Raw genomic sequence first — 55,834 nt, 5'->3', positions numbered from 1 at the left:
CTTGGTCAGCGCGGTTTCCACGGCGGCCATATCGCCCAGAAAATCCGACACGAACACCGCCCGCGATCCGGGCAGCATCCCGCGCGCCTCGGGCACGCCGTAATCGGGGGCATCGGCCTGATCGGCAAAAGCCTGTGCCAGCCGCAACAGTTGCAATTCACCCCGGCGCGGCGGCAGGGCATGGCCCGCCAGTCCCACCCGTTCGCCGCCCCGGATCAGCAGAATCGCGGCGGCCAGCGCCAGCAGACGCGCCTGATCACCCTTGGACGGATGCCGCCCATCGCCCGCAAAGCGCATGGATTGCGCATCATCGACCCAGATCAGAACGCTTTGCGCCGCCTGCCATTCCTTTTCACGCACGAAATGCTGATCCGACCGGGCCGAACGGCGCCAGTCAATATTGCGCGCCTCATCCCCCGGATGCACGGGGCGGTATTGCCAGAATTCATCTCCCATGCCCGCGCGCCGCCGCCCGTGTTCGCCCAGCAATACGGTGGCAGCCAGATGCTCGGCCCCCGCCAGCAGCGGCGGCAGCGACGCCGCCAGCCCTTCGGCACGGGCGCGCAGGGTGGCGGGTGTGGGTGTCACGCCGCGGCCTCGATCCCGGTCACGCGGTCGATGACGGCGGTGATGATATCCTCCAGCGCCTCGCCCCGCGCGCGGGCAGCAAAGGACAGCGCCATGCGGTGTTTCAGCACCGGGCCCGCCATGCGCGCCACATCATCCACCGACGGCACCAGCCGCCCTTCCAGCAATGCCTGCGCCCGCACCCCCAGCATCAGCGCCTGCGCGGCGCGCGGCCCCGGCCCCCAGGCCACGTTTTCGCGCACCATCTGCGGCGCATCCGCATCACCCGGGCGACAGGCACGCACCAGATCAAGGATCGCGGCGACCACGGCCTCGCCCACCGGCATGCGCCGGATCACCGCCTGCGCGGCGATCAGATCATCGGCGGTGAACACGGCATGGGCGCGGTCTTCGGTGACGCCCGTGGTGGCGATCAGGATGTCATGCTCGGTCTGGCGGTCGGGATAGGGCACGTCGATCTGCACCAGAAAACGGTCAAGCTGTGCCTCGGGCAGGGGATAGGTGCCTTCCTGTTCAATCGGGTTCTGCGTGGCCAGAACATGAAACGGCGCGGGCAGCGCGTGTTCCTGCCCGGCGATTGTCACCATGCGTTCCTGCATGGCCTGCAATAGGGCCGACTGGGTGCGGGGACTGGCGCGGTTAATTTCATCCGCCATCAGAAGCTGGCAAAAGATCGGCCCCTTGATGAACCGAAAGGCACGGCTGCCATCGGCGGCGGACTCGAGCACCTCGGACCCCAGGATATCGGCCGGCATCAGGTCGGGGGTGAACTGGATGCGCGCGCCGTTCAGCCCCATCACGGTGGACAGCGTATCAACCAGCCGCGTCTTGCCCAGCCCCGGCAACCCGATCAGCAACCCGTGCCCGCCGCATAACAGCGCGCTTAACGTCAGATCGACCACACGTGGCTGCCCGATGAACCGTCTGGTTATGCTGCCCCGTGCCAGCGCCAGCTTTTCGCCCAGCGCCTCTATTTCATCCACCAGTGTGGCATCGTCGGCCATGACATCTCTCCATCCGGTCCTATATGGTCTATTAAAGGGAACTATCCCGCCCGGCACAAATGACAAAAAGAACCTGCGGACAAATGATCGTGAAACCCGACGTTGAAAATCTGGCCTCTGCCGCCCGCAAGGCAGGCAAAAAAGGCCCGCCCCCCGTTCATTTGTGGAATCCGCCCTTCTGTGGCGACCTGGATATGCGGATTGCGCGTGATGGGACATGGTTTTACCTGGGCACACCCATCGGACGCCCCGGATTGGTGAAACTGTTTTCATCCATCATCCGCAAGGATGGCGATGACTATTTTCTGGTCACTCCGGTTGAAAAGGTCGGCATAACGGTCGAGGACGCGCCTTTCGTGGCGGATGACTTCGATGTGTCGGGCAGTGGCGAATCGCAGCAGATCACCTTTACCACCCATGTCGGCGATAGCGTGACCGCCGGGCCGGATCACCCCATCCGGGTGGTGCGCGACCCCGAAACCGGCGAACCGTCCCCCTATGTCAATGTGCGCGCCAATCTTGAGGCCCTGATCGACCGCAAAAGCTTTTACCGGCTGGTCGATATCGGCGCGCATCATCCGCATGACGGCCAAAGCTGGTTTGGCCTGTGGTCAGGCGGGGCGTTCTTTCCGGTAATTCCGTCGGCGGAATTACCCTAATCGCGATCCGCACATCCCTTTTGCGCCGTCTCGGCCTCAAGCGTGACATGCCTGAGATTGAATTGATCTGCCAGCGCGGCCTTTACCCGCGCGGTGACTTCGGCAAAATCGGCACCCTGCGTCACGACCAGATGCGCCTGAAACGCGGTGCGATGTTCGTCGATCTGCCACAGATGCACGTGATGCAGATCTTCGACGCCTTCATCGGCGCGAATGTGATCGGTGACACGCGCCAGATCCGGCGCACCGGGTGTGCCCAGCATCAGGATGCGGATCACCGGCATCACCTCGCGTCCGGCCTGCCACAGGATATAGGCGGCAATACCCAGCGTCACCAATGGATCAACCAGCCGCCAGTCATAGATCAGGATCAGCGTGCCGGCGAAAATCACCGCGACCGATCCCAGCGCGTCTGCCACGTTATGCAGGAACGCCGCCCGGATATTCACGCTGTCCTTTGCCATCGCAAAGGTCAGCAGCGCGGTGATCACATCCACCACCAGCGCCACGCCCGCGATGATCACGACGATCCAGCCATCGACGCCGGGCGGATCGATCAGGCGCATCACCGCCTCGGCCACCAGATAGACCGCGATGACCAACAGCGTCGTGTAATTGATCAGTGCCGCCACCACCTCGGCCCGGCCATAGCCGAAGGTCATCGCGTCATCACGCGGGCGGCGGGCAATACGGCGGGCGGCAAAGGCCACGATCAGCGATATCGCGTCGGAAAAATTATGGATGGCATCGGCAATCAGCGCCAGTGACCCCGACAGAACCCCGCCGATGATCTGCGCCAGCGTCAGAACCATGTTGACGCCGATCGCCCAGATGATCCGCCGGTCGCCTGTGGCGGCATGGTGATGATCATGCGGCATTTACCAACCTATCGAACGATTTTCCGCAGAAAAATCGGCCCCCTAATGCGCCTGCGCCCAGTTCGCGCCCTGTCCGGCCTCGACCGTAAGGGGCACATCAAGATGAATGGCGGGCATGGCCGCGCCTTCCATAACGTCGCGCACAGTGGAAATGGTATCGTCCACGGCGGCGGCGTCCACCTCGAACAGCAATTCGTCATGCACCTGCAACAGCATCCTGGCGGGCAACCCGGCAATGGCATCCGGCATACGCACCATCGCACGGCGTATCACATCGGCGGCCGTGCCCTGAATGGGCGCGTTGATGGCCGCGCGTTTGGCAAAGCCGGCATGCGGCCCCTTGGCGTTGATCTCGGGCGTATGGATTTTTCGCCCGAACAGCGTCTGGACGAAACCGTGTTCTTTGGCAAAACTGATGGTTTCATCCATATATTCACGAATACCGGGGAAGCGTTCGAAATAGCGGTCGATGAACCCCTGCGCCTCGGCGCGGGGGATGCGCAGATTGCGGGCAAGGCCAAAGCCGGAAATGCCGTAAATTACCCCGAAATTGATCGCCTTGGCCTTGCGCCGGATATCCGGCGTCATCTGATCCAGCGGCACATCGAACATTTCGCTTGCCGTCAGGGCGTGAATATCCTGCCCGTCCCGGAACGCCTGTTTCAGGCTTTCGATATCCGCCACATGCGCCAGGATGCGCAATTCGATCTGGCTGTAATCAAGGCTGAGCAGCACCTTGCCGGGTTCGGCCACGAAGGCCTCGCGGATACGGCGGCCTTCCTCGCTGCGGATCGGAATATTCTGCAGGTTCGGATCGGTCGAGGCCAGACGCCCCGTATTCGCCCCTGCGATGGAATAGGACGTATGCACCCGCCCCGTTTCGGGGTTGATATGGTCCTGAAGCGCGTCGGTATAGGTCGATTTCAGTTTCGACAGTTGCCGCCAGTCCAGCACGCGGGCGGGCAGGTCATGGCCTTCGGCGGCCAGGTCTTCCAGCACATCGGCACCCGTGGCATAGGCCCCGGTCTTGCCCTTGTTGCCGCCGGGCAGGCCCATCTGATCGAACAGAACCTCGCCCAGTTGCTTGGGGCTGCCCACATTGAAACTGTGCCCGGCCAGTTGATGAATCTCATCCTCCAGCGCCGCCATTTTCTGCGAAAATGCGTTGGACATGCGAGACAGCGTGTCGCGATCGACCTTGATGCCGGTCATCTCCATCTGCGCCAGGACCGGCACCAGCGGGCGTTCCAACGTTTCATAGACGGTGGTGACGCGGGCCCGGTGCAGTTGCGGTTTGAGCACCTGCCACAGTCGCAGCGTGATATCGGCATCCTCGGCGGCATAGCGCACGGCATCATCAATCGGCACCCGGTCAAAGGTGCGCGCCGATTTGCCCGACCCCAGCAGCGGTTTGATCGGGATCGGAGTGTGGTTCAGATAGCGTTCAGACAGCGCGTCCATGCCATGCCCGTGCAGCCCGGCGTGCTGTGCATAGGAAATCAGCATGGTGTCGTCGATCGGGGCCACGTTTATGCCATGGCGCGCAAAAATCTTGGCGTCGTATTTCATGTTCTGGCCGATTTTCAGAACGGCCTGATCTTCCAGCAGCGGCCGAAGCATCGCCAGCGCGGTTTCCATTGCCATCTGCCCTGCGGCCAGCTTGTCCGACCCGAACAGATCGCCCGCCCCGTCGGCGCCATCCTTATGCGCCAGCGGGATGTAGCAAGCCTGTCCGGCATCAACGCATAGCGAAATACCCACCAGTTCGGCGCGCATTTCATCCAGGCTGGTGGTTTCGGTATCAACCGCCACCCAGCCGCGCCCCCGTGCCCGTGCGACCCAGACCGCCAGCGCATCGGCATCACGCACACACTCATAGGCATCCGGGTCAATGGGCGGCAGATCGGGCTGGGCGGGCGCATCTTCGGCGACGGGCGCATCGGGAATGGCCGGGGCGGCGATACCCATCTTTTCGGCGACCCGTTTGGTCAGCGTCCGGAATTCCATCTCGGTCAGAAAACCCATCAGCGTGTCGGCGTCGGGTTCGCGCACCTCTAGCGTGTCCAGCGTAAAATCAAGCGGCGTGTCGCAATCCAGTTGCACCAGCTTTTTCGACAATTCGATCTGGGCGCGATTTTCAAGCAGCACCTGCCGCCGTTTGGGCTGCTTGATCTCTTCGGCACGCGCCAGCAGGGTTTCCAGATCGCCATATTCCTGAATCAACAAGGCCGCCGTTTTCACCCCGATACCCGGCGCGCCGGGCACGTTATCGACGCTGTCACCGGCCAATGCCTGAATATCGACCACGCGATCGGGGCCAACACCGAACTTTTCGAACACCTCATCGGGGCCGATACGGCGGTTCTTCATCGCATCGAACATCTCGACGCCATCCCCGACCAGTTGCATCAGATCCTTGTCCGAGCTGATGATGGTGACGCGCCCGCCCGCATCGCGCGCCTGACAGGCCAGCGTGGCGATGATATCGTCGGCCTCATAGCCTTCCAGTTCCAGACAGGCGATGTTGAAGGCGTGGGTGGCACGCCGGGTCAGGGGCATCTGGGGGCGCAGGGCCTCGGGCATTTCTTCGCGATTGGCCTTGTATAGGTCATACATGTCGTTGCGAAAGGTGTGCGATCCCTTGTCGAACACCACGGCCACATGGGTTGGCGCATCGGGGCCTTTGTTATCTTCGACCATCTTGAAGATCATATTGCAAAAGCCTGCCACGGCACCGATCGGCATGCCGTCCGATTTGCGCGTCAGCGGCGGCAACGCATGAAACGCCCTGAAAATGAAGGCAGACCCGTCGATCAGATGCAGATGGCAGCCTTTGCCGAATGACATGGGCGGTCCTTTCAAACTGGGACAGGCCGACCCGGCCAAGGGAAGCGGGCTGGCCTATTTTATGGTGTCGGCGCAGCTTTCATGGACAAATTTCTTGTCACAATAGCCGCATTCGACAAAGCCGGTATCGTGATCGACCTGCAGCCACACGCGTGGATGCCCCAGCGCACCTTCGCCCCCGTCGCAAGCCACGCGCCAAGTGCTGACGATTTCGGTTTCAGGGGCTTTGATGGTCATTGGGGAGGGCTCCGTTACTGACGGCACAGGGGCCGCGTTTCGGTGGGCATGATAGCGATTGAACAGACACCGGCAAGCCGGAAAGCCGTATCAGGACGGGCGCACCAGCATTGCCCCCAGCGGATGACCAGCCAGGATATGCACATGGGTGTGGGGCACTTCCTGCATGCCGTGATCGCCGGAATTGAAGATCAGACGATAACCGGTGCCACCCGCACTCGGCTGCAGGCCCAGCATCCTGCACACCTCGGCGGTGGCGCGGTGGAAATCGACAAGCTCCTCAACCGGCGCTTCGGTGCTGAAATGATCGAAATTCACATAGGGCCCCTTGGGGATCACCAGCACATGAACCTCTGCCTGCGGGCGGATATCGTGAAAGGCCAGGCTATGTTCGGTTTCCAGCACGGTCTTGTTGGGAATTTCACCGCGCAGGATCTTGGCAAAGATATTCTGCGGGTCATAGGAATAGGCCATCTTGGAACCTCAATCGCTGAACAAGTAATGTGTGGCCGCAATTTCGCGCGCCTTGTCGGTAGGGATATCCAGAAACGCCGACAATTCCAATGTGTTCTCGTCCAGGCTGGCGCCTTCGCGCATGCGATGGAAATGTGCAAAGCCGGCATCGCGGATACGATCGGATTCAAACACCACATCATAGCGGATCGTGGGCAACAGCCGGTCAATGGTTTCCTGCGGTGTGCGCTCGCCCGCCAGTCCGACCCGCCGGGCATGGCCCAGAAGATACTCATCTGAAAATTCGGTCTGCACCTCCAGCAACCTTGTGGTGCAGCGGTCGGAATAAAAATCCTGCATCAGGTCGATATTGCTTGGGTCCAGGCAGATCACCAGCCGGTCGGTTTCGTAATAGTCGAACAGCATCCGCATCAGCGCCCGCCTGTGCCGGGTGCGTTTTTCCAGCGTCGTCTGGATACCACCCAGATCGGGCAGGTTGGTGTCTTCTTCGTTGAACAGATAGTCGATGGCAGGAAGGTTTGAAACCTGCCGCGTCCGTTCGACCAGCCGTTTGGCAACATGCCATTTCTTGCAGGTCACGATCATCAGTTCGCGTTCGCGGCCCAGGCTGGATTCGGTCTCCCAGAACCGGGGCGCAAACCGCCGCCCGATCCGGCCGCGCCCGGTCAGAAACTTGTACAGATCGCGCCCTTCGTTCGAGATCGCGAAGGTGCCGCCTTCGCTGGCATAAAGCGCGCCCAGCCTGCGCTTGAGTTCGGCGGCCTGCGGGGAAATCTTGCGCGCGAAGAGGAAGTCCTGACTGAGCAGCAGATCATAGTGGTCGTTATAGAACGTCGCCGGCATCCCATAATCCGAAAACACCAGAAAGGTCAGCGTGCGCGACTGGATTTCGGGCTCGGGCACCAGGTGGCGCACCAGCGTCTGAAAAAAGGTTTCGTCCGGTATCCATGTCGTGCGGAAGAAGCGCACCACATCGCGGCGCCTGCGGACGAATTCCAGAACGGCCTCGATCGTGCGCCGTCGCAGACACCACCATTGCGACCCGATCATGATCTGCAATTCATCCGGAATCCTGCGCGCCAGCCCCAGCTTTTTCTGCCATTGGAACGACCGATAGAACCATGCCTTGTGCGTGCGTTCGTTGAAGAAATGCCGATAGATCAGTCGGTCTTCCTTCAGGCCGGTCTTGATCCAGTCCGATGCGAAGAAATCGAAAGCTTCGATATAATCCAGATCGGCCGCGTCCAGAAACGCATGGGTGTATTCGGCCGATTTGATCGGCATGCAATCGCCCGACAGCATGTAGAAATGCGTGGCGCGGGGAAAGGCGGCCTCGGCCGCCTCGATGGCGTGCAGGGTGGCCTGCACCAGCGACCATTCCCCCCACCCGCATTTGATCCGCTTGCGCGCGAAGGTCACATTGGGATTGTCTTTCAGCGCCTCATGGATCTGCTGGAAATGCTCTTGCCTGGCGCGGGCGTCGAAATGGATCGCCATGAAATCGCCAACGGCGGTCAGCCGCCGCGCCTGCTGGATGATGGCCTCGGGGTCTTTGTGACACAAAAGGATATAGGCTATCTTTGCCATTGGCGCCTGTCATACGCGTCAGAATGGAACGGTCTTAACCGTGATACCGTGAACAGGCGTTGAATAAACAGCATTTCTTTGCTTACCTGCGCAAAGAATAAGCCAGTCCCGGCAAACCGGCGGCGCAGGAGGCAGAAAGACATGGGATTTCCCGGCACATGGATGACGCAAAGCGAAAGCATGGTTTATCGCGTGGTGCCAAAATGCGCCTGTTCGACCATCGGCCAGATCATGTTCTATTCCGACCATGGCGAATTTTTCGACGGTGATGTGCATGATGCCATGGAAGGCATGCACAAATGGGCGATCGAGGACAGCCAGCCACTGATCGAGGCCAATGTGAAGGGCCATAAATCCTATGCCTTCACCTGCGTGCGCAATCCCTATACCCGCATCCTGTCGTCGTTTTTCGACAAGATCTGCGGCATTCAGCGTAACGGAAAACGCTATCGCGGCAATCTGGTGCCGCTGCTGATCCAGAAATACGGCGTGCAGGTCGAAGGCGATTTCGACCAGATCGAAAGCTTTCGCCGCTTCTTGCTGTTCGCCCGCGACACCATCCGCTGGCGCCGCCCGATGGAGCCTGACATCCACTGGTCAGCCATTTCGGGGCATATTTCGACCTTCATCGTGAATGGCGGACGCTACGACAATATCTTTTTCACCGAGAAATTCGACGAAGGCATGCAATCCGTGCTGGATGCGGTCGAAACCCCGCACAAGGTTGATCTGGGCAGCATTCCCCGTTTCAACGAATCCGAAGGCCACGGACCCAAGCGTGCCCATCCGGTAGAAGACTATTTCGACGATCTTTCGATGCATCTGGTCTATGAAATCTACAAGCGCGATTTCAATCTGTTCCGATATGATTTCGAAAATCCCGGCAACAAGATGCCCCTGGGCGAGGTCGATCTTGACGAGGTTCACGCCAAGCTGGGCGCCTGATCCTCCCGGCCCGATCTAATAGCTGTATTCGGGGTAGATCCGCGTCAGATCGCCTTGCCAGTCGCCATTGTAATGCGCCAGCAGTTCGTCCGCGGGGGTCTGGCCGCTGTCCACGCTATCGTGCAAGGCGTTCAGGAAATGGCTTTCGTCAGGCACCATGCCACCTGCACCGGGGCGCGCCCGTGCCACCAGACCGGCGCGGGAAATCTCTACTGCCCGGGCCGCCAGATCACGCATCCTGATATCGCCGACCTGCGCCTGAAGCGCATCTTTTGACGCCGCCACCCGCAGCGCGTCGCGGGTTTCGGCATCCCAGCCCTTGACCAGATCCCAGGCCGCATCCAGCGCCGATTGATCATACATGATCCCGGTCCAGAACGCCGGCAACGCGCAAAGCCGCCGCCACGGCCCGCCATCGGCCCCGCGCATTTCGATGAATTTCTTCAGACGCGCTTCGGGGAAAATCGTGGTCAGGTGATCGGCGAAATCCGACAGCGTGGCAATCTCGCCCGGCAATGCGGGCAGGCGACCGGCCATGAAATCGCGGAACGACTGGCCCAGCGCGTCGATATATTTGCCGTCGCGATAGACAAAATACATCGGCACATCCAGCGCATAATCCACCCAGGATTCGAACCCGAAACCCTGATCGAACACGAAAGGCAGCATCCCGGTGCGCGCCGGGTCCAGATCGCGCCAGACGCGGGCGCGCCAGCTTTTGAACCCGTTGGGCCGACCATCAAGAAACGGCGAATTGGCAAACAGCGCGGTGGCCACGGGTTGCAGGGCCAGTGCCACGCGCATCTTCTGAACCATGTCCGCTTCGGACCCGAAATCAAGGTTCACCTGCACGGTGCAGGTGCGATACATCATGGTTTTGCCCATGCTGCCGACCCGGTCCATATAGGCTGTCATCAGTTTATAGCGGCCCTTGGGCATCACCGGCATCTGGTCATGCGACCAGATCGGCGCCGCCCCCAACCCGATGAAACCGACGCCCACCGCATCGGCGATGTCCTTGACCTCGCGCAGATGGGTGTTCACCTCATCACAGGTTTCGTGGATGGTTTCCAGCGGCGCGCCGGACAATTCCAGCTGGCCGCCCGGTTCCAGGCTGACATTCGCGCCGTTCTTTTCCAGGCCGATCAGAAAGTCACCTTCCATCACCGGTTTCCAGCCATGCCGGTCGCGCAGACCTTGCAGAACCGCCAGCACAGACCGTTCCCCAGCATAGGGCAGCGGCTTCAGCGTATCTTTGCAATAGCCGAATTTTTCATGCTCGGTGCCGATGCGCCAATCGGATTTGGGCTTGCAGCCCGAGGCAAGATATTCCGCCAGCTGCTGGATGCTTTCAATGGGCCCGCCGCCGGACTGAGGGATGGACATGGGACAGGCTCCGATCTTGGTTCTTCGGGTTCAACAGGTGCGGCGGCAGGCGGTTCAAGTCAAGGCCACATGAACCGGCGGCTGCCAGATCGTGACGGGCCCCTGTGCAGCCCCGTTGTCAAGCGCGGTCAGCATCCGGCGCGGATCGGCAGCGGGCAGCGATACGAAAGCATCGAACAGATCTTCGGCCCCCACCACATCGACCGGAATCGCCAGATCGCCCCGCCCCCGCTGCGAAACCAGCCAGTGTCGCTGACCGTCATCATCCTGCACCAGCCGCAGCCGCGTCATTTCGCCCAGCGCGACAAAACCGCCGCCACGGGCCGCCAGATAGGTGATCTGGCCCTCCGTCACCTCGACCAGCCCAAGGGCGCCACCATGACCTGCAAATCGCATCCGGCGCAGGCCTATGATGCCCAGCGCACCACCCGTCGCCGCCACAATGGCCCCAAGTCCCTGGAAGAACAGACCGCCCAGGCTGAACACCCAGACACCCAGCACCGCCACGCCAGCGCCGGTCAGCACCTCGCGCCAGCGGGCCAGGGCCACCACAACCGCAGGGCGGATCAGGCTCATGCCCAGTCCCCCAGTGACAGTTGCCAAAGCGTCATCGCCGCCACGGCGGCTGTGTCGGCCCGCAGGATGCGCGGACCCAGACTGACCGGCATCGCCTGCGGCAGCCCCGCCAGCCGGGCACGCTCGGCCTGTGAAAACCCGCCCTCTGGCCCGATCAGGATCGCCCAGGGCATCCCTTTCCTGCCGTCAATAGCCGGGGTCGCACCGCCCGACAGGGATTCGTCGCAAAACATCAGATGCCGATCCGCGGGCCAATTGGCCAGAAGCCGGTCCAGCCTTTGCAGATCATCCACATGTGGAACAAAGGTGCCGCCGCATTGTTCGGCAGCCTCGACGGCATGGGCCTGCAACCGGTCCTGACGGATACGGTCGGAATTGGTGAATTCCGTCTGCACCGGACAGATGCGCGCCGCGCCCATTTCCGCCGCCTTTTCCACGATAAAATCCGTTCGGGCCTTCTTGATCGGCGCGAACAGCAGCCACAGATCGGGCGGCATCTGCAACGGCCGGGTCTGCGCGACGCAACGCAAAGCCCCACCGCGCTTGCCGGCATCCACCACCTCGGCCAGCCATTCACCCGATTGGCCATCGAACACCAGCACCTGCCCGCCTTCGCTCAGCCGCATCACGCCGAACAGATAATGCGCCTGATCGCGCGTCAGAGGAATGGTTTGCCCATCCCCCAGAGGGTGTTCTACATACAACCGTATCTTGGGACCATCGCGCATATTCATGGGGGCAACGATATGACCGGCACGGATGAAATGCCAGAGGCCGCAGGCCGCGTCTTTGACGCTGTCAGCGGCAATTGGGTCGACAGGTTCGCACCGGCGGGCACGCGCCCCTATCTGCGGCTGTCCCGCGCCGACCGGCCGATCGGCACATGGTTGCTGCTGCTGCCCTGCTGGTGGGGCGTCCTGCTGGCTGCGGGCGCGACCGGCTGGCGATGGTTCGATCTGTGGATCATCGTCGGCTGCGCGCTGGGCGCGTGGTTGATGCGCGGGGCGGGCTGCACCTGGAACGACATCACCGACCGCCATATCGACGGCAGCGTCGCGCGCACCCGATCCCGGCCGATTCCGTCAGGGCAGGTCACCGTCCGGCAGGCGGCCGTCTGGATGGCCGCGCAGGCGCTGATCGCCCTTGCGATCTTGCTGACCTTCAACACCACGGCAATTCTGATGGGGATCCTGTCGCTGGCGCCCGTGGCGATCTATCCTTTTGCCAAGCGGTTTACCTGGTGGCCGCAGGTTTTTCTGGGCATTGCGTTCAACTGGGGCGCATTGCTGGCTTGGGCCGCCCATACCGGCAGCCTGAGCCTGCCGCCGCTGCTGCTTTACCTGTCGGGCATCGCCTGGACGATCTTTTACGACACCATCTATGCCCATCAGGATCGCGAGGATGACGCCCTGATCGGCATAAAGTCCACGGCCCGCCTGTTCGGCGACAAGACCCACCTTGTCTTGCGGCTGTTCATGATGGCGACCACCCTGCTGATGACAGCAGCGATCGTGACCGCGCTGATCGGTGCAGACAATATTCCACGCCTTTTGATCGCGCTGACCGGGGTTTGGGCCTTTGGCTGGCACATGACCTGGCAATTGTCGCGGCTGGATATAGACGATGGCGCGCGCTGCCTGTCGCTGTTTCGCGCCAATCGCGATGCGGGGCTGATCCCTGCGCTGTTTTTCGCCGTTGCCCTTCTGGTTTGATTGCCTGATCCGGGCAGGGCCACTAAAGACCTTGCAGCAAGACAAAGGAACCACGCCCGAACAATGCGCAAAGCCCCGAACCTGATCGCAATGGCGGCACTTGTTTTAGCAGCGGCCCTGTGCCTGACGGCGGCAGTGGTTTCTGTGCATGCGGTTGAGCGGCGCGCGCAACAGGCGGTCAAGAACGCCATGCTGGACGAAGGCATAACCTGGGCGGACGCCCGCGCCGACGGTTTGCTCATTCACCTGTCGGGTCAAGCCCCCAGCGAGGCGGCGCGCTTTCGCGCCCTGTCAGCCGCCGGAAGCATCATAGATGCCGCGCGCGTGATCGACGCAATCTCGATCATCACCTCCAGCCCCATCGCGCCGCCCCAGTTTTCATTGGAACTGTTGCGCAACGAAACCGGCGTCTCGATGATCGGCCTGGTGCCGGCCGCCCAGGGCAGGGATGAAATCGCAACCGCTGTGAACAAGGCCGCAAGGGGCGTGCCTGTGACCGATATGCTGAATGTCGCCGATTACCCCGCCCCGGCGGGCTGGCAGGATGCGCTGTCCTTTGGCCTGGATGCGCTGGCGATGCTGCCGCGAGCCAAGATATCCGTGGGCGCCGATACCGTGGCTATCATCGCCATTTCCGACAGCGCCGCCCAAAAGCGCAGCCTGCAGGCGGAATTGTCCCGAAAAATTCCTGCCGGGATCACCGCGAAGATCGACATATCAGCACCCCGCCCCGCCATTACCCCCTTTACACTGCGCCTTGTGAAAACCCCCGACGGCGCCAGCTTTGACGCTTGCTCGGCCGATAGCGAAACTGCGGCCGCAAAAATTCTGGCCGCCGCACAGGCGCTTGGGGTGCCATCAGATGTTGAATGCACGATCGGGCTTGGCGTGCCCAGCCCGCGATGGGGCGACGCGGTGGAACGCGCGATTGCCGCGCTTGCCGAAAACGGGGGCGGTGCCCTGACATTCTCTGACGCGGATGTGACGCTGACTGCGCCCGAAGGCGCCCAAAAGGGCGATTTCGACCGCATCGCCGCCGCGCTCGAGGCCGATCTGCCCGAACCCTTTACCTTGCACACCGTCTTGCCCGAAAGCACCGCCGGTGCGGGGTCAGCCGCGCCCAAGGGTCCAACCGAATTCATCGCCACCCTCAGCCCCGAAGGCCTGATGCAGATGCGCGGGCGGGTCAGCGATGAACTGATGCGGAATGCTACCGAAACATTTGCCCGCGCCCGCTTTGGCATCGCCAATGTGCACGCCTCGCTGCGCCTTGACGCCCAATTGCCGACCGGCTGGCCACTGCGGGTGCTGACCGGGCTTGAGGCGCTGTCGTCATTGCACAACGGCCGGATCAGCATCACCCCTGACACCATCACCCTGCTCGGGGCCAGCTCTGACCCGGATGCGCGCGCCAGTCTGACGCGGTTGCTGGCGGGCAAGCTGGGCGAAGGGCAAAGCTTTACGATAGATGTCACCTATGTTGAACCGGCCACCCCCGAAACGGCGCAGCCTTCGCCCGAAGACTGCGTTGCCGCGATCAGCGACATTCAGGCCGCACAGAAGATCACCTTCGACCCCGGTTCGGTAACCCTTGGGGGCGCGTCGCTGGCCGTGGTCGACAAGATCGCCGATATCCTCAAATCATGCCCCGATGTCGCGATGGAGATCGGTGGGCATACAGACAGCCAGGGTGGCGCTGACATGAACGAACGGCTTAGCCAGCAGCGGGCCGATTCGGTTCTGTCGGCCCTTCTGGCGCGGCGGGTTCTGACCAGTAACCTGCGCGCCAAAGGCTATGGCGAAAGCCAGCCCATCGCCGAGAATGACACCGAAGAAGGCCGCGAACAGAACCGCCGCATCGAATTCACCCTGATCGCGGAACCCCCGCAAGAAGGGGATGCCGCCCAATCAGAAACGGACAGCCCCGATGAACAGAACTGAATTTATCGTCGCAACCGCAGTCATCCTGTTCGTGGCGTTCCTGCTGGGCTGGTTCGCCTTCTGGCTGGTTCACAGGTTCAGCCGCGTTACCCCCGGTGATCTGAACGACCTGGACAAGATGGCCCATGACCTGCACGAGGCCGAGGAAATGCGCGATCTGGCAATTTCGCATCTTCAACAACGCGAGTCGGAACTGACCAGCCAGATGTCACAAACGCAGGCCGAACTGCGCGCGGCAATGGACGGCCTGCGCCAGGCGCGGCAAGAAGCGGAAGAGCTGCGCGCCTATATCGAACGTAAAAACGCTGGCTGAAGCGCCCTATTTGACTTCGCGTTCAGCCTTTTCGCGATCAGAGGCCTGTTTCGACAGCGCGCGCACCTGATCCCATTCTTCCTTGGTCCGTGAAAACAGGTGCGAATAATTGCCCGCCGTTGCCAGCATCGCCGCCCCGTCGATCGCGATGCATTCGCCGGTAAGGTATTCGGCCTCGTCCGCCATCAGAAAGGCCACCAGCGACCGCAGCTCGGGCATCTTGCCCAGACGGCCCATCGGAATCTGGCGTGTATCATCATCGCTGCCATCGGTGGCGGTGCCTGGGCGCAGGCGTTTCCATGCGCCTTCGGTCGGGAACGGGCCGGGGGCCACGGCATTCAGCCGGATACCAAATTTCCCCCATTCCGCCGCAAGCGATTTGGTCATCACATGCACGGCCGCCTTGGCCATGGCCGATGGCACGGTATAGGGGCTGCCATCCCAGACCCAGGTCACAAGCGTTGACAGAACATTGCCCTTCAGCCCCTGCTCAATCCAGCGCTTGCCACAGGCATGCGTGGCATAGAACGACCCGTTCATCACAATACCCGTCACCGCGTCAAAGGCGCGCGGTGACAGGCTTTCGGTCGGGGCGATGATGTTGCCTGCCGCGTTATTGACCAGACCGGTCAGCGGCCCATGGTCGCGCCAAATGTCACCCACCATCGCATCAACCGCATTGGCATCGCGGACATCGCAGATATGCGTATGAATGCGCGGCCCATGGATTTGGGCCAGTTCCGCCGCCGTTTGCTCCAGAACCGCACTGCGGCGCCCACAGATATGCACTGCGGCGCCCAATCCCATGAATTCATCTGCGAATTCGCGGCCCAGACCGGTGCCGCCGCCCGTGATCAGAATCCGCTTGCCCGCCAGCAGATCGGCGCGAAACATTGATGTCATCTTGTCCTCCGTTAATTTTGGTCTTCTGGCGATGCCCAACGCCCCAGCGCCTGTTCGTCGGCATCCTTGCTGGCCACCCATGCCGCACCATCCGCGCCGAATTCCTTTTTCCAGAAGGGCGCGCGCGACTTCAGATAATCCATCAGGAATTCGGCAGCCTCGAATGCGGCGGCCCGATGCGCGGCGGCGGTCGCGACCATCATGATCGCCTCGCCGGGCCGCAGATCGCCAAAGCGGTGAATGATCAGCGCATCGCGCAACTGCCATCGCGCGCGCGCCTCGCCTTCGATCTGTTGCAGGGCGCGTTCGGTCATGCCCGGATAATGTTCGATCTGCATCCGGTCCAGCCCGCCATCATCGCGCACGAGTCCGGTGAAAGTGACAACCGCGCCCGCATCGTGACGGGCGCCGGCAAACCGGCTGACCTCGGCCCCCAGATCGAACGGCTGTTGCTGCACCCGAATGGCCATTTCATCCCCCCGTCATCGGTGGGAAAAAGGCGACCTCACGCACACCCTGCAGCGATGCACTGAAATCGGTCAGTTCCTGATCCACCGCAACCCGCAGGGCTGTCAGATCGGCAAAGGCCGCATCGTATCTTTCTTCGCGCGCCTTCAGTTCGCGCACCAGATCCGCGACCGTGGCCGCCTGCGTTTCGACACGCTCTTTGGGAAGGCCGATACGTTCACGCACCCAGGCAAAATACAAGATGTCGATCATGGCTTTTCCTCGCGCAGATAGGGCAACGCCTTGGCGAAATAGTCGGCCCCGGTAACAAGGGTCAGAACCGCGGCGAGCCACAACAAGGCGCTGCCGCCATACCATGTGGCCAGCATCGCCTTATATTTCCAGATCAGCCCGCCATCATCCGCGACCCGCCCGGACAGAACATCGTTCAGCATGGCTGCATCCATGCCCTGGCTTTGCATCCCGACATAATGTTCAAACACGCCCTGCACGAACAGAACGGCGATGGCGACCATCTGAACGGTCGTCTTCCATTTTGCCAGCCGGGTCACCTTCAGCAAACCCGCCGTATCGCCCAGAAATTCGCGCAGGCCCGAAACGAAGACCTCACGAAACAGGATCAGCGCCGCAGGCAGCACCAGCAGCAGCGGCATCCCCGCATAGCCGACCACGATAAACAGCGCGATCACCACCATCGCCTTGTCGGCGATCGGGTCCAGCATCGCGCCAAACAGGCTTTCCTGCTGCCATTTGCGCGCCAGATAACCGTCAAACCAATCCGTGACCGCGGCCGTGACAAACAGGATCAGCCCCAGCCAATCGGCATAGGGCCGCGCCAGCAATGCAAAGGCCAGGGCAACGCCAGGCGCTGCAAACAGGCGAAAGACGGTCAGGATATTGGGCAAGGTCCATGTCATGACCCAAGGCTTACCCTGTCAGCCCTTGTCATGGAAGAAGTCATAAATGGTTTGGGCGATGTTGTCCGAAATGCCTTCGACAGCTTTCAGATCGGGCAGCCCAGCGCGACTGACAGCCTTGGACGAGCCGAAATGCGCCAGCAGCGCCCGTTTGCGCGCAGCCCCGACACCGGGGACATCATCCAGCGGCGTCGCGCCAACCGCCTTGGCCCGCTTGGCCCGGTGCGCGCCAATGGCAAAGCGGTGCGCTTCGTCCCGCAGGCGCTGGACGAAATATAATACCGGATCATTGTGGCGCAGGGCAAAGGGCCGCTGACCGGGGCGATGGAATTCTTCCTTGCCGGCGTCGCGGTCTATCCCCTTGGCCACCCCGATCATCGGCAGATCGGAAACCCCCATATCGGCCATGATCCCGGCCACGGCGCTGACCTGCCCGGCACCGCCATCTATCAACAAAAGGTCGGGCCATGTGCCGCCCTTGCGATCGGGGTCTTCCTTCTGCAACCGCTGAAACCGGCGGGTAAGAACCTCTTTCATCATACCGAAATCATCGCCCGGCGTCAGATCGCCGCCGCGAATGTCGTATTTACGATACTGGCTTTTGATGAACCCTTCGGGACCGGCCACGATCATCGCCCCGACCGCATTGGTGCCCTGAATGTGGCTGTTGTCGTAAACCTCGATCCGCTGGGGCGGGGCGGGCAGATTGAAGGCCTGCGCCAGGCCCTCCAGCAGCCGACCCTGCGTGGCGGTTTCCGACAGGCGCCGCGCCAGGCTCTCACGGGCGTTGCGCAGTGCGCCAGCCACCAGTTCGGCCTTTTCACCGCGCTGCGGCATCATCAGCTCGACCTTGCACCCGGCCTTTTGCGACAGGGCCTGCGCCATCAGATCGGGGTCTTCGATCTCATCCGACAGCAGGATAAGGCGTGGCGGTTCCTTGTTGTCGTAGAACTGGCCCAGAAAGGCCTGCAACACCTCGGCCGCCTCGGCACCGCTGCCGGTGCGGGGGTAATAATCGTGATTGCCCCAATTCTGATTGGCACGGATGAAAAACACCTGCACGCAGGCCTGCCCGCCTTCCATATGCAGGGCCACAATATCGGCCTCGGTCACCCCGCGGGGGTTGATCCCCTGGGCCTGCTGCACCTCGGTCAGGGCACGGATCCTGTCGCGCAATGCGGCGGCGCGCTCGAATTCCAGCGCCTCGGAGGCCGCGGCCATCTGCGTGGCAAGTTCCTCCTGCACACCGGTGGTCTTGCCTTGCAGAAAACGTTCGGCATCCTCGACCATGGCCGCATAGTCATCCCGGCTGATCAGCCCGGCACAGGGGCCGCTGCATCGCTTGATCTGATACAGCAGGCAGGGCCGCGACCGGCCCTCGAACACTGAATCCGAACAACTGCGCAGCAAGAACACCTTCTGCAACTGGTTCAAGGTCCGGTTCACGGCGCGGGCGCTGGCAAAGGGGCCGAAATAGCTGCCCTTGACGCTTTTCGCCCCGCGATGCTTGGTCAGTTGCGCAAAGGGATGCGCCTTGGCCATCAGGATGTTGGGAAAGCTTTTGTCGTCACGCAACAGCACGTTATAGCGCGGTTTAAGCTGCTTGATCAGGTTCTGTTCCAGCAGCAGCGCTTCGGTTTCGGTCCGCGTCGTCAGAAACATCATCGATGCGGTTTCACGGATCATCCGTTCGATCCGCGGCGAATGACCGGTCAGCTTGGCATAATTGGCAACCCGTTTGCGCAGGCTGCGCGCCTTGCCGACATACAGAACCCGTGCCTGCGTATCCAGCATGCGATAAACGCCGGGCGAGTTATCCAGCGACGGCAGATAGGACGCAACGCAATCCGCCCCGACGGGGCGATCGGGCTGATCCGGCAGTATCCGCGATATGGGTTGATCAGTCATGTCGGTATGGTGTGATTCCTGCGATTGCTGCAATGATAGCCCGCTTGTGGCAAGAAGAAACCTGTCCACGGTTTCTGTGGATAAACCTGCGGGTAACTATTCGTCGATCCGAAATTTCCTTTGTTTTTGGCCTGCTTCGATGATTTGCCCAAATTTTGGGCGCTAATGTAAGGCATTGATTTCAAATCATATAATTTTCGACCGCCGCAAATTACTGAAAACACTGCGAAAAACACGAAGGTTTTGTAAAGGGAATACGAAAAGTGGAAAACTTTAACGCGGGTCGCGCTGCTTTTACTCTAAACCGATCACATCCGGCGTTTTCCAGCCCAGATGCTGCCCACCATCGACACAGATGATCTGGCCCGTCACCGCCCGCGCAGACAGCAAATAAACCAGTGCGCCGGTTACATCGGCGGCATCCGCCCCACGGCCAAGAATCGTCGCGGCGCGTTGTGCCGCAAAATGGGATTCGCTTTGCCGCCCGCCCCGCAATGTCGGCCCCGGGCCGATCGCATTTACCCTGACATGGGGCGCCAGACCCTGCGCGGCGGTCCGGGTGAATGCCCACAAGCCCATCTTCGCCAGCGTATAGGTCATGAATTCCGGCGTCAGTTTGTGAACGCGCTGGTCGATCATATTGACAACCAGCCCCCGCGCCAGCGGCTCGCCAGTCTCATCCGCCGTGGCGGGTTGCACCTGGCGTGCGAATTGCTGCGTCAGAACGAAGGGCGCCCGCAGGTTCGAGCCCATATGCCTGTCCCAGCTGTCACGGGTGGCGGTGTGAATGTCGTCATGTTCGAAAATCGAGGCGTTATTGACCAGAACCGTCAGCGGCCCGCCCAACGCGCGCATCGCTTCAGGCACCAGCGCGGCGCAGCCTGACTCGGTCAGCAGATCGGCCTGCAAGGCGACAGCCCAGCGCCCCATGGCCGTGATCTCGGCCACCACCGCCAGCGCCTCTTGTTTCGAGCTGTTGTAATGCACGGCGACATCATAGCCCTGCCGGGCCAGGGTCAGCGCCATCTCGCGACCCAGCCGCCGGCCTGCAGCCGTGACCAGTGCCATGCCTTTGCTCATGTCAGAACCACCACCACATAGATTACGTATAGCGCGCTCAGAAACGCCCCCCAGGCCCGGCTTATATTCCACCCCAGGAAGACAAAGGGGGCCAGGATCAATGATGCCGCCAGCATCACCCACAGGTCAAACTGCAAAATTTCCGGCGGTATCGCAATCTGGCCGACAAGGCTGGTCACGCCCATGATACCCAACAGGTTGAACATGTTCGACCCGATGACATTGCCCAGCGCCACATCCGCCTGCCGGCGCAGGGCCGCCATGCCCGTCGTGGCAAGTTCCGGCAATGACGTGCCCAACGCAACCAGCGTCAAACCGATCACGGTTTCACTGACCCCGATTTCGCGGGCGATATTCACCGAACTGTCCACCAGAAGATCGGCCCCCAACGGCAATCCGATAAGCCCAAGCCCCAGGAACAGCGCAATCTTCCACCACGCCAGCGACGGGTCCACTCCTTCGATTTCGGAAATGTCGGAACTGCAATCCCTTGCCGCACGCCGATGCGCCCGCGAGGCCCGCACCATATCGGCCAGCACCAGCGCCAGCACAGCCAGCATGATCAGCCCGTTCCACCAGGTGATGGGCCCGATCAGGCAGATGGCAATGAACAGCACTGTCGCGCATAACATGATCACATAGGATCGTCTTGTGTCGCAATCGCGCGTCTGCATCCCGGCGAACATCGCCGGCAGGCCCAGAACGATCAGGATATTCGCCGTGTTCGACCCCACGACATTGCCCAGGGCAATGCCCGGCGCATCTTCCAGAACCGCCTTGATCGCAATCAGCAATTCCGGGGCCGATGTGCCAAAGGCGACAATTGTCAGGCTGACGATCAGTGCGGGCACGCCCAGACGCAGACTCAGATTGACAGCACCTCGCACCAGCACGTCGCCCGCCAGTAACAGGATAACAAGCCCCAGCGCCGCATAGGCAAGATCGTTCCACATACCGTATCAGCCTTTGGTGCAAGGGCATGGCGCCTTGCCCAGCCGATATCGGCCGCATGACGCACATTTTTTCGATTTTACGATGGAAGAACCGGGAAAGCGGAACCGGCCAAATATGGCCAAGCCCACCATTCCGATCAGAATAAGGGTGATGATCTTGATTATCACGCTTAAACCCGAACCGCGCCCAATGGGCGCGCTCTTCGATCGCACCAATTATATTGTCTGTCAGGCTGATACCGAAGCGCTGAAAGATCGACCTGCGCATGCCATGCTGGATGAAGCGCACCTTGTCCCCGAACATTGCCTTCATCCTGGGCACCAGATGCCCCACCCCGTCGGCAAGCCCGACATCAACCGCATGCGCACCCACCCAAATATCGCCGGCAAACAGGTCGCTTTCGGCGTTCAGCCGCTCGCCGCGGCGGGCTTTGACATGGGCGATGAAACCGTCATGAATCTGCGCCTGCAACTGCTTGAGGCGCGCAATGTCTTCGGGCTTTTCCGGCTGAAAGGGATCCAGCATGCTTTTGGACCGACCCGCCGTGTAAATGCGCCGCTCAATTCCATGGCGCGCTATCAGATCGTGAAACCCGAAACCTGATGATATTACCCCGATCGACCCGAGGATGGAATTGTCATCTATCCAGATCTCGTCCGCGGCGCTGGCCAGATAATAGCCACCCGACGCGGCCACATCTTCGACAAAGGCGTAAACGGGAATTTCCTTCTCGACCGCCAGCCGCCGAATGCGTGCCGAAATCAGCGCGCTTTGCGCAGGCGAGCCTCCCGGCGAATTGACCACGATGGCCACCGCGTCTGGCTTGCCCTTGGTAAAGGCCCGCTCGATCAGCGGCGCAAGCGTCGCATCGTTCAGCGCGCCACCCGGCCGATTGCCGGATGCGATCACCCCTGACAGCCGCAAGACGGCGACCACGGGGTTGCGTTTGACGAAGGGCAGCCAGCGTTTCATGCGTTCGATGTAGAGTGCGACAGAGGGCTGAACAAGGCGGCATTGCCAATCAGTTGCCAGTGTTGCGCTGTTTCAGCACTCGACTACAGAAACCACAGTGAACCGATGAAACCTCTATCCGCCTGTGGATCATTCTATGCCAGTGCCGCGCCATTGCGCAGCATTTGCATGGGAACAAATTTGCATGGGAACAATTCAGCGCGTCCGATGATTGCCTAGACAAGCAAACGGTCGCGTTTCGCTTCATGATGTTCTGACTATGTGTCACACTTGAAAAGTCATGACTCTGCAGCCTTGGAAAGGTCCGACATGACAGCATATCTGAACGGGCTTGCAACCGCAGTGCCCGAGTTTCGGCTTCCGCAAGATATTGTGCAGATCAAGGCCAAGCCGATCCTTGGCCCGAAATACCCCCAGTTCGAGCGACTGTTGTCGACATTCACGAATTCGGGTGTCGAAAGCCGCTATTCCGTCGTTCCTTTCGAATGGTTTGAAAACCCCAAGGGATGGTCTGACCGCAACAATGCCTATCTGTCCGGCGCAACGGCCATGTTCGTGCAGGCGGCCGATCTGGCACTCAAAGATGCCGGCTGGGCCGCAGACCAGGTTGATATGATCGTCACCGTCAGTTCAACCGGAATAGCGACACCCACGCTTGAGGCACGCGCCTTCACCAGAATGGGCTTTCGCAATGATGTTCAGCGCGTTCCCGTCTTTGGTCTGGGCTGTGCCGGCGGTGTGTCCGGCCTGAGCATCGCCCAGACTTTGGCCATGTCGCAGCCCGGCGCGAAAGTACTGTTGGTCGTCGTCGAGGCCTGCACATTATCCTTTCGCTCCGACCGTCTGCAAAAAGCCGATATCATCGCGACCGTCCTGTTTGGCGACGGCGCGGCGGCGGCCTGCATTTCATCGTCGCCCATCCGCGCCGATGGACGACACATCGCGCTGGAAAGCGGGCATCAGCACATATGGGCCGACACGTTGGACATCATGGGGTGGGATGCAGACGACATCGGCCTGGGGTAATTTTCGATCGTTCGATTCCGACATTCACATCGGAAAATTTTGCCGGCGCGGTAAACAGGGCGCTTGCGGCATCCGGCCTGCGCCGGGACGAAATCGCGCGCTATGTCTGCCACCCCGGCGGCGCAAAAGTTGTCGAAGCGATCGAAAACGCCCTGTCGCTGGAACCCGGCAGCCTGAGGGCCGAGCGCGACATTCTGCGCCGTTACGGCAACATGTCCGCGCCCACGGCATTGTTCGTCCTGAAAGAGGTTCTGGCGGCGGGAACCAGCGGCCAGATGCTGGCCTGCGCCCTGGGACCGGGCTTTACCGCATCCTTCATGCCCATAGTCGTGGAAAACCCTGATGGCTGATACCATCTGGCCCAGCGCCCTGTTCGTGACCTTTATCATTGCCCAACGACTGGCCGAACTGGCGCTGGCCCGACGCAACACGCGGCGTCTTGTCAGCCAGGGCGCATATGAGGTTGGCGCGGATCATTATCCGCTTGTCGTGCTGATGCACGCAGGCTGGATTGCCTGTCTGACGGTATTCGGGATGGGGAATGCCCTGTCATCGCCATGGCTGGTCGGCTTTGTGCTGTTGCAACTTCTTCGTATATGTATTCTGGCCACAATGGGGTCACGCTGGACCACGCGGATCATCGTCGTCAACGAACCGCTTGTGGCGCGCGGGCCGTTCCGATTTCTGCGCCATCCGAACTATGCGCTTGTCGTTGCGGAAATCATTGTCGCGCCAATGGTGCTGGGATTGCCCTGGGTCGCCGCAATCTTCACGCTGTTGAACGCCATCATCCTGTCAATCCGTATCCGCGCCGAAGATCGGGCGCTGGCACCATTGCGAACCTGACACGCCAAACCCTGCCGAAAGACAGACCCGGGCGCGTGAACGCCCGGGCCAGATGCTTGATCGCGAAGCGATCAGTTATGATAGGCGCTTTCACCATGGGTCGTCAGGTCAAGCCCCTGACGCTCGTCTTCTTCGCTGACGCGCAAACCGATGATTGCCTTGACGATGTATAGCAGCACCAGCGAGCCGACACCCGACCAGGCGATGGTGATCAGAACACCTTTGACCTGGGCGGCAACCTGCGCGCCCATCGTGCCTGCCTCGACCACGAACCCGGTGCCGCCCAGGCTGGGCGCGCACAGGATGCCGGTGCCGATGGCGCCGACGATTCCGCCGATGCCGTGAACACCGAAAACGTCCAGGCTGTCGTCATACTTGAACATCTTCTTGACCGAGGTCACGAAGAAGAAGCAGACCGGCGAAACGATCAGGCCCAGCACGATTGCGCCCACCGGGCCAGTCGTTCCACAGGCCGGCGTGATCGCGACCAGACCTGCCACCATCCCTGATGCCGCGCCCAGACCGGATGCCTTGCCGCGGGTCAGACCCTCGACAATGCTCCAGCTGACAATCGCGCCTGCGGTGGCAACAAAGGTGTTGATCATCGCCAGCGTCGCGTTCGATGTTGCTTCCAGGTTGGATCCGGCATTGAACCCGAACCAGCCAACCCACAGCATCGCGGCACCGACCATGGTCAGCGTCATCGAATGCGGTGCCATCATGTCTTTGCCCAGCCCGACCCGCGGACCGATCACCAGCGTCGCCACCAGCGCTGCGATACCGGCATTGATGTGAACCACCGTGCCGCCGGCAAAGTCGATCGCACCCATGTTGAAGATCAAACCAGCGCCATCCCAGACCATATGCGCGATCGGGAAATAGATGAACGTGACCCACAGTGCGATGAACAGCATCAGGCCCGAAAACTTGATCCGCTCGGCGAAGGCGCCGACGATCAGGGCCGGGGTGATGGCCGCAAAGGTCATCTGGAACGCAATGAAGACATATTCAGGCAGAACCACGCCATCTGTGAATGTCGCCGCCGTGCTGTCCATGGACACGCCCGCCAGAAACAACTTGCCGAACCCGCCCCAGAACGGGCTGGTGCCGCCGCCAAAGGCCATCGAATAGCCCCAGAATATCCAGATAATCATGACCATGGCGGTGATCAGCGTGCACTGCATCAATACCGACAGCATGTTTTTGGTGCGCACCAGGCCGCCATAGAACAGCGCAAGGCCCGGCACGATCATGAAAAGAACCAGCAGGCTGGATGTCATCATCCAGGCCACATCGCCCTTTTCGATAATAGGCCCGGCGGCGGCGGCACTGTCTTGTGCCAGCGCCGGTATGGCCAACAGTACCGCAGATGCTGCGGCCCCGAACCCCAGAAATTTTTGCAGTTTCGGCATATGCGCCCCTCATGGTTATCGTGAACTTTGATCCGGCGTTTTGCCGCAGACGCTTGTGCATGTCTGATAAAAGGCATCCGGCCGCTTGTCGGTCAGTCTCGTCCTACACAAACAACCCGGGCGCGAACGCCCGGGAATTTTTCTCTGGCTGACAGGAAGGAAGTGTCAGCTTTTCGAGAATTCGGGATATGCTTCCATACCCAGTTCAGACACATCGAGGCCCATGATTTCATCTTCTTCGCTGGCGCGGATACCCATCACCGCGTTCAGGATGAACCATACAATGGCCGATACGACGAAGACGAACACACCGACGATGATGATCGAAATCAGCTGGCCACCCAATGTGGCATCGCCATTCGTCAGCACGACAGCAATCGTCCCCCAGATACCGCAAACCAGGTGCACCGGGATCGCGCCGACAACGTCGTCGATCTTCAGCTTGTCCAGCAGCGGCACAGCCAGCACCACCAGAATACCGCCCACGGCACCGATCAGGGTGGCCGCACCCAGGCTGGGCGTCAGCGGCTCGGCGGTGATAGACACCAGACCAGCCAGGGCGCCGTTCAGAACCATGGTCAGGTCAGGCTTCTTGTACAAAAGCTGGGTCAGGATCAGGGCGGCGATTGCACCCCCGGCAGCGGCCGTATTGGTATTGGCGAAGATCCGGCTGATATCGGCCACGTTGCCCGCGGTATCCATGTACAGTTGCGAACCGCCGTTGAAGCCGAACCAACCCAGCCACAGGATAAACGTACCCAAGGTCGCAAGTGTCAGGTTGGAACCCGGCATCGGAACGGTTTTGCCATCCTTGTACTTGCCGATACGCGGCCCCAGGATCAGCGCGCCCGCCAGGGCAGCCCAGCCACCGACAGAGTGAACGACCGTCGAACCGGCGAAATCAAGGAAACCAAAGTTCGCATCCAGGAATCCACCGCCCCATTTCCAGCTTGCCTGGATCGGATAGATCAGCGCCGTCAGGATTACCGTGAAGATCAGGAACGGCCACAGCTTGATACGCTCGGCCAGCGTGCCAGACACGATCGAGGCCGTGGTTGCGCAGAACATCAACTGAAAGAAGAAATCCGAACCGACCGAAGCATAGGTCAGATCGGTATCCGCTGATCCGCCGACAGGTTCCAGCGACGTGAATGCAAACGCACCCAGCACACCATCAATCGACCAGCCGTCACCCGGATACATCAGGTTATAGCCGATCAGATAATACATGATTGCCGCGATCGAAAACAGCGCGACGTTCTTCATCAACTGCATCGTCACGTTTTTCTGACGGACCAGGCCTGCTTCCAGCATGGAAAAGCCCGCGCCCATCCACATGACCAGAAAACCGGTCACCAGGAACATGAAAGTCGTGAAGATATAGCCGATTTCTTCATTCGGCGGGGTGACGTCCACCTCTTGTGCGAACAGAGGTAAGGCCGTAAACGAAAGAACGACCCCCGCTGCAAGAATGTTTTTCAGTTTCATTGTATTAGATCCTTTTCCGACTGTGTATCAAAGGGCGTCGTCATTCGTTTCGCCTGTGCGGACACGAACCGCCTGGTTCACATCCAGAACGAAAATCTTGCCGTCGCCGATCTTGTCGGTTTTGGCGGTGCTTGCGATTGTCTCTACAACCTGGTCGGCAATCGAAGACGGAACCACGATTTCCAGCTTGACCTTGGGAACAAAATTCACGGCATATTCAGCGCCGCGATAGATTTCGGTGTGACCAGACTGAGAGCCAAAACCCTTGATCTCGGTCACCATCATGCCGCGTACGCCGATGGCCGTCAGGGCTTCCCTGACCTCCTCCAACTTGAACGGCTTGATTGCTGCAATGATCAATTTCACGTCGTTACCCTTCCGTTTGGCAGGTCGCCCTGCGGATTTCACGAGGCAAGAAGGGGCCGAATGCGGCATTGGCGCAAGAAAACTGGTAACGATCCGGTGACAAATGGCTGTCTGGACCCCAAAATGTGTATAATATTTATGCAATGCGCTTATTTTATGTGCGGCAAATAAAGGCGGATATGGGGCGCTGTTGCCGCTCCACATTCTGGCGCGGCCCCTGTATCGTGTCGAAAAAGGCAGGGCAGGCAAAGAGGTTTCCATGAGTGGGAAAAAACCACCGCTGGTGGCTGATCGGGGCTATTCAAAATCCGCGAAACCGGCACAAAAGCCTGTGAAGAAACAGAAAAGATCACGCGCCGCGCCGAAAAGGCGGGCTTCGCGCAATCCTCTCGTTCGGCTCTTTTCCGGGCTGTTCGGCTGGATCGCACGATTGGTCTGGCGCATCGGCTGGCGGATTGGCGCGTTCGTGGCGATTCTGGTCGGTCTTGCCGTGATCTATTTTGCGGCGACCTTGCCGCCGGTAACTGACCTGCTGGATGCCCGCACGCGCGGATCGGTCACCCTGCTTGATCGCGATGGACAGGTTTTTGCCTGGCGCGGCGATCAGTTCGGCGGCCAGATCAGCGCGACAACAATCGCCCCCGTGCTGAAAAACGCGGTTATCGCCACCGAAGACAAACGCTTTTACCGCCATTTCGGCGTCAGCCCGCGCGGCGTTGCAGGGGCGATTGCCATCAACCTGCGCGAAGGGCGCGGCCCGCTGTCTGGCAATGGCGGATCGACCATCACCCAGCAAACGGCCAAGCTGCTTTGCCTTGGCAACCCCTATGATCCCAAACAATGGAAATCCGAAGCCGATTACGAGTCCGACTGCCGCCGCACGACCCTTGTGCGCAAGGTCAAGGAGGCGGTCTATGCCATGGCGATGGAGCTGCGTTATTCCAAGGATGACATCCTGACGATCTATCTGAACCGCGCCTATCTGGGCGCTGGCGCCCGTGGGTTTGAGGCCGCGGCCCAGCGCTATTTCGGCAAATCCGCCAATCAGGTGAACGCCGCCGAGTCGGCCATGCTGGCCGGCCTGCTGAAAGCGCCGTCTACCTATGCGCCCACCGCCAACCTGCAACGGGCGCAGGATCGTGCGAACCTGATCATCGGCCTGATGCAGGATCAGCGCTATCTGACCAGGGAACAGGCAGATGCTGCCCGCGCCAATCCCGCGCAATTGTCCGAAGCCGCCGCCGCCCGTGCGGGCGGCTATTTCGCCGATTGGGTCATGGAAAGCGGTCCGTCCTTCCTGACCCGCGACACCACCGAAGACGTGATCATTCACTCTACGTTCGATCCGCGCCTGCAACGATCGGCCGAAGAGGCGCTGAAATATGTTTTCGACACCAAGATCAAGGACGGGTCAAAGGCCCAGGCCGCAATCATCGTGATGTCGTCTGACGGCGCCGTGCGCGCCATGGTCGGCGGGCGCGCGACAAATGTTTCGGGGGCCTTCAACCGGGCGACGCAGGCCCTGCGTCAAACCGGATCAGCCTTCAAGCCCTTTGTCTATGCCGCCGCGCTGGATCTTGGCTTCACCCCCAATGCAACGGTCGTGGACGAGCCCATTACCATCAACGTGCCCGGCTCGGGGCCCTATACCCCGTCCAATTATGACCACCAGTTTCGTGGGCGCGTCACGCTGACCCAGGCCCTGACTCATTCGCTGAACATCCCGGCAATCCGTGTGTCCGAATCCGTCGGCCGCGAAAACGTGCGCAAGATCGCCGCCGAATTCGGTCTTAACAGCGATCTGGCCGCAGGCCCGGCGCTGGCGCTGGGGGCGTCGGAATCCACGCTTCTGGAAATGACCGGCGCCTATGCGGGCATCCTGAACGGTGGTCGAACGGTCAAACCCTATGGGCTGATCGACCTGCGCCTGCAGGGCGAGGACACCCCGATGATCGGACAAGAGGGCGGCATGGGCGAACGGGTGATCTCTGAAGGTGCTGCCCGTTCGCTGACCTATATGATGTATAACGTCATCGAAAACGGCACCGGTCAGCGCGCCCGCCTGCAGGGCCGTCAGGCGGCCGGCAAAACCGGCACGACATCTGCCGCGCGCGATGCCTGGTTCATCGGCTTTACCGCCGACTATGTGACAGGCGTCTGGATGGGATATGATGACAACACGCCCCTGTCAGGCACCACTGGCGGCGGCTTGCCCGCCGAAATCTGGCACGAGGTCATGACGCGCGTGCAGGACGGCCTGCCCGCAACCCCCCTGCCCATGGATATACCCACTGCGGTCGCCCCGCAGCAGGCCCCCAATTCCACCACGGGCCCGGCGCAAGGCGGTTCAGACCCGGTGGAGCGGGTTCTGCGTGATGTCTTGAACAACCTGTTCGGAAAACGCTGATCAGCCGGCGCGCGCCAGATCCTGAATCAGCTGGTCGACATTCCCGCCGCGCCGATCCAGCATCGCGCCGATTTCGGTGCGTTCAGAGGCCATCATGTTCACACCTTCGATGAACAGATTGAAGAACAGGTTACGCCCGCTTTTGTCGGAAACCAGAAAGACCACATCCAGCGGCTTTGACCCTTGCAAATATGCGGTCGCGCTGACCTCATAGATGCTCTTGATCTCTCGTGCGGCGTTCACCTCGATCCGGCCACCGATGAATTCACGAAAGCGCCGCCCGTATTTGCGCGCCATATAACCCCGGAATGCCTTGGTGAAAGCTGCCAATTGCGTCGGGCTGGCCGAACGGGCCGCAATCCCCAATGCCGAGCGCGCGATGATGTCTACATCGGCGTATTTCGCGAAGATCCTCTCGAAATCAGCGAACATCTGCTCCTGCGACCGACCGGAATTGATCACGGAATTGATGTCGGCAACGGCGCTGTCGATCAACTGACGGGCCTGCGCGGTATCCAGCGCAAAGGCTGTGCCGGGCAATCCAATGGCGGCAACACCCAGCATCGACAGCACGAAACGACGGTCCATATTATTCGGCATAGGGGTCCTCATACGGGTCCAGATAGGTAGGCTCTTCGCCGCGCCCAAGTTCAAAACGACGATTTTGCAGATACAACAGGCGCGACTGCGCATAGCTGTCGGCGCTTTCATACAGCAACGAATCCACTGTGTCCGAATACTGATAGCGTTTGCCAATCACATCCCCGACAGATGCCGCGGTTCCGGCCTGACGCACCGGGGCCGGGATGAACAGCCGCGTCGGGTTCGTGAAGAATCCGACAATCTTGCCGACCGTGTCACGCTCTGTCGACGGGCCAAGCAACATCAGCTCGACATAGTCGCCCTCGTCCATGCCCCAGCGATACAGCGTCTCTCCGAAATCGGTTTCCCGCGCATAGAGCCCGCCATAAGAGGCCAGATCGAAAACGCCGCCCAGGCCGAATGTTGTATTGAACAGGAAGCGCATCGTGTTGGCCCCAGCATCCTCGATACGAAACTGCAGGATATCGTTCAGAACGATCCCCGGCAGATCGAGATTGGCCGCGAAATTGCTGACGCCCTGGCGCAGCGGCGCCGGAATCGCCGTGCCATAGGCCCGCGACACTGGCCGCAACACCGCCTGATCCACGTTTCGGTTGAATTCATGTGCCTGACGATTTGTTTGCTCGAACGGGTCGGAAATGCCCGTGGGTACAGGGGCAGGCCCACAAGCCGCCAACCCCATTGCCCCTAATATCGACACAAGATGCAAAATACCGCGCATGTTATGCACTTCTCCAAAAAAGTGGTGGCGCTCTCAATACTCGCTTCATATTCCGTGCAACATAGGTATGACATATGGCATGCCCAGTCTGACCGGCGATTCAGACCGGGTTATGTGGCCTGAAAGCGACAGACTCAAGGCCCCAACCCTGACCAGGAAGGATACGCCAGCCGTGGCGAAAAAAGAATCCAGCACAAAACCCGGCAATGATGAACTGCGCGCCGCAAGAAATGCGGGAAACGGGCTGTTCGCCGCATCATTCCTGTTCAGTATCTTCGTGAATCTGCTGATGCTGACAGGTCCGATTTTCATGTTGCAGGTCTATGACCGGGTTCTGGGCAGCGGCTCCAGGGAAACCCTTTTGGCGCTGACCGTGCTTGTGGCGTTTCTTTATCTGATGATGGGCTTGCTGGATTTCGCCCGTGGCCGTGTCATGGCCCGCGCCGCCGCCCGTTTCCAGACCCTGCTGGAAGGGCGCGTCTTTTCGGCGGTGATCCGCCGCGCGGCGCAGTCACGCAATGGCATGGCTCCGGGCAATGGGCTGGCCGATCTGATCGCGGTGCATCGCCTGATGTCCTCGCCTGCCTTGCTGGCCTTTTTCGATATCCCCTGGACACCGATTTTCCTGCTGGGAATTTTCGTGTTTCATCCGGCGCTGGGCGTGCTTGCCATCATCGGCGGGGCGATCCTGGTCGCCGTGGCCATGCTGAACCAGACCCGCACCAGCGCGCCGGTGCAATCCGCCGCCCTTGCCGCGGCGCAGGCCGAAGTGATTGCCAACCAGTTGCGGTCCGAAGCCGAGCTGGTTCGTGGCCTGGGCATGCAGGATGCGGCCTTCCGGCGCTGGGAACTGGCCCGCCTGAATGCGCAGGAACTGCAGCTTTCCGCATCAGACCGTTCCGGGGCCTTTACGACGACATCGCGCACCTTCAGGCTGTTCCTTCAGTCGGCCATGCTGGCCCTGGGTGCCTATCTGGTGTTGCGGGGCGTGATGACAGGCGGCGCGATGATCGCCGCGTCAATCATGATGGGCCGCGCGCTGGCCCCCGTCGAACAGGCCATCGGGCAGTGGGGCCTGCTGCAGGCTGCGGTCAAGGGCTGGCAGAACCTGGGCGAATTGCTGACCGATTTTCCAAAGGATGCGCCCAGAACCGCCCTGCCGCGCCCCCGCGCGATACTGGACGTTCAGCAACTGACCGTTGTCCCCCCCGGGGAAAATCAGGCCGCGCTGCGCATGGTATCATTTGACCTGAAACCGGGGCAGGCCATTGGCGTGATCGGCCAGTCGGGCGCCGGAAAATCGACACTGGCCCGCGCCCTGACGGGTGTCTGGCGCCCGGCAGCGGGCCGTATCCGGCTGGATAACGCCACGCTGGATCAATACACGCCCGAGGTTCTGGGCCAGCATATTGGCTATCTTCCGCAGCGGGTAACGCTGTTTGACGGCACGATCGCCGAAAATATCGCCAAGCTGGCGCTGGTCCCCGATGATGAACAGGTTGTCGCCGCAGCCAAGAAGGCCGCCGCGCATGACATGATCCTGCGCCTGCCCGAAGGCTATGACACACGGGTTTCAGCCTCGGGCGGGCGGCTTTCGGGCGGCCAGATTCAGCGTATCGGCCTCGCCCGCGCGATGTATGGCGATCCGGTTCTGGTGGTTCTGGACGAACCCAACTCGAACCTAGATAACGAAGGCTCTGCCGCATTGAACCACGCCATCCGGCAGATGAAGGCCGACGGAAAATCGGTGCTGATCATGGCGCACCGGCCAGCCGCGATACAGGAATGCGATCTGTTGCTTGTCCTGGAAAACGGTCTGCGCAAGGCCTTTGGCCCACGTGACGACGTGCTGCGCGGAACAGTGAAAAATCATGCCGATATCCAGCAATCGCGCGGCACCGGAGGCGTATCATGATCCCCAATGACGCAATGCGCTGGTCCGCCCGAAGCCCGCTGATCCTGGGCTTTGTCGCCCTTGCGATCCTGCTTGGTGGCTTTGGCAGCTGGTCGATCTTGACCAATATCGCCGGCGCCATCGTGGCACCGGGGCAGGTCAAGGTCGATCAGAACCGCCAGGTCGTGCAGCACCCCGACGGTGGCGTGGTCGAGGCGATCCTGGTCAAGGAAGGCGACACGGTCTCGGCCGGCGATGTGGTGATCCGGCTGGATTCCGAACAGATGCGGTCCGAGCTGTCGATCGTGGAAAGCGAACTGTTCGAGTTGCTGGCCCGCAAGGGCCGGCTGCAGGCCGAACGCGACGACGCCAGCGCGGTGACATTCGATACGCAACTGGTCGAATTTGCCGCCACCCGCCCCGAAGTCGCCGAACTGATGGACGGCCAGACGCGCCTGTTCAACGCCCGCATCGACAGCCAGCAACAGGAAATCGAACAACTGCAAAAGCGGCGCAATCAGATCGCCGATCAGGTTGTCGGCATCACCGCCCAGCGCGAGGCGATGCAAAGCCAGCTCGCCCTGATTGAAACCGAGTTGAAAGATCAGCAATCGCTGCTGTCCAAAGGGCTGGCACAATCGTCGCGCGTGTTGTCACTGCAGCGCGAAGAGGCACGCCTGCAAGGCCAGCTTGGCGAATTGATCGCACAGGCCGCGCAGGCCGAAGGCCGCATCACCGAACTGGAAATCGAAACGCTCAAACTGGGCACGGCCCGTCGCGAAGAGGCCATCACCGGCCTGCGCGACCTGCAATATCGCGCGCTGGAACTGGCGGAAAAACGGCAGGCTTTGCTGGGCAATCTGGGCCGGCTTGAACTGCGCGCACCCGTATCGGGCATCGTTTACGGCCTGACGGTCTTTGCGCCACGCTCGGTCATTCGCGGCGCCGAACCGGTGATGTATCTGGTGCCGCAGGATCGCCCGCTGGTGATCGACGCACGTATTCAGCCGATCCATGTCGACGAGGTTTTCGTCGGCCAGCCCGTCACCTTGCGTTTTGCCGCCTTTGACAACCGCACAACCCCCATTCTGATGGGGCATCTGGAACAGATCTCGGCCGATACCTTTGTCGATGAAGCGACCAAGATCAGCTATTACCGCGCCGAAATCGTTCTGGACCCCGGCGAGGTGGACAAGCTGAACGGCCAGCGGATTGTGCCCGGCATGCCGGTCGAGGCCTTCATTCGCACCGGGGATCGCACGCCTTTGGCTTATCTGATCAAGCCCTTGGCCGAATATTTCAACCGCGCCTTCCGCGAAAGCTGATTTTCGGGTTTCGCCCAAGGGCGCTGGCGGCTAGCTTGCGCCCGAACCACAAACCCGGAGAACGCGATGCGCGGTAAATTCGAAGCCAGCCTGGCCAGCCTTGGCGTGACCTTGCCGGACGCGCCCGCCCCGGCCGCCAATTATGTTCCTTTCGTGATCGTGGGTGATCTGGTGCATGTGTCCGGTCAGATATCGATCCGCGATGGCGCGCCCATCACCGGCAAGCTGGGCCAGGATCTGGATATTGGTCAGGGCGCTGAAGCCGCCCGATGCTGCGCCATCGCTTTGCTGGCGCAACTGCGCACGGCCTGCGGCGGCGATCTTGACCGGCTCGTGCGCGTGGTAAAGCTGACCGGCTTTGTCAATTCCACGCCCGACTTCACCGACCAACCCAAGGTCATCAACGGCGCCTCCGATTTTCTGGTTTCTGCCCTGGGTGATGCGGGGCGCCATGCGCGCTCTGCCGTCAGTGCTGCGTCACTGCCCTTCGGCGTCGCGGTCGAGATCGAGGCGATTTTCCAGATCCGATGACGCACCTTCCCGCCTCTTTGTTGACCTCACCCATCGCCCACCGCGCGCTGCATGACAGCGCGCGCCAGCGCCCCGAAAACTCGCGCGCCGCCATTCGGGCCGCCATCGCGGCGGGCTATGGAATTGAAATTGATATTCAACCTTCGGCCGACGGCGTGCCAATGGTATTTCACGATTATGACTTGGCGCGCCTGACCAATCAGAACGGCCCGTTTCGGCAACGCAGCGCCCACGATCTGTCGCAGATCGGCCTGAAGGGCTGTGATGAGACCATACCGACCCTGCCCGAAATTCTGGCTTTGGTCGCCGGTCGCGTTCCGCTGCTGATCGAAGTCAAGGATCAGGATGGCGCCCTGGGCCCATCGGTCGGCCCCCTGGAGCGCGCGGTCGCCCTGGCGCTGGAACCCTATGACGGGCCGGTCGCACTGATGTCGTTCAACCCGCATTCCGTGGCCGCACTGGCCGCCGCCGCACCGCAGCGCCCGCGGGGCCTGACGACCTGCTCGTTCGATGCCGCGCATTGGTCATTGGTGCCACGCGCCACCCGCGCGCGCCTGCGCGACATTCCCGATTACGACCGGACCGGCGCCTGCTTCATCAGCCATCAGGCCGATGATCTGACGCGACCCAGGGTTGCCGAATTGAAAGCTCAGGGCGCGGCAATCCTGTGCTGGACCATTCGCACACCACAGCAGGATGCCGCAGCGCGCCGGATCGCCGACAACATCACCTTTGAAGGATACGAACCAGCCGCGATCCACGCTTGACCCCGCCGCAGCGCGGCACATGTAATAGACGCGGGCAGGGACAAGGCAGGATGCGAGACAGCCAGATCGAAATTACGATGCTGACGTCGCTGGCCGATATACCGGCGACCGAATGGGATGCCTGCGCCTGCGCGGATGGCGCACCGGGCAGCCGCCCCACCGACCCCTTTACAACCCACCGCTTCCTTCTTGCGCTGGAAACCAGCGGCTCTGTCGGCCCGCGCACCGGATGGCAGCCCCGATATCTGATCGCCCGCCAAAACGACGAACTGATCGGCGCCGCGCCCATGTATGTCAAAAGTCACAGCCAAGGCGAATATATCTTCGATCACAACTGGGCCCATGCCTATGAAAACGCGGGCGGGCGATATTATCCGAAACTGCAGATCGCCGTGCCCTTCACGCCGGCAACCGGCCCCCGGCTTTTGGCGCGCACCAGTCATCAGGCCGCGGCCCGCGCCGCATTGGTTCAGGGTGCGGTGCAATTGGCAGCGGAAAACGGGCTTTCCTCGCTGCACATCACCTTTTGCACCGAAGAAGAGGCCCTTGCCGGTGCACAAATGGGCCTGTTGCACCGGGTGACACAGCAATTTCACTGGCAGAACGCCGAATATTCCGATTTCGACGATTTTCTGCGTACCATGTCATCGCGCAAGCGCAAGAATATCCGCAAGGAACGCATAACCGCGCAAGAGTTCGGCGGGACGATCAGCGCCCTGACAGGCGACCAGATCAGACCGGAACATTGGGATGCATTCTGGCGCTTTTATCAGGATACCGGGGCACGAAAATGGGGCACGCCCTATCTGACGCGCGCATTTTTTGAACAGGCCCACGAAACATTGCGTGACGACATCCTGCTGGTTATGGCCGAACACGGCGGAAAGCCCATCGCAGGCGCGTTGAACTTTATCGGGCGCGACACGCTGTTCGGCCGCTATTGGGGCGCGATTGAGGATCACCCCTGCCTGCATTTCGAGATCTGCTATTATCAGGCCATAGACTATGCCATCGCGCAGGGCCTGCGGCGTGTCGAGGCAGGCGCGCAGGGCGAACATAAACTGGCACGCGGATATCTGCCCCGGCCCACACATTCACTGCACTGGATCGCCGATCAGGGATTGTCGCGCGCCGTGGCGCAATATCTGCGCGCCGAACGCGCCGCAGTGGATGAAGAAATCGAGGTGCTGACCAATTTTGGCCCCTTCCGCAAAGTATCAGGAGAATCAGAATGACCGACACCCTTACATCCGACGATCGCGCCGCCGTACTGGCCGACCTGCTGAACAATGGCTGGCAGATGGTCGAAGGGCGCGACGCCATCGCCAAGACCTTTGTCTTCGCCGATTTTGTCGATGCCTTTGGTTTCATGGCCCGCACCGCATTGTGGGCCGAAAAGTGGAACCACCATCCTGAATGGTCTAATGTCTATAAAACCGTTCAGGTTACGCTGACATCGCATGATGCAGGTGGCCTGACGAAACGCGACGTGAAACTGGCCAAGAAGATGGATGCACTGCAATGACCCCCGACCTGAACGACATCAACGCCCTGATCGACGAAAACCTGGGCTGGATCATCGGCCTGGGGCTGAACGTGATCTATGCGCTGATCGTTCTGATCATCGGGCTTTGGGTCAGCAACTATGCCAAGGCGCGAATCTCGCGCATGGCGCAAGGGAATCCACGCCTGGATGCCACGCTGATGTCGTTCCTGGGCAGCCTGGCCCGCTATGCGATCCTGGCCTTAGCGGTGATTTTCGTGCTGAACCGGTTCGGCATTCAGACCGCCTCGTTGGTGGCGTTGATCGGTGCGGCCGGGCTGGCCATCGGCCTGGCCTTGCAGGGCACATTGTCAAATCTTGCCGCCGGGGTGATGCTGGTGGCGTTTCGTCCGTTCAAGGTTGGCGACTATATTCAGGGGGCTGGGCAGGCAGGCACGGTTTCCACAATATCATTGTTCTTTACCGAACTGACCACACCTGACAATGTGCAGATCATCGTGCCCAACAGCGATATCTGGTCTTCGGCCATCACCAATTATTCGGCACATGCCACGCGCCGCTGCGATCTGGTCTTTGGCGTGGCCTATGACAGCGATCTCAAACGCGCCGAACAGGTTCTGAACACCTGTATCGCCGCGGACCCCCGCGCCAAGTTGGACCCGGAGCCCTTTGTCAAAGTTACCAATCTGGGCGACAGTTCGGTCGATTTCACCATACGTGTCTGGTGCGATGCCAGCGATTACTGGGACCTGAAATTCGATCTGACCCGCGCCGTCAAACATGGCTTCGACGACGCGGGTATCGACATCCCCTTCCCGACCCAGACGCTTATCCAGACGTCGAAATAACCGGGATTACACCGCCTCCAGCAGGGTTTCGCCCGTGGACATTTCACAGACGCCCGGCTTGTCGATATTGGCGACGCTCACAATGCCATCGTCCACCACCAGCGCATAGCGATTGGAACGCCCGATCAACCCGATCGCAGGCGCGGTGAAATCCATGCCCAGCCCCTTGGTAAAGCTGCCATCGGCATCGCCAACCAGCATGATGCCGGCCGCCGACGCGCCGGTTTCCTTGCCCCATGCCGCCAGAACAAATGGATCATTGACCGAAAGGCAGATGATGTCATCGACGCCCCTGGCCCGAAACTGATCGGCGGTGCGCACAAAGCTGGGCATATGGATGGTCGAACACCCGCCGGTAAAGGCCCCCGGCAACGCAAACAGCACAACCTTCCGCCCCGCCAGAAGACTGCCCAGTTGCACCGTTTCTGGCCCGTTCGGCCCCATCCGCGCCAGCGTGGCATCGGGCAGTCTGTCGCCTGTCGAAATTGTCATCATATCCCTTTCGCGCATTGTGTTTGTTGCGCTGCAAACTATAGGCTGGCCATCGGTTCCGTCCATCTCAACCCGGCATCAAAGGGCTTTTCGGATGCAAATTTATTCGGCATGAGGATCATCGCAGGCAAACATCGCGGTCTTGCGCTGGGGGCACTTGGCAAGGGCGACGCGGGGGCACATTTGCGCCCGACATCCGACCGGGTGCGTGAAAGCCTGTTCAACCTGCTGATAAACGGCGGCTATGGTGATCCGGTCAGCGATGCGCAGGTGCTGGACCTGTTCGCCGGCACCGGCGCATTGGGTCTGGAGGCCCTGTCGCGGGGTGCCGCGCATGTCACCTTTGTCGATGACGGTGCCAAGGCACAAAGCCTGATCCGCGCCAATATCGAAAAGTGCCGCGCACAGGCCGATACGGCCCTGATCAAGCGAGATGCCAGCCGCCTGGGGGTTAATCCCGGCGCGGCAGCAACGCTTGTCTTCCTTGATCCGCCCTATGGCAAGGGGCTGGGGGAAAAGGCGATAGCGACCGCATTGTCAGGGGGTTGGATCGCACCCGGCGCACTGATCGTATGGGAAGAAAACACCCAGATCACGCCACCCGCCGAACTTGCCGTGCTGGATGCGCGTCGCTATGGCGATACGGTGATCTCGATATTGCAGGCCAATCAGCCCCAGGTCGGATGAAACCGGCCAGACGGCGACAACGTGAAAATTTCGCACCCGTCCGCCGTCACGCCGACCGAATGTTCGAACTGCGCCGACAACGATTTGTCGCGCGTCACGGCTGTCCAGTCATCGGCCAGCACCTTGGTTTCCGGGCGGCCCAGATTGATCATCGGCTCGATCGTGAAGAACATGCCTTCTTCCAGAACCGGCCCGGTTCCGGCACGGCCATAATGCAGCACATTGGGGGGCGCATGAAACACCCGGCCCAGACCGTGCCCGCAGAAATCGCGCACAACCGACATGCGCTGGGCCTCGGCATAGGTTTGGATGGCATGGCCGATATCACCGAATGTATTGCCCGGCTTCACGGCCTCGATCCCCTTGAACAGGGCGTCATGCGTCACCTGAATCAACCGCTCGGCCCGGCGGGACAGATTGCCCGCGACATACATCCGGCTGGTATCGCCGAACCACCCATCAACGATGACGGTCACGTCGATATTCAGGATATCGCCATCCTTCAGACGCTTTTCGCCCGGAATACCATGGCACACCACGTGGTTGACGCTGATGCAACTGGCGTGCTGATATCCCTTGTATCCAATCGTCGCCGAAACGGCGCCAGCGGCGGCAACCATATTGGTGATGACATCGTCAATTTCGCCTGTGGTGCGGCCCGGTTCGACCAATGGCGCAACAGCGTCCAGAATTTCGGCCGCAAGGCGCCCTGCCCGGTGCATACCGGCAAAATCCGCCGGTTCGTAAATTCTGATACCATCCTTGGTCAGCCGACCGCGCGCACTGTCATCCACAGCACTCTCCATCCTGTTTAAACCATAGATAATGTCCTTCGCCGGCAATGGCCAGTGGTGCAACTGGGGCTTTGAAACCGCCCCGCGCCGCCCTATACCCACAATGACAAACAAAGGACGACGCAGATGCCCAACCCAACTGCAGCCATGGTCGTGATCGGAGATGAAATCCTGTCGGGCCGCACCCGCGACTCCAACATGCACTATCTGGCACGAGAACTGACCAAGCACGGTATCGTCCTGCGCGAGGTGCGCGTGGTCGCCGATGATCAGCCCGGCATCGTGGCGGCAGTCAACGCGTTGCGCGATGCATATGACAATGTCTTCACATCTGGCGGGATCGGCCCCACCCATGACGATATTACTGCCGATGCCATCGCCGCGGCTTTCGGCATCGGCATCAGCATCCGCGACGACGCACGCGCGCTGGTCGCGGCGCGTTGTGCCGCCACCGGCACCGAGTTGAACGCCGCCCGGCTGCGCATGGCCCGTGTGCCCGACGGCGCCACGCTTATTGACAATCCGATATCATCCGCCCCCGGTTTCACGGTCGGAAACGTTCATGTCATGGCCGGGGTTCCATCTATATTCGAGGCCATGGTGGCCTCGGTGATCCCGACGCTGACGGCTGGCGCGCCGCTGCTCAGCCAGACATTGCGCATCGACCGCGGCGAAGGTGAAATCGCCGGCCCACTGTCCGATCTGGCCGCCGAATATGCCGATCTGTCGATCGGATCCTATCCATTTCAGTCGAACGGCGTCTTTGGCGCCAATATCGTGATCCGTGGCACCGATGCCACGCGCATAGACGCAGCCATGACCAAACTGGCCGGTATTTTTCCGGGGGCGATGCTGTGACCGATACCACCCGGTTTTTCGACGCTGCTGCTGCAACCTGGCCCGCAGCCACCCTGCACCAGTCAGGCCCTTTCACCATCCGCCACGGGGCGGGTGGCGGATTGCGCGTCTCATCGGCAACGCTAAACGGCAGCGCCGTAGCGCCACAGGACATCGCCACCGCTGAAACGCAGATGCGCGCAACCGGCCAGCAACCCAGCTTCATGATACGCCCCGGCGAGGACGATCTGGACGCGCTTTTGGCACAATCGGGTTATCAGATAGACAAATCCGTCATCATATCGGCTGCCCCGGTCGATCTTGTGGCGGCAGACGGCCCTGCTCCGATCAGCGCTTTCACCGTCTGGGAACCGGTGTTTGCACAATATGAAATTTGGGCCGATATGGACATCGGGCCTGAACGGCTGGCGGTCATGAACCGCGTGAACTGCCCGAAAACATCGGTGTTTGGCCGGGCGGCTGAACGGCCGGTCGGCGCGGCTTTTGTCGCGGTCAGTGACAGTATCGCCTTTTGTCATGCGCTGGCCGTACGCCCGGACATGCGCCGGATGAAGGCGGCCATCAACATGATGCGGGCGGCGGCGGTCTGGGCAAGGCAACAAGGCGCGCAAACCTTTGCCGTGCAGGTCGAATCTGACAATTCTGCCGCGCGCGCCCTGTTCGCAACCTTGGGAATGCATGACATCGCCAAGCTGCATATCCGGGTGAAATAGCCGGCCCCCCCCCCGAAAACCGGCCCATATCGGCATATTTCCGCCGCAAAAGCGCCCATATGGCCTGACTTACTGACAGCAAACGGCTCCAGTGTTGCGCAAATGGTTGGCAGTCGCCTAGTCTATAGTCGATTATTCACCATTTGGAAAATTGTCGGGTACAAGATCGCTCCGGCTGTCAAAGATAAGGAATATGACGGGCAATGCCGATCGGGTTGAAAGGGATCATTCTGCTGACCGCTGCGGCGCTGGCTCCGGCCTGCCTGCAGGCCCAGTCGCTGACCCTTCCTGACGGCGCGACCATCGCCAGCGAAAAAATTGACAATCTGGCAAGCTATATGCTGCCCACCGGCCCATGGGATGGCCGCGCCGTCGCGACATTGCCCACCGAAGGCGCGCGCAAGATGCAGGCGTGGCAGATGCCCGCCGATGGCCGCACCACCCTGGAAATTCTGGCGCCACTGCGCGACCAGCTTGTCGCCGACGGGTTTGACATCTTGTTCGAATGCGAAGCTGCAACCTGCGGCGGGTTCGATTTCCGCTATGCCACCGAAGTTCTTCCCGAACCGGCGATGCATGTTGATCTGGGCGATTACCGCTATCTGGCCGCGCAGCGAAAGGGCAAGAATCCTGATTATGTCAGCCTTCTGGTCAGCCGCACCTCGACACGGGGCTTCGTTCATGTGATCCGGGTAGGCGCCGCGAACAAGGCGCTTGCGCGGCTGACATTGTCGACAAAAACACCTGTTTCAGCCGATCCCGCCCCCGCTGGCGATGCGACGGCACCCCTGATCAGTCAGCTTGAACAGACCGGAAGCGTCGTTCTGGCAGATCTGCATTTTGAAACCGGCGCGGCCAGGCTGGACGACAGCGGCTTTGACTCTCTGACAACCCTTTCCGATTATCTCAAGGCCAACCCGGATCGCCGTATTGCGCTGGTTGGCCATACCGATGCGGAAGGCACGCTAGAGGGCAACATCGCCCTGTCGCGCGCCCGCGCCCAGGCTGTGGCCGAGCGGTTGATACAATCATTGGATATTCCCGAAAGCCAGATCAGTGCCGTTCAAGGCGTGGGCTTTCTGTCGCCGATTGCCAATAACGACACCGAAACGGGCCGCACCCGGAACCGCCGGGTCGAGGTTGTTCTGATCACCGACTGAACCCGCAGCTTTGCCAACAAGAAAAGCCCCGCAAAACTGGCGGGGCTTTTTCATTCGGTTGCAAGGGCATGCCTGCCTACCAGATATCCGGGCCCTTGTTGGCAAAGCTTGTCACCAGAAAATCAATGAAGGCGCGCACCTTGGGCTGCGTGAAACGGCCCGGCGGATAGACCGCATAGATACCCAGGTTTTCCACCGGCAGATCGGGAATGGCCTCTTCGACCAAGCCTTCCTTCATGGCATCTGTATACAGAAAGCTGGGCAGATAGGCGATGCCCAGGCCGGAAATGGCCGCGTTCAGCAAGGACTGGCCGTCATTCACCGTCAGCCAGCCCGCCGTGCGGACCTGACGTTTTTCACCCGACGGGGCAGTCAGCTTCCACACATTGCCGCTGGACTGATTGGAATAATGCAACAGCTTGTGCGTGTTCAGATCGTCGATCTTCTGCGGGCGTCCGTATTTCTTGAAATATTCCGGCGAGCCGATCATCCGCTTGGTGGTATCGGTCAGCTTGCGGGCGCGCAGGGTGCTGTCTTCCAGCTCTCCAACCCGGATCGCCATGTCGAAGCCTTCGGAAATCAGCTCCACATAGCGATTGTTCAGCACCATGTTCACGGTAATATCCGGATATTCCTGCAGGAAATCGCCCAGAACCGGTGACAGCAGGTTCACCCCGAAATCGGTTGCCACCGATATTCGCAGCAATCCCGATGGGGCCGTCTGCATCGACGTGACCAGCGCATCGGCCTCGCCTGCATCGTTCAGAACACGCCGGGCCCGATCATAATAGGCCAAGCCTATTTCTGTCGGGCTGACGCGCCGTGTCGTGCGGTTCAGCAACCGGGCGCCCAACCGTGCTTCCAGCGATGAAACATGCTTGGACACAGCGGATTTCGATATGCCCATCTTCTTGGCGGCATCGGTAAAGCCGCCCTGATCCACCACTGTGGCGAACGCCTCCATTTCGGTCAGTCGATCCATGTTGAACCCTTCACGCACTTCAGATTTCCGAAGCCCGTTATCATCCCGAATTCGGGCAAGAATTGGGTTTTGCGCCGACAATACTGCGGTTTTACACAGGATCGTAAGGCGGAGGGAAACACAGGGCGCAGACACAAAAATTAGGCTTTATCTTTACTATACAAAGACTTGCCTGTCCGTCCTAGGTCATTGTTTCCAGACAATGCCGACGAAATGCCTTTTTCAGCATATCCAGCTCTGCGCGCAACAGATCAATTTCAGCGCGGATATCGTCCTCCAGCGGCGCGCCGGTGACGATTGTGAAACTGTCCAACCGCGCACCGCTGGCGATATCGCGTATCACAAAGGTCTGAACCCCGTCCGACAACAGATCCGCCGGCACCGGGACCGACACCAGGAATTGCCCCGGTGCGCTGTTATCCGGCATCACACTGACACCCGCCAAAGGCTTTTCCAGATGCAACACCTCTATCTGCGGCGGCGCATCGGCGTGCAGAACGCCTTCCCAGACACCGGCGCGAATACGGGTCTTTGTCAAAATCATATCGGTCATGGAATCCCCTAAAGTTCGGCGCGTGGACGGCGGCTGAGCGCCAGGTCACGCAGAATGATCTGGTTCATCTCTGGCCCCTCGAAGATCAGATCCAGCCAGACCCGATCCACACGCTTTTCATTCAGATTGGTATAGGCCAGGTCGAAATCGACGAAGACATCCTGTTCATGCAGGGGCAGTTCACGCACGATCTGTTCGGTATTGGGCCCATGCCGCACATTCAGCCGGGCAAAGATTTCCAGCGGCTTTTCCAGCTCGATGATCGTTTCCACCCGCACAAGATGACGGCGGGTCAGACCGGCGGCGGCATCCGGGGGCAGGTCGATCGCCAGAGACAGGAACGAGCCATCGAAGCGAAACACATCCATGCGCAATCCGAAGGGCGCCAGATCGGCCTCGCGCGTGTTTCTTATCTGGCGCAGGGTCAGTTCGGAAACCGCGCAATCGTGAAAAACGGTAATTTCGTCCCCGAAAGTCGCACGGGTTTCTACGGCGGCCATGCCGGGCCGCCCCAGCGGCCCGCGCCAAAGTTGCGGACGATAACCCCAGTCGGACCCCATCGGCCGCCTGAAGGCATTCGAGCCGATCAAGGGCAGCGTCAGGCGCCCCTCGGCGATATGAATCACCTTGTCCAGCTGTCGGCGCAATTGCCGGGCGCGGCTGCGATAGGCTTTCAGCGTCGCGGCATCCTGACGTTCGGCAAGCCGCGCCACACGCGCCCATTGCCGAAGATAGCGCCGCTGCAATGCGCCTTCGATCAGCGCCTGAAACCGCTTTGCCATTCTGCCCTGCCCCGATTCATACTACACTGTGGGCTTCCCACTTTACATGCGATTAGTCGCAAAACGATTCCGGCTTGGAAACCCTTATTGTTTCCAATTCTTTCGCAATTGATAAAACGGATCATGACTTGTCTGCACCGGGGGCATTTTCATGCTGAATGCGGGCCACCAATGCGCGCACCGTCGCAAGCCCGGCATCGTCGGATATGGGGCGACCACGCATTGCCATCGCCGTTGCCGAAACCACATAGCCGTTCACGGTAAAGATCGCGCGCCACGCGTCTTCCACCAAGCCGGGGACCTTCGCGGCGCTGCGGTCGCGCACATGCACGATGAAAACCCCGTCGCGCACCCAGGTTTTCACGACTGTGACCTTGGCCGGATCGCCATCGCGCGCCAATGCCGCCCGCCCTTGCGCCGTGGCAAAAAAGGCCGTCAGGGCGCGCGTCTCGTCGCCGGGAGGCATGCTGCCGCTGGTCTGATCCACCACTGAAACGGCAAGAAGTGTCGGATAATCAGGGTGGGGCGCTTCGCTGTGTCGGGTCAGATCCGCGCAACTGGCCATCAACACAAAGGCTTCGCCCGGGCCTTTGCGCGTCGCGTCGCGATCAACGCAGTAACCTTCGGGGCCGGCCACAATCACCTGCCCACCGAAGACCGCAACCTTTTCAGGCGCGCGCATCGAGACAAAGATGTTCCGGCTGGCCTGTGGCCCGTCCTGCATGCAGGCCGATAACAGCACCGGCAGGGCAAGCCCTGCCAGTGCCAATCTTGCCCTACTGGTCCATATACACATGTTTTTCGGCCTTGGCGCCGGGGTGGGTGACGGCACCCTTGCGCGTGCTGCCGACCAATTGTGCATATTTCCACAGCGCGCCACTGGCATAGACCGTTTCACGCGGTCCTTTCCAGCCGGCCTTGCGGTTGGCCAGCTCCTCATCGCCAAGCGCGACCGAAATTTCCCCGGTCAGCGCATTCAGCGTGATCATGTCGCCATCTTTCACCAATGCGATCGGGCCGCCATGCGCGGCCTCGGGGCCGACATGGCCCACGCAGAACCCGCGAGTGGCCCCCGAAAAACGCCCATCGGTGATCAGCGCCACCTTCTTGCCCATGCCCTGACCCGACAGCGCCGCCGTCGTGGCCAGCATTTCACGCATCCCCGGCCCGCCCGCGGGGCCCTCGTTTCGGATCACCAGAACCTCACCTTCCTTATAGGTGCGGGCCTGCACGGCCTCGAACGCGTCTTCTTCGCATTCGAACACACGGGCCGGGCCGGTGAACACCTGTTCGGCCTCGGTCATGCCTGCGACCTTTACGATGGCGCCATCGGGGGCCAGGTTACCACGCAGCCCGACAACGCCGCCGGTTTTGCTCAGCGGGGCCGAAACCGGGTGGATGACCTTGCCATCCACTTCGCGGTCCACCAGATCCAGCTCTTCGCCGATCGTGCGGCCCGTGGCGGTGATGCAGTCTTCGTGGATCAGGCCCGCCTTGCGCAATTCGCGCATCACAACGGGCACGCCGCCGGCCTCATACAAATCCTTGGCAACATATTCGCCGCCCGGGCGCAGATTCACGAAATAGGGCGTATCGCGGAAGATATCGCAGACATCGAACAGGTCGAAGTCTATCCCGGCCTCGTGCGCGATGGCGGGCAGGTGCAGGCCGCCATTGGTCGATCCGCCGGTGCAGGCCACCACGCGGGCCGCATTTTCCAGCGCCTTGCGGGTCACGATATCGCGGGCGCGGATGTTCTTTTCGATCAGGTTCATCACCGCCACACCAGAGGCCTGGCCATACTGATCGCGGCTTTCATAGGGGGCAGGCATGCCAGACGAATTGGGCAGCGCAAGGCCAATGGCCTCGGATACACAAGCCATGGTGTTGGCGGTATACTGGCCACCGCAGGCCCCGGCCGAAGGGCAGGCCACGCGTTCCAGAATTGCCAGCTCTGCATCCGACATATTGCCTGCCTGATGCTGGCCCACGGCCTCGAACACGTCTTGAACAACGACATCCTTGCCGTTCAACCGCCCCGGCAGGATCGACCCGCCATAGATGAACACCGACGGCGTGTTCAGCCGCACCATGGCCATCATCATACCCGGCAGCGATTTGTCACAGCCCGCCAGACCCACGATCGCGTCATAGCAATGGCCGCGCATCGTCAGTTCCACCGTATCGGCAATCGCATCACGCGATGCCAGCGATGACCGCATGCCTTCATGCCCCATCGCAATGCCATCGGTCACGGTGATGGTGGTGAATTCACGCGGGGTGCCGCCACCGATCTTGACGCCCTGTTTCACCGACTGCGCCTGACGGTTCAGCGCGATATTGCACGGCGCGGCCTCGTTCCAGCAGGTGGCCACGCCAACCCATGGCTGGTGAATCTCTTCCTCGGAAATCCCCATCGCATAGAAATAGGACCGGTGCGGCGCGCGCGATGGGCCTTCGGTCACGTGACGGCTGGGCAGCTTTGACTTGTCGAAACGGGCATTCTTCATGGCGATCTCCTCGGATTTCCCTGCGCCACGGGATAACGCCCCGCACCCCCCCGCACAAGCGCGATTGAAGCCGGCGCTATCCGCCGCTAGGCTGACACGACGCCCCAACCGCAGGAGCCGCCGATGCGCGCGCCCGAATTCGCCGCCTTTGTCGGACCCGCCCGCCTTTACCCGCAGATATGGCGGATACTGCTTGGCATTCTGCTGATCCTGTTTTGCTATTTCGGTTGGGTGGCGCTGACGCTGGTGGTGGGCTTTGCCGCTGTTGGGCAGGAAAACTATTTCGGATGGCTGGCGCAACTGACCACACCGACCGACCCGGTTCTGACGCTGGTCTTGCTGTTGACCTTCGGCGGGCTGCTTCTGGGCACGATCATTGCCGCCGCGGCCTGCCATTTTCGCGGCCCCGGCACATTGTTTGGTCCCTGGGACGAAACCTGGCGCGGGTTCGTAACGGTTCTTGTGGTGCTGATGCCGCTATATGGGCTGGTATTGGGGATCGGGGCGCTTTTCGATCCGCCCCTGGCCAATATGGAACTGGTGGCATGGGTGCGCCTGTTGCCGCTGGCGCTGCCTCTGTTACTGATCCAGACCACCGCGGAAGAGGTGCTGTTTCGGGGTTATCTGCAACAGCAGCTTGCCGCGCGATTCGCCGCCCGCTGGATCTGGATGGGCCTGCCCGCGCTGGCCTTTACGTCCTTGCACTGGTCGCCAGAGGCGGGAACGAACATCTGGTTCATATTGGCCGCGACGCTGGGCTTTGCGCTGATCGCTGCCGATCTGACAGAACGCACCGGCAGTCTTGGCGCGGCGATGGGGCTGCATTTCGTCAACAACATCTTCGCGCTTCTGGTCTTGGGAACCAAGGGAACGATCACCGGCCTTGCCCTCTATATAACGAAGTATGATATCGCCGACAGCAGCACCCTGCCGCTGAGCGCCGGGCTTGATCTGATTCTGCTGCTTGGGGTCTGGCGATTGCTGCGCTTCATTCTGGACCGCTAGTTTGATTGCATTCCGCGCCCGCTGGCCTTATCTCGGGCACAACGTCACAGCCACGGTGCCTCTCCGATGAACTGGATCTCGAACTATGTCCGCCCCAAGATCAACTCTCTGTTTTCGCGCCGCGAGGTGCCAGAGAACCTGTGGACCAAATGCGATGAATGCGGCACCATGTTGTTTCACCGTGAATTATCCGACAACCTGAACGTCTGCACCAGTTGCGGCCACCACATGGCCATAACCCCGCGTGACCGTTTCGCGGCGCTGTTCGACGGCGGCGTGTTCACCGAAATCGCCGTGCCCGCGCCGATCACCGATCCGCTGCATTTCCGCGATCAGAAGAAATATCCCGACCGCATGAAAGCCGCGCAGAAATCGACCGGCGAAGCCGAGGCCATGCTGGTGGCCGAAGGCATGATCGGCGGCACACCGATCGTGGCCGCAGCGCAGGATTTCAGCTTCATGGGCGGGTCGATGGGCATGTATGTCGGCAATGCCATCATCGCCGCCGCCGAACGCGCCACCAAGACAGGCCGCCCGCTGATCCTGTTTTCGGCTGCCGGTGGCGCACGCATGCAGGAAGGTATCCTGTCGCTGATGCAGATGCCGCGCACCACCGTCGCGGTCGAGATGCTGAAAGAGGCCGGGCTGCCCTATATCGTCGTGCTGACCCACCCGACCACAGGCGGCGTCACTGCATCCTATGCGATGCTGGGCGATGTGCATATTGCCGAGCCCAACGCGCTGATCTGCTTTGCCGGGCCGCGCGTGATCGAACAGACGATCCGCGAAAAACTGCCCGAAGGGTTTCAGCGGTCGGAATACCTGCTGGATCACGGCATGCTGGACCGCGTCACCCGGCGCGGCGACATGCGCGATGAGCTGATCAGCATCACCCGGATGCTGCTGGGCCTGTCGCCTGCGATCCGCGGCAACCTGCCCGCCCCCGACAAGGCAACGCCGAAGCCCAAGGCAGACGGAAAGCCCGCCGCGTGACCACCGATGCCAGCGACATCATCCTGGAACGGATGATGTCCCTTCACCCCAAGCTGATCGATCTGACGCTGGATCGGATGTGGCGCCTTCTGGCCGCCCTTGATCATCCCGAACGCGCCCTGCCGCCGGTCATCCATATCGCCGGCACCAATGGCAAGGGATCGACCCAGGCCATGATCCGCGCCGGGCTGGAAGCCGCCGGAAAATCGGTGCATGCCTATACCTCGCCCCATCTGGTGCGCTTTCATGAACGTATCCGGCTGGCGGGCGAATTGATCGACGAGGCCGCGCTGGCACGGTTTCTGGATGAGTGCGAACGCGCCAATCAGGGTGCCGACATCACCTATTTCGAAATCACCACCATCGCCGCCCTGCTGGCCTTTGCCCGCACCCCCGCCGATTATACCCTGCTAGAGGTGGGCCTGGGCGGGCGGCTGGATGCCACCAATGTGGTGGAAAAACCGGCGCTGACGATCATCACGCCGGTGTCGATCGACCATCAGCAATATCTGGGCGATACATTGGCGGAAATCGCGGGCGAAAAGGCCGGGATCGTCAAGCGCGGCGTGCCCTGCATCGTTGGCCCGCAACAAGACGCGGCGCTTGACGTAATCGAAACCCACGCCGCCCGCCTAGGCGCGCCGCTGCTGGTTTACGGCCAGCACTGGCATGTCTGGGAAGAACGCGGGCGGCTGATCTTTCAGGATGAAACCGGGCTGCTGGACCTGGCCCTGCCCCGCCTGATCGGGGCGCATCAGGTTCACAATGCGGGCGCCGCCATCGCCGCGCTGCGCCATCTGGGTTATGGCGAAACCGAATGCGAAGCCGCCCTGCGCGACGCCGCCTGGCCCGCCCGCCTGCAACGGCTGACGAAGGGTCCGCTGGCCGCGGCCGCGGCCGCGGCACAGGCCGAGCTTTGGCTGGATGGCGGGCACAACCCCGCCGCCGGCGATGCCCTGGCCGAGGCGATCACCCGTCTGCCGCCCCGCCCATTGCACCTGGTCTGCGGCATGCTGAACACCAAGGATGTCACCGGTTTTCTGCGCCCGCTGGCGCGTGCAGGCCAGTCGCTGCATGCCGTGTCGATCCCCGGATCGACCGCCACGCTATCCGCCGAAGACACTGCCACGGCCGGGCGCGCCGTCGGTCTGCCTGCCGTTACCGCGCATAGCGTTCAGGATGCCGTGACCGATATCGTCACCCATACGCCAAACGCGCGCATCCTGATCTGTGGGTCGCTCTATCTGGCGGGCGAGGTGCTGCGCGACAACGGCTAACAGGCTCTGTGCATCCCTGCCCATATCCTTGGCCGGCCCCCCGCCCTATCTTGGGCCAAACAGCATTCTGGAAGGCGCCATGACACAGACCATTGAATTCGGCCTTGATACATTCGGCGACGTTACCCACGCCAATGGCAAACCGCTGCCCCATGCGCAGGTGCTGCGCGATGTGGTGGCCCAAGGCGTTCTGGCCGATCAGGTCGGCGTCGATTTCATCGGACTTGGCGAACATCACCGCGATGACTTTGCCATTTCCGCCCCTGAAATGGTGATGGCCGCCATCGCCGCCAGAACCAGCCGCATCCGGGTCGGCACCGCCGTAACAGTGCTGTCATCCGATGACCCCATTCGCCTGTTTCAACGCCTGTCCACGCTGGATGCGCTGTCCAACGGCAGGGCCGAGCTGATTCTGGGCCGCGGATCATTCACCGAAAGCTTTCCACTGTTCGGTTTCGACCTGCGCGATTACGAAACCCTGTTCGAACAGAAACTGGACCTGTTCACCCGCCTGATCCGCGACGACAAGATCAGCTGGTCCGGCAGCCACCGCCCTGCGCTGAAGGGGCAGCGCGTCTATCCAACCCCCGAACGGCCCCTGCGTGCCTGGGTGGGTGTCGGCGGCAGCCCCGAATCGGTGATCCGCGCGGTGCATTTCGACCTGCCGATGATGCTGGCCATCATTGGCGGCAGCCCGGCGCGGTTCAAACCCTTTGCCGAACTGTATCGCGACGCCTTTGCCCAAGCTGACCGCCCGGTTCAGCCCATCGGCGTGCATTCCCCCGGCCATATCGCCGACACGGACGAGGCCGCCCGCGAAAACTTTTTCCCCGGCTACAAGGCCATGCATGATCGCATCGGCCGCGAACGTGGCTGGCCCGCGCTGCAAAAAGCAGACTTCCTGCGCGAGGTCGAACATGGATCGCTTTATGTCGGCAGCCCCGAAACTGTCGCGGCCAAGATCGCCGGCACTGTCAAGGCGCTGGGTCTGAACCGGTTTCAGTTGAAATACAGCGCAGGCCCGGTGCCGCACGCCGCGCTGATGCGCACAATCGAGCTGTATGGAACCCGCGTGATCCCGCTGGTGCGTGATATGCTGGGGTAATGGCAGCGGGAAAAATCTTCCCGCAGATTTTTCAGACGAAGAAATTTCGGGAAATTTCTTCTTATTCCACGCCCCAATCGGCGTCCTGCATTTCGCGCAAACGGCTGGCTGTCCTCTCGAATTCGAACGCGCCGCTGCCTTCGACATACAACATCTCTGGCTGGGCTGCTGCCGAACAGATCAGCCGCACCTTCGCCTCGTAAAGCGCGTCGATCAGCGTGACAAAGCGCTTGGCCTCGTTGAAATTGCTGCGGGTCAGGCGCGGGATATCCTCGACGATCAGCACGCGCACCGCATCGGCAATCGCCAGGTAATCGGCGGGCCCCAATGGCTTGGCGCACAGATCCCAGAACGTGGCACGCCCCACACCGTTCTGGAACTGCGGCACTTCGACCTTGCGGCCGTTCACTGTCAGCACCAGTGGCGCGCCCGGCCCGCTGGTGAAATCCTGCCAGATGTCCTGCATGGCGGCGCGCGCCGCATCGTCGGCGGGCGTGAAATAGACCTGTGACCCCGACAGCCGATTCTGGCGATAATCGTTGGGCGAGGCCAGATGATGCACCTCCAGCCGGTCCTTCAGCAGCGCGATGAACGGCAGGAATAATTCGCGCTGCAAACCATTCTTGTACAGATCATCCGGCACCCGGTTCGACGTGGTTACAACCGTTACCCCCTGATCGAACAGCAACTGAAACAGCCGCCCGACGATCATCGCATCGGTGATATCATTGATCTGCATTTCGTCGAAGCACAGCAGGCGCAGGTCCGCGGCGATTTCTTCTGCCACGGGGCGCAGCGCATCGGCCATGCCGCCCTGGCGTGCCTTGTGCAGCCCGGCATGGATTTCCTGCAGGAAGGCATGGAAATGCACACGGCGTTTTTGCGGAATATCAACGCTGTCAAAGAACAGATCCATCAGCATCGACTTGCCGCGCCCGACCCCGCCCCACAGATAAAGCCCCCGTATGGGTTCGGGCTTGCGCCGCCGCAGGGCAAATCCACGCCGGGGGATTGCCGCCTCTTCCAATGCGCGGCGCACAGCGTCCAGCGGTTCCAACACGGCCAGCTGGCCGGGGTCCGAATGCAGCCCGCCTGCGGCCACCATCTGATTGTATTTTTCGCGCAAACTATCCGTCATTTGCCCTGCTTACGGGGCTTTTATGGCCTTGAAAAGGGACGGCGCCGCAAAAGCGATCAACCGTCACGCAGGAAGGTCTGCAACGCCTTGTGGACGTCATCTGGATGGGTCTGCAACAACATATGTGCGGCACCCGGCACCGTTACCTGATGGGCATTGCGATTGATCCGCGCCAGCCGCCCCACCGCTGTAAGTGGAATCGCCGGATCATCCTCGCCCCAGATCGCCAGCACCGGAATTCCGGCAGCTACCACGGCGCGATGGGCGGGTTCCATATCTTCGGTCAGCATATGGCGCAGGCTGGACAGCCGCGCGGGCAACGTGCCGCGCACCGGCTCTGGTCCGCCGAACAGCCGCATCGCCCAATCCCCCAGCACCGGCACCGCGATGGCGAACCGCCCAAGCCGGCCCACATTGTGCCCCAGACCCGATGGCGCCAGCAACACCATACGGTCAACCCGGTCGGGGGTGTCCGCTGCAAAGGCGGTGACGATTGCCCCGCCCATCGAATGCCCGATCAACAATGCGGCCTCGGTGAGGTTCTGATCGTCCAGCAATTCGCGCAATTGCCGCATAAAGAACGCGCTGTCTTGCACACCGGCCACTCGGTCGGAAAATCCGCGCCCGTACAGATCATATCGCAAGACGCGAAACCCCATCCGGGTCAGGATCGGCGCCAATGCATCCCAGACCCGCATATCCGAGCTGAGCCCATGCACGCATACCGCCACCGGCCCGTGTTCCGGCCCGTCCCAACGGTAATGCGTGGTTCCACCCGGCAGATTCGCGAACCGTCCGGCTGCGGCCGCGCGGCCAGCGGCATCCATCGGGCGGCGGCGGCGTTCAGACAGGTCATAACTGGCCCAGAACACCAGAACGGCGGCCAGCGCGATACCGACGCCCCAGATCAAAACCGCGCCTCCTGCACCGACAGCAACCCGGCGGCGACCAGCCGATCCGCCCAGCCCTGCGGCCCGTCGAACAGATGCACCTGCCAGCCGCGCGCGGCGGCTGCGTTGATATTGTCGGGCCGGTCATCGGTGAACAACAGATGCTCTGGCGCGATGCCGCAATCGTCTTCAACCATCTGGTATATCCGCGCATCAGGCTTGATCACCCCCATCCGGCCCGACACATAGGCCCGGTCGAACTGCCCCAGAAACGGATATTTCGGCACGGCGACATCGAAACTGCCGATCCCGAAATTTGTCAGCGCAAAGACCGGAACACCCCGCGCCCGCAACGCCTGCATAAGATGCACGGAATGCGCAATCACAGGCTGGGCCAGATCGATCCAGTTGTCATGCCACATCCGGATTTCGGCGCGAAATTCGGGATAGGTATCGGCCGTTTCATAGATCGTCGTGCGAAAATCTTCGCCCCTGTCGACGCGGTCGTTCATGCCATGCAGATCGACCGCCGCAAACATGGCGCGCCGCCTGTCGATACCCACCACCCGGTCATAATATCGTTCGGGCTGCCATTCGATCAGCACATTGCCGATATCAAAGATCACCGCCTGGGGCGTCATGTTCCAATCCTTTTCGCCGCTTGCAATACGCGCTCCAGCGCATCCAGAAAACGCGACTTGTCTGCTTTTGAAAAAGGTTTGCCGCCCCCCTGGCGAAACGGATCGGCGGCGCGCAGATCGGCCATCAGATCGCGCGTGGCCAGCACATTGCCGATATTGGCCGCCGTCAGCGCCCCGCCATCATGGCGCAACACCTGCGCGCCCGCCGCCACGCATTTCGCGGCCAGCGGGATATCACCGGTGATAACCACATCGCCAGGCCCCGCGCGTTCGGCGATCCAGATATCGGCCACATCCGGACCATCGGGAACATAGACCATTTCGATCAGCGGGTTGGGCGACGGTCGCAGTCCGCCATTGGCCACCATGAACACCCCAACGCGGTGGCGGGTGGCCACGCGCTCGACCTCGGCCTTGACGGGGCAGGCATCGGCATCGACGAAAATCCTGCTCACTTGCGCATCGCCTTGGCGTGAAGGGCGATATGATCACGCATGAAAGACGCCACAAAGAAATAACTGTGATCGTATCCAGCCTGCATCCGGAACTGCCCAGGCTGGCGGCGCGCGGCCATCGCGGAAGACAGTGCTTCGGGCATCAGCAGATCAATGAACTGATCCTTGGCACCCTGATCAATCAGCACCGGGCCGTCAAACCCTGCCGCCTGCATCATCAGGCTGGCATCGTGGCGGACCCATTGCGCCGTATCCGCCCCCAGATAGGCCGAAAACTGTTTGCGCCCCCAATCCGATGCGGTGGGATGCGCGATCGGGGCCAGCGCCGAAACCGACGCAAACCGCCCCGGCAGACCCATCGCCAGCGTCAGCGCCCCATGCCCGCCCATCGAATGGCCCATGATCGACTGGCGGCCTTCATCCACTGCGAAATTCGCGGTGACAAGCCGCGGCAATTCATCAGCGATATAATCCCACATGCGGTAATGCGCGGCCCAAGGCGCCTGGCTGGCATTCACATAGAACCCCGCCCCCTTGCCCAGATCATAGGCATCATCATCCGCCACCCCATCCCCGCGCGGCGATGTATCGGGAAACACCAGCGCGATACCCTGTTCTGCGGCCCAGGCCTGGGCACCCGCCTTGACCATCGCATTTTCATGGGTGCAGGTCAGACCCGACAGATACCACAGCACGGGCACCGGGCCATCGG

Annotated in this window: 58 protein-coding genes and 1 pseudogene (1 of these 59 cut by a window edge); 24 read left to right on the top strand and 35 right to left on the bottom strand. The window is 61.1% G+C overall.

Annotated features, from left to right (window positions below):
- Positions 1-588, bottom strand: the 5' portion of a protein-coding gene (locus tag ACTCHC_RS09620; RefSeq protein ID WP_463022272.1) for a DUF58 domain-containing protein. Its footprint begins 291 nt before the window's first position; only the first 588 of its 879 coding nucleotides appear in the window; its start codon is at positions 586-588; its stop codon lies beyond the left edge, outside the window.
- On the bottom strand, positions 585-1,592 hold the full coding sequence (locus ACTCHC_RS09615) for an AAA family ATPase (RefSeq protein ID WP_463022271.1): 1,008 nt from the start codon (positions 1,590-1,592) through the stop codon (positions 585-587). Before ACTCHC_RS09615 ends, ACTCHC_RS09620 begins: the two co-directional genes overlap by 4 nt.
- Before the next feature lie 83 nt (positions 1,593-1,675).
- Between ACTCHC_RS09615 and ACTCHC_RS09610 the strand changes: the two genes are divergently transcribed.
- Positions 1,676-2,251 carry a DUF1285 domain-containing protein gene (locus ACTCHC_RS09610; protein ID WP_463022270.1) on the top strand — a complete coding sequence of 192 codons (576 nt, stop codon included), beginning with the start codon at positions 1,676-1,678 and terminating at the stop codon, positions 2,249-2,251.
- Here ACTCHC_RS09610 and ACTCHC_RS09605 read toward each other — a convergent pair.
- From ACTCHC_RS09605 to ACTCHC_RS09585, 5 genes are all read right to left on the bottom strand, one after another.
- Positions 2,248-3,129, bottom strand: a complete 882-nt coding sequence (locus ACTCHC_RS09605; RefSeq protein WP_463022269.1) for a cation diffusion facilitator family transporter — start codon at positions 3,127-3,129, stop codon at positions 2,248-2,250. The genes ACTCHC_RS09610 and ACTCHC_RS09605 overlap by 4 nt on opposite strands.
- A gap of 42 nt (positions 3,130-3,171) precedes the next feature.
- Complete coding sequence (polA, locus tag ACTCHC_RS09600; protein WP_463022268.1) at positions 3,172-5,976, bottom strand: DNA polymerase I; 2,805 nt, start codon at positions 5,974-5,976, stop codon at positions 3,172-3,174.
- A 54-nt stretch (positions 5,977-6,030) separates the two neighbouring features.
- Positions 6,031-6,213: a zinc-finger domain-containing protein gene (locus tag ACTCHC_RS09595; protein ID WP_463022267.1), complete on the bottom strand. Its 183-nt coding sequence runs from the start codon at positions 6,211-6,213 to the stop codon at positions 6,031-6,033.
- A gap of 90 nt (positions 6,214-6,303) precedes the next feature.
- Positions 6,304-6,687 (bottom strand): HIT domain-containing protein, encoded by a 384-nt coding sequence (locus tag ACTCHC_RS09590; RefSeq protein ID WP_463022266.1) that lies wholly within the window; start codon positions 6,685-6,687, stop codon positions 6,304-6,306.
- Between the two features lie 9 nt (positions 6,688-6,696).
- Positions 6,697-8,274 (bottom strand): DUF5928 domain-containing protein, encoded by a 1,578-nt coding sequence (locus tag ACTCHC_RS09585; RefSeq protein ID WP_463022265.1) that lies wholly within the window; start codon positions 8,272-8,274, stop codon positions 6,697-6,699.
- Between the two features lie 141 nt (positions 8,275-8,415).
- On the opposite strand from ACTCHC_RS09585, the gene ACTCHC_RS09580 reads away from it, so the two are divergent.
- The gene (locus ACTCHC_RS09580; RefSeq protein WP_463022264.1) at positions 8,416-9,219 is read left to right on the top strand and encodes a sulfotransferase family protein; all 804 of its coding nucleotides are present in this window, start codon (positions 8,416-8,418) and stop codon (positions 9,217-9,219) included.
- A 15-nt stretch (positions 9,220-9,234) separates the two neighbouring features.
- Here ACTCHC_RS09580 and ACTCHC_RS09575 read toward each other — a convergent pair whose 3' ends face one another.
- From ACTCHC_RS09575 to ACTCHC_RS09565, 3 genes are read right to left on the bottom strand one after another with little or no spacing between them, the layout of a single operon-like run.
- Positions 9,235-10,605, bottom strand: coding sequence for a glutamate--cysteine ligase (locus ACTCHC_RS09575; protein WP_463022263.1), 1,371 nt, complete (start codon positions 10,603-10,605; stop codon positions 9,235-9,237).
- A gap of 54 nt (positions 10,606-10,659) precedes the next feature.
- Positions 10,660-11,181: a hypothetical protein gene (locus ACTCHC_RS09570; RefSeq protein WP_463022262.1), complete on the bottom strand. Its 522-nt coding sequence runs from the start codon at positions 11,179-11,181 to the stop codon at positions 10,660-10,662.
- Complete coding sequence (locus tag ACTCHC_RS09565; RefSeq protein WP_463022261.1) at positions 11,178-11,915, bottom strand: 16S rRNA (uracil(1498)-N(3))-methyltransferase; 738 nt, start codon at positions 11,913-11,915, stop codon at positions 11,178-11,180. Before ACTCHC_RS09565 ends, ACTCHC_RS09570 begins: the two co-directional genes overlap by 4 nt.
- Positions 11,916-11,927: 12 nt before the next feature.
- Between ACTCHC_RS09565 and ubiA the strand changes: the two genes are divergently transcribed.
- The 3 genes from ubiA to ACTCHC_RS09550 all read left to right on the top strand — a co-directional run bounded on the left by ubiA (position 11,928) and on the right by ACTCHC_RS09550 (position 15,147).
- A complete protein-coding gene (ubiA, locus tag ACTCHC_RS09560; RefSeq protein ID WP_463022260.1) occupies positions 11,928-12,893 on the top strand; it encodes a 4-hydroxybenzoate octaprenyltransferase in 966 nt (321 codons plus the stop codon).
- Between the two features lie 63 nt (positions 12,894-12,956).
- The gene (locus tag ACTCHC_RS09555) at positions 12,957-14,834 is read left to right on the top strand and encodes an OmpA family protein (RefSeq protein WP_463022259.1); all 1,878 of its coding nucleotides are present in this window, start codon (positions 12,957-12,959) and stop codon (positions 14,832-14,834) included.
- Positions 14,821-15,147, top strand: coding sequence for a hypothetical protein (locus tag ACTCHC_RS09550; RefSeq protein ID WP_463022258.1), 327 nt, complete (start codon positions 14,821-14,823; stop codon positions 15,145-15,147). Before ACTCHC_RS09555 ends, ACTCHC_RS09550 begins: the two co-directional genes overlap by 14 nt.
- Before the next feature lie 6 nt (positions 15,148-15,153).
- On the opposite strand, the gene ACTCHC_RS09545 is transcribed toward ACTCHC_RS09550, so the two are convergent.
- The 8 genes and pseudogenes from ACTCHC_RS09545 to ACTCHC_RS09510 form a co-directional block, all read right to left on the bottom strand.
- The gene (locus tag ACTCHC_RS09545; protein WP_463022257.1) at positions 15,154-16,050 is read right to left on the bottom strand and encodes an SDR family oxidoreductase; all 897 of its coding nucleotides are present in this window, start codon (positions 16,048-16,050) and stop codon (positions 15,154-15,156) included.
- Between the two features lie 11 nt (positions 16,051-16,061).
- Positions 16,062-16,520 carry a molybdenum cofactor biosynthesis protein MoaE gene (locus ACTCHC_RS09540; protein WP_463022256.1) on the bottom strand — a complete coding sequence of 153 codons (459 nt, stop codon included), beginning with the start codon at positions 16,518-16,520 and terminating at the stop codon, positions 16,062-16,064.
- A gap of 1 nt (position 16,521) precedes the next feature.
- Positions 16,522-16,770: a molybdopterin converting factor subunit 1 gene (gene moaD / locus ACTCHC_RS09535; protein WP_463022255.1), complete on the bottom strand. Its 249-nt coding sequence runs from the start codon at positions 16,768-16,770 to the stop codon at positions 16,522-16,524.
- Positions 16,767-17,435, bottom strand: a complete 669-nt coding sequence (gene pgsA, locus ACTCHC_RS09530) for a CDP-diacylglycerol--glycerol-3-phosphate 3-phosphatidyltransferase (protein WP_463022254.1) — start codon at positions 17,433-17,435, stop codon at positions 16,767-16,769. Before pgsA ends, moaD begins: the two co-directional genes overlap by 4 nt.
- 18 nt (positions 17,436-17,453) lie before the next feature.
- On the bottom strand, positions 17,454-19,343 hold the full coding sequence (gene uvrC / locus ACTCHC_RS09525) for an excinuclease ABC subunit UvrC (RefSeq protein ID WP_463022253.1): 1,890 nt from the start codon (positions 19,341-19,343) through the stop codon (positions 17,454-17,456).
- Between the two features lie 294 nt (positions 19,344-19,637).
- Entirely contained in the window at positions 19,638-20,411 is a 774-nt protein-coding gene (locus ACTCHC_RS09520) for an SDR family oxidoreductase (protein ID WP_463022252.1), read from the bottom strand.
- A gap of 8 nt (positions 20,412-20,419) precedes the next feature.
- A complete protein-coding gene (locus ACTCHC_RS09515) occupies positions 20,420-21,376 on the bottom strand; it encodes a calcium/sodium antiporter (RefSeq protein WP_463022251.1) in 957 nt (318 codons plus the stop codon).
- Positions 21,377-21,551: 175 nt separating this feature from the next.
- Positions 21,552-22,349 (bottom strand): annotated as a pseudogene (locus ACTCHC_RS09510) (S49 family peptidase); the annotation flags it as partial.
- 309 nt (positions 22,350-22,658) lie between these two features.
- Here ACTCHC_RS09510 and ACTCHC_RS09505 point away from each other — a divergent pair.
- From ACTCHC_RS09505 to ACTCHC_RS09495, 3 genes are read left to right on the top strand one after another with little or no spacing between them, the layout of a single operon-like run.
- Positions 22,659-23,375 (top strand): type III polyketide synthase, encoded by a 717-nt coding sequence (locus ACTCHC_RS09505; RefSeq protein ID WP_463022250.1) that lies wholly within the window; start codon positions 22,659-22,661, stop codon positions 23,373-23,375.
- A complete protein-coding gene (locus ACTCHC_RS09500; RefSeq protein WP_463022249.1) occupies positions 23,345-23,725 on the top strand; it encodes a 3-oxoacyl-[acyl-carrier-protein] synthase III C-terminal domain-containing protein in 381 nt (126 codons plus the stop codon). Before ACTCHC_RS09505 ends, ACTCHC_RS09500 begins: the two co-directional genes overlap by 31 nt.
- Positions 23,718-24,221, top strand: coding sequence for an isoprenylcysteine carboxyl methyltransferase family protein (locus tag ACTCHC_RS09495; RefSeq protein ID WP_463022248.1), 504 nt, complete (start codon positions 23,718-23,720; stop codon positions 24,219-24,221). The genes ACTCHC_RS09500 and ACTCHC_RS09495 overlap by 8 nt, the downstream gene beginning before the upstream one ends.
- A 71-nt stretch (positions 24,222-24,292) precedes the next feature.
- Here ACTCHC_RS09495 and ACTCHC_RS09490 read toward each other — a convergent pair whose 3' ends face one another.
- The 3 genes from ACTCHC_RS09490 to ACTCHC_RS09480 form a co-directional block, all read right to left on the bottom strand.
- Positions 24,293-25,633 carry an ammonium transporter gene (locus ACTCHC_RS09490; RefSeq protein WP_463022247.1) on the bottom strand — a complete coding sequence of 447 codons (1,341 nt, stop codon included), beginning with the start codon at positions 25,631-25,633 and terminating at the stop codon, positions 24,293-24,295.
- Positions 25,634-25,798: 165 nt separating this feature from the next.
- On the bottom strand, positions 25,799-27,121 hold the full coding sequence (locus tag ACTCHC_RS09485) for an ammonium transporter (RefSeq protein ID WP_463022246.1): 1,323 nt from the start codon (positions 27,119-27,121) through the stop codon (positions 25,799-25,801).
- A gap of 27 nt (positions 27,122-27,148) precedes the next feature.
- The gene (locus tag ACTCHC_RS09480; protein ID WP_463022245.1) at positions 27,149-27,487 is read right to left on the bottom strand and encodes a P-II family nitrogen regulator; all 339 of its coding nucleotides are present in this window, start codon (positions 27,485-27,487) and stop codon (positions 27,149-27,151) included.
- 259 nt (positions 27,488-27,746) lie between these two features.
- Between ACTCHC_RS09480 and ACTCHC_RS09475 the strand changes: the two genes are divergently transcribed.
- On the top strand, positions 27,747-29,894 hold the full coding sequence (locus ACTCHC_RS09475) for a transglycosylase domain-containing protein (protein ID WP_463022244.1): 2,148 nt from the start codon (positions 27,747-27,749) through the stop codon (positions 29,892-29,894).
- Here the strand turns inward: ACTCHC_RS09475 and ACTCHC_RS09470 are convergent, their stop codons facing one another.
- Together ACTCHC_RS09470 and ACTCHC_RS09465 are read right to left on the bottom strand one after the other, a co-directional pair.
- On the bottom strand, positions 29,895-30,494 hold the full coding sequence (locus ACTCHC_RS09470) for an MlaC/ttg2D family ABC transporter substrate-binding protein (protein WP_463022243.1): 600 nt from the start codon (positions 30,492-30,494) through the stop codon (positions 29,895-29,897). It abuts the gene before it with no gap.
- Positions 30,484-31,218: an MlaA family lipoprotein gene (locus ACTCHC_RS09465; protein WP_463022242.1), complete on the bottom strand. Its 735-nt coding sequence runs from the start codon at positions 31,216-31,218 to the stop codon at positions 30,484-30,486. Before ACTCHC_RS09465 ends, ACTCHC_RS09470 begins: the two co-directional genes overlap by 11 nt.
- A 172-nt stretch (positions 31,219-31,390) precedes the next feature.
- Between ACTCHC_RS09465 and ACTCHC_RS09460 the strand changes: the two genes are divergently transcribed.
- From ACTCHC_RS09460 to ACTCHC_RS09430, 7 genes are all read left to right on the top strand, one after another.
- Positions 31,391-33,133 carry a type I secretion system permease/ATPase gene (locus ACTCHC_RS09460; protein ID WP_463022241.1) on the top strand — a complete coding sequence of 581 codons (1,743 nt, stop codon included), beginning with the start codon at positions 31,391-31,393 and terminating at the stop codon, positions 33,131-33,133.
- On the top strand, positions 33,130-34,437 hold the full coding sequence (locus tag ACTCHC_RS09455) for an HlyD family type I secretion periplasmic adaptor subunit (protein WP_463022240.1): 1,308 nt from the start codon (positions 33,130-33,132) through the stop codon (positions 34,435-34,437). Before ACTCHC_RS09460 ends, ACTCHC_RS09455 begins: the two co-directional genes overlap by 4 nt.
- A 66-nt stretch (positions 34,438-34,503) precedes the next feature.
- A complete protein-coding gene (locus tag ACTCHC_RS09450; RefSeq protein ID WP_463022239.1) occupies positions 34,504-34,968 on the top strand; it encodes a RidA family protein in 465 nt (154 codons plus the stop codon).
- A complete protein-coding gene (locus tag ACTCHC_RS09445) occupies positions 34,965-35,735 on the top strand; it encodes a glycerophosphodiester phosphodiesterase family protein (protein WP_463022238.1) in 771 nt (256 codons plus the stop codon). Before ACTCHC_RS09450 ends, ACTCHC_RS09445 begins: the two co-directional genes overlap by 4 nt.
- 50 nt (positions 35,736-35,785) lie before the next feature.
- Complete coding sequence (locus tag ACTCHC_RS09440) at positions 35,786-36,970, top strand: GNAT family N-acetyltransferase (protein ID WP_463022237.1); 1,185 nt, start codon at positions 35,786-35,788, stop codon at positions 36,968-36,970.
- Positions 36,967-37,260: a 4a-hydroxytetrahydrobiopterin dehydratase gene (locus ACTCHC_RS09435; RefSeq protein ID WP_463022236.1), complete on the top strand. Its 294-nt coding sequence runs from the start codon at positions 36,967-36,969 to the stop codon at positions 37,258-37,260. The genes ACTCHC_RS09440 and ACTCHC_RS09435 overlap by 4 nt, the downstream gene beginning before the upstream one ends.
- A complete protein-coding gene (locus ACTCHC_RS09430) occupies positions 37,257-38,087 on the top strand; it encodes a mechanosensitive ion channel family protein (RefSeq protein WP_463022235.1) in 831 nt (276 codons plus the stop codon). The genes ACTCHC_RS09435 and ACTCHC_RS09430 overlap by 4 nt, the downstream gene beginning before the upstream one ends.
- Before the next feature lie 6 nt (positions 38,088-38,093).
- On the opposite strand, the gene ACTCHC_RS09425 is transcribed toward ACTCHC_RS09430, so the two are convergent.
- Positions 38,094-38,579 carry a redoxin family protein gene (locus ACTCHC_RS09425; protein WP_463022234.1) on the bottom strand — a complete coding sequence of 162 codons (486 nt, stop codon included), beginning with the start codon at positions 38,577-38,579 and terminating at the stop codon, positions 38,094-38,096.
- Positions 38,580-38,690: 111 nt separating this feature from the next.
- Between ACTCHC_RS09425 and rsmD the strand changes: the two genes are divergently transcribed.
- Positions 38,691-39,266 carry a 16S rRNA (guanine(966)-N(2))-methyltransferase RsmD gene (gene rsmD, locus ACTCHC_RS09420; protein WP_463022233.1) on the top strand — a complete coding sequence of 192 codons (576 nt, stop codon included), beginning with the start codon at positions 38,691-38,693 and terminating at the stop codon, positions 39,264-39,266.
- On the opposite strand, the gene map is transcribed toward rsmD, so the two are convergent.
- Positions 39,248-40,060 carry a type I methionyl aminopeptidase gene (map, locus tag ACTCHC_RS09415; RefSeq protein ID WP_463022232.1) on the bottom strand — a complete coding sequence of 271 codons (813 nt, stop codon included), beginning with the start codon at positions 40,058-40,060 and terminating at the stop codon, positions 39,248-39,250. The genes rsmD and map overlap by 19 nt on opposite strands.
- Before the next feature lie 126 nt (positions 40,061-40,186).
- Between map and ACTCHC_RS09410 the strand changes: the two genes are divergently transcribed.
- From ACTCHC_RS09410 to ACTCHC_RS09400, 3 genes are all read left to right on the top strand, one after another.
- Entirely contained in the window at positions 40,187-40,918 is a 732-nt protein-coding gene (locus ACTCHC_RS09410; RefSeq protein ID WP_463022231.1) for a competence/damage-inducible protein A, read from the top strand.
- A complete protein-coding gene (locus ACTCHC_RS09405) occupies positions 40,915-41,631 on the top strand; it encodes a GNAT family N-acetyltransferase (protein ID WP_463022230.1) in 717 nt (238 codons plus the stop codon). Before ACTCHC_RS09410 ends, ACTCHC_RS09405 begins: the two co-directional genes overlap by 4 nt.
- A gap of 203 nt (positions 41,632-41,834) precedes the next feature.
- On the top strand, positions 41,835-42,791 hold the full coding sequence (locus ACTCHC_RS09400) for an OmpA family protein (protein ID WP_463022229.1): 957 nt from the start codon (positions 41,835-41,837) through the stop codon (positions 42,789-42,791).
- Positions 42,792-42,867: 76 nt separating this feature from the next.
- Here the strand turns inward: ACTCHC_RS09400 and ACTCHC_RS09395 are convergent, their stop codons facing one another.
- From ACTCHC_RS09395 to ilvD, 5 genes are all read right to left on the bottom strand, one after another.
- Positions 42,868-43,773, bottom strand: coding sequence for a LysR family transcriptional regulator (locus ACTCHC_RS09395; protein WP_463022228.1), 906 nt, complete (start codon positions 43,771-43,773; stop codon positions 42,868-42,870).
- 181 nt (positions 43,774-43,954) lie between these two features.
- Positions 43,955-44,326: a hypothetical protein gene (locus tag ACTCHC_RS09390; RefSeq protein WP_463022227.1), complete on the bottom strand. Its 372-nt coding sequence runs from the start codon at positions 44,324-44,326 to the stop codon at positions 43,955-43,957.
- A gap of 8 nt (positions 44,327-44,334) precedes the next feature.
- Positions 44,335-45,108 (bottom strand): DUF6478 family protein, encoded by a 774-nt coding sequence (locus ACTCHC_RS09385; protein WP_463022226.1) that lies wholly within the window; start codon positions 45,106-45,108, stop codon positions 44,335-44,337.
- A gap of 121 nt (positions 45,109-45,229) precedes the next feature.
- Positions 45,230-45,877 (bottom strand): hypothetical protein, encoded by a 648-nt coding sequence (locus ACTCHC_RS09380; protein ID WP_463022225.1) that lies wholly within the window; start codon positions 45,875-45,877, stop codon positions 45,230-45,232.
- Positions 45,878-45,884: 7 nt separating this feature from the next.
- A complete protein-coding gene (ilvD, locus tag ACTCHC_RS09375; RefSeq protein WP_463022224.1) occupies positions 45,885-47,618 on the bottom strand; it encodes a dihydroxy-acid dehydratase in 1,734 nt (577 codons plus the stop codon).
- A gap of 123 nt (positions 47,619-47,741) precedes the next feature.
- On the opposite strand from ilvD, the gene ACTCHC_RS09370 reads away from it, so the two are divergent.
- From ACTCHC_RS09370 to ACTCHC_RS09355, 4 genes are all read left to right on the top strand, one after another.
- A complete protein-coding gene (locus ACTCHC_RS09370; RefSeq protein WP_463022223.1) occupies positions 47,742-48,623 on the top strand; it encodes a lysostaphin resistance A-like protein in 882 nt (293 codons plus the stop codon).
- Positions 48,624-48,689: 66 nt separating this feature from the next.
- A complete protein-coding gene (accD, locus tag ACTCHC_RS09365) occupies positions 48,690-49,616 on the top strand; it encodes an acetyl-CoA carboxylase, carboxyltransferase subunit beta (protein ID WP_463022222.1) in 927 nt (308 codons plus the stop codon).
- Entirely contained in the window at positions 49,613-50,893 is a 1,281-nt protein-coding gene (locus tag ACTCHC_RS09360) for a bifunctional folylpolyglutamate synthase/dihydrofolate synthase (protein WP_463022221.1), read from the top strand. Before accD ends, ACTCHC_RS09360 begins: the two co-directional genes overlap by 4 nt.
- 79 nt (positions 50,894-50,972) lie before the next feature.
- Positions 50,973-51,998: an LLM class flavin-dependent oxidoreductase gene (locus tag ACTCHC_RS09355; RefSeq protein ID WP_463022220.1), complete on the top strand. Its 1,026-nt coding sequence runs from the start codon at positions 50,973-50,975 to the stop codon at positions 51,996-51,998.
- A gap of 61 nt (positions 51,999-52,059) precedes the next feature.
- Here ACTCHC_RS09355 and zapE read toward each other — a convergent pair whose 3' ends face one another.
- From zapE to fghA, 5 genes are all read right to left on the bottom strand, one after another.
- Positions 52,060-53,136: a cell division protein ZapE gene (gene zapE, locus ACTCHC_RS09350; protein ID WP_463022219.1), complete on the bottom strand. Its 1,077-nt coding sequence runs from the start codon at positions 53,134-53,136 to the stop codon at positions 52,060-52,062.
- Between the two features lie 56 nt (positions 53,137-53,192).
- Entirely contained in the window at positions 53,193-54,047 is an 855-nt protein-coding gene (locus tag ACTCHC_RS09345; RefSeq protein ID WP_463022218.1) for an alpha/beta fold hydrolase, read from the bottom strand.
- Complete coding sequence (locus ACTCHC_RS09340; protein WP_463022217.1) at positions 54,044-54,667, bottom strand: HAD family hydrolase; 624 nt, start codon at positions 54,665-54,667, stop codon at positions 54,044-54,046. Before ACTCHC_RS09340 ends, ACTCHC_RS09345 begins: the two co-directional genes overlap by 4 nt.
- Positions 54,664-55,122, bottom strand: a complete 459-nt coding sequence (locus ACTCHC_RS09335; protein WP_463022216.1) for a YaiI/YqxD family protein — start codon at positions 55,120-55,122, stop codon at positions 54,664-54,666. The genes ACTCHC_RS09340 and ACTCHC_RS09335 overlap by 4 nt, the downstream gene beginning before the upstream one ends.
- The coding region (gene fghA / locus ACTCHC_RS09330) for an S-formylglutathione hydrolase (protein WP_463022215.1) at positions 55,119-55,834 on the bottom strand (716 nt) is incomplete at its 5' end. The genes fghA and ACTCHC_RS09335, both read right to left, overlap by 4 nt.

Source organism: Actibacterium sp., assembly GCF_055134745.1.
The sequence above is the reverse complement of the archived record's forward strand: the minus strand, read 5'-3'. Positions and strand labels throughout refer to the sequence as shown.

Excerpts from the sequence above, each read along its gene's own strand:
- ACTCHC_RS09615 (WP_463022271.1), bottom strand. The coding sequence starts at position 1,592 with ATGGCCGACGATGCCACACTGGTGGATGAAATAGAGGCGCTGGGCGAA.
- ACTCHC_RS09610 (WP_463022270.1), top strand. The coding sequence starts at position 1,676 with ATGATCGTGAAACCCGACGTTGAAAATCTGGCCTCTGCCGCCCGCAAG.
- ACTCHC_RS09605 (WP_463022269.1), bottom strand. The coding sequence starts at position 3,129 with ATGCCGCATGATCATCACCATGCCGCCACAGGCGACCGGCGGATCATC.
- polA (WP_463022268.1), bottom strand. The coding sequence starts at position 5,976 with ATGTCATTCGGCAAAGGCTGCCATCTGCATCTGATCGACGGGTCTGCC.
- ACTCHC_RS09595 (WP_463022267.1), bottom strand. The coding sequence starts at position 6,213 with ATGACCATCAAAGCCCCTGAAACCGAAATCGTCAGCACTTGGCGCGTG.
- ACTCHC_RS09590 (WP_463022266.1), bottom strand. The coding sequence starts at position 6,687 with ATGGCCTATTCCTATGACCCGCAGAATATCTTTGCCAAGATCCTGCGC.
- ACTCHC_RS09585 (WP_463022265.1), bottom strand. The coding sequence starts at position 8,274 with ATGGCAAAGATAGCCTATATCCTTTTGTGTCACAAAGACCCCGAGGCC.
- ACTCHC_RS09580 (WP_463022264.1), top strand. The coding sequence starts at position 8,416 with ATGGGATTTCCCGGCACATGGATGACGCAAAGCGAAAGCATGGTTTAT.
- ACTCHC_RS09575 (WP_463022263.1), bottom strand. The coding sequence starts at position 10,605 with ATGTCCATCCCTCAGTCCGGCGGCGGGCCCATTGAAAGCATCCAGCAG.
- ACTCHC_RS09570 (WP_463022262.1), bottom strand. The coding sequence starts at position 11,181 with ATGAGCCTGATCCGCCCTGCGGTTGTGGTGGCCCTGGCCCGCTGGCGC.
- ACTCHC_RS09565 (WP_463022261.1), bottom strand. The coding sequence starts at position 11,915 with ATGAATATGCGCGATGGTCCCAAGATACGGTTGTATGTAGAACACCCT.
- ubiA (WP_463022260.1), top strand. The coding sequence starts at position 11,928 with ATGACCGGCACGGATGAAATGCCAGAGGCCGCAGGCCGCGTCTTTGAC.
- ACTCHC_RS09555 (WP_463022259.1), top strand. The coding sequence starts at position 12,957 with ATGCGCAAAGCCCCGAACCTGATCGCAATGGCGGCACTTGTTTTAGCA.
- ACTCHC_RS09550 (WP_463022258.1), top strand. The coding sequence starts at position 14,821 with ATGAACAGAACTGAATTTATCGTCGCAACCGCAGTCATCCTGTTCGTG.
- ACTCHC_RS09545 (WP_463022257.1), bottom strand. The coding sequence starts at position 16,050 with ATGACATCAATGTTTCGCGCCGATCTGCTGGCGGGCAAGCGGATTCTG.
- ACTCHC_RS09540 (WP_463022256.1), bottom strand. The coding sequence starts at position 16,520 with ATGGCCATTCGGGTGCAGCAACAGCCGTTCGATCTGGGGGCCGAGGTC.
- moaD (WP_463022255.1), bottom strand. The coding sequence starts at position 16,770 with ATGATCGACATCTTGTATTTTGCCTGGGTGCGTGAACGTATCGGCCTT.
- pgsA (WP_463022254.1), bottom strand. The coding sequence starts at position 17,435 with ATGACATGGACCTTGCCCAATATCCTGACCGTCTTTCGCCTGTTTGCA.
- uvrC (WP_463022253.1), bottom strand. The coding sequence starts at position 19,343 with ATGACTGATCAACCCATATCGCGGATACTGCCGGATCAGCCCGATCGC.
- ACTCHC_RS09520 (WP_463022252.1), bottom strand. The coding sequence starts at position 20,411 with ATGGCACTGGTCACGGCTGCAGGCCGGCGGCTGGGTCGCGAGATGGCG.
- ACTCHC_RS09515 (WP_463022251.1), bottom strand. The coding sequence starts at position 21,376 with ATGTGGAACGATCTTGCCTATGCGGCGCTGGGGCTTGTTATCCTGTTA.
- ACTCHC_RS09505 (WP_463022250.1), top strand. The coding sequence starts at position 22,659 with ATGACAGCATATCTGAACGGGCTTGCAACCGCAGTGCCCGAGTTTCGG.
- ACTCHC_RS09495 (WP_463022248.1), top strand. The coding sequence starts at position 23,718 with ATGGCTGATACCATCTGGCCCAGCGCCCTGTTCGTGACCTTTATCATT.
- ACTCHC_RS09490 (WP_463022247.1), bottom strand. The coding sequence starts at position 25,633 with ATGCCGAAACTGCAAAAATTTCTGGGGTTCGGGGCCGCAGCATCTGCG.
- ACTCHC_RS09485 (WP_463022246.1), bottom strand. The coding sequence starts at position 27,121 with ATGAAACTGAAAAACATTCTTGCAGCGGGGGTCGTTCTTTCGTTTACG.
- ACTCHC_RS09475 (WP_463022244.1), top strand. The coding sequence starts at position 27,747 with ATGAGTGGGAAAAAACCACCGCTGGTGGCTGATCGGGGCTATTCAAAA.
- ACTCHC_RS09470 (WP_463022243.1), bottom strand. The coding sequence starts at position 30,494 with ATGCCGAATAATATGGACCGTCGTTTCGTGCTGTCGATGCTGGGTGTT.
- ACTCHC_RS09465 (WP_463022242.1), bottom strand. The coding sequence starts at position 31,218 with ATGCGCGGTATTTTGCATCTTGTGTCGATATTAGGGGCAATGGGGTTG.
- ACTCHC_RS09455 (WP_463022240.1), top strand. The coding sequence starts at position 33,130 with ATGATCCCCAATGACGCAATGCGCTGGTCCGCCCGAAGCCCGCTGATC.
- ACTCHC_RS09450 (WP_463022239.1), top strand. The coding sequence starts at position 34,504 with ATGCGCGGTAAATTCGAAGCCAGCCTGGCCAGCCTTGGCGTGACCTTG.
- ACTCHC_RS09445 (WP_463022238.1), top strand. The coding sequence starts at position 34,965 with ATGACGCACCTTCCCGCCTCTTTGTTGACCTCACCCATCGCCCACCGC.
- ACTCHC_RS09440 (WP_463022237.1), top strand. The coding sequence starts at position 35,786 with ATGCGAGACAGCCAGATCGAAATTACGATGCTGACGTCGCTGGCCGAT.
- ACTCHC_RS09435 (WP_463022236.1), top strand. The coding sequence starts at position 36,967 with ATGACCGACACCCTTACATCCGACGATCGCGCCGCCGTACTGGCCGAC.
- ACTCHC_RS09430 (WP_463022235.1), top strand. The coding sequence starts at position 37,257 with ATGACCCCCGACCTGAACGACATCAACGCCCTGATCGACGAAAACCTG.
- ACTCHC_RS09425 (WP_463022234.1), bottom strand. The coding sequence starts at position 38,579 with ATGACAATTTCGACAGGCGACAGACTGCCCGATGCCACGCTGGCGCGG.
- rsmD (WP_463022233.1), top strand. The coding sequence starts at position 38,691 with ATGAGGATCATCGCAGGCAAACATCGCGGTCTTGCGCTGGGGGCACTT.
- ACTCHC_RS09410 (WP_463022231.1), top strand. The coding sequence starts at position 40,187 with ATGCCCAACCCAACTGCAGCCATGGTCGTGATCGGAGATGAAATCCTG.
- ACTCHC_RS09400 (WP_463022229.1), top strand. The coding sequence starts at position 41,835 with ATGCCGATCGGGTTGAAAGGGATCATTCTGCTGACCGCTGCGGCGCTG.
- ACTCHC_RS09395 (WP_463022228.1), bottom strand. The coding sequence starts at position 43,773 with ATGGATCGACTGACCGAAATGGAGGCGTTCGCCACAGTGGTGGATCAG.
- ACTCHC_RS09390 (WP_463022227.1), bottom strand. The coding sequence starts at position 44,326 with ATGACCGATATGATTTTGACAAAGACCCGTATTCGCGCCGGTGTCTGG.
- ACTCHC_RS09385 (WP_463022226.1), bottom strand. The coding sequence starts at position 45,108 with ATGGCAAAGCGGTTTCAGGCGCTGATCGAAGGCGCATTGCAGCGGCGC.
- ilvD (WP_463022224.1), bottom strand. The coding sequence starts at position 47,618 with ATGAAGAATGCCCGTTTCGACAAGTCAAAGCTGCCCAGCCGTCACGTG.
- ACTCHC_RS09370 (WP_463022223.1), top strand. The coding sequence starts at position 47,742 with ATGCGCGCGCCCGAATTCGCCGCCTTTGTCGGACCCGCCCGCCTTTAC.
- accD (WP_463022222.1), top strand. The coding sequence starts at position 48,690 with ATGAACTGGATCTCGAACTATGTCCGCCCCAAGATCAACTCTCTGTTT.
- ACTCHC_RS09355 (WP_463022220.1), top strand. The coding sequence starts at position 50,973 with ATGACACAGACCATTGAATTCGGCCTTGATACATTCGGCGACGTTACC.
- zapE (WP_463022219.1), bottom strand. The coding sequence starts at position 53,136 with ATGACGGATAGTTTGCGCGAAAAATACAATCAGATGGTGGCCGCAGGC.
- ACTCHC_RS09340 (WP_463022217.1), bottom strand. The coding sequence starts at position 54,667 with ATGACGCCCCAGGCGGTGATCTTTGATATCGGCAATGTGCTGATCGAA.